This is a genomic window from Paenibacillus sp. FSL K6-0276 (assembly GCF_037977235.1).
GTDB lineage: Bacteria > Bacillota > Bacilli > Paenibacillales > Paenibacillaceae > Paenibacillus_AQ.
Genome location: NZ_CP150276.1, coordinates 3,745,579 through 3,803,249, shown reverse-complemented (window position 1 = coordinate 3,803,249; position 57,671 = coordinate 3,745,579). Strand labels below are relative to the sequence as shown.

Sequence of the window (57,671 nt, the reverse complement as noted above, 5' to 3'; positions counted from 1 at the left end):
AGAAATTGGAAGTCACACAAAATAATACCTCGCTCAATTCACAATGGGGTCAAGAAGGACGCCAACCTGGTTCTGGGAGTGGGCAGCAGGGTAGACGCTCTAAAGAAAGCCGCGAGGAAGCTAATGACGCTGTTCTAGCCGCAGAGCTAAATGGTGAATGGAAAGACTGGGTTTCAAACGCAGGGCAAGAAGATCAGTCTCAAGGTGGATCTTTTTCTGCTAAAGCTTAAACTTATAAACCTAAGGAAAGAGAGGTGAACGGTTTTGACGACAACGACTCCTGTTTCTACTAAAGACCAGTGGAATTATACAGCTCCTGAATCTACTAAAACTACAGGGAATTCTGACTTGGGTAAGGATCAATTTTTGAAGATATTGATTACCCAGCTGCAGAATCAAGATCCGATGCAACCGATGCAAGATAAAGAATTTATTGCTCAAATGGCACAGTTTACATCTGTAGAGCAGCTGATGAACATCTCTACACAGCTTACATCCATGAATCAGTCTCTTGGTTCAGTATCCGGCTTGATTGGCAAAGATATAACATGGACGGATACCGCCACAAATCTACCTAAGACAGGGAATGTTGAATCAATCGTTGTCAGCAAGGGGATTCAATATGCGGTTGTGGGGAAAGACAGAGTTGCTTTAACCGATATTACACAAATTCAGAATGCATCTTCAGAAAGTGGTTCTGGCACAGGTAGTAATACTCCGGAGAATGGCGGAGGAAGCGGGGAGACAGTATGAGTGACAGGCTAACTATTGGCCAATTGTATCCTGCGTCCCTATATTCTTCAACGTTACAGCGATCTTCGATACCGAAGCAGACTATGACTGGAGAAGCAACCTTTGAGAGCGTACTGCAACAGAAGCTACTAAAATTCAGCAATCATGCCGCTAAGCGTCTTGAACAAAGAGGAATAGAGCTTGGAAGCAGACAACTGGATCAGATTTCTTCTGCTGTGGATAAAGCTGCAGCTAAAGGAAGTAAAGAATCCTTGATATTAATGAAGGACTTGGCATTTATCGTAAGTGTTCCGAATCGTACAGTTGTAACAGCTATGGATGGTAATTCGATAAGAGATAATGTGTTTACACAGATAGACAGTGCCATTGTGATTTCATAAACGGCTGGTCCTAACGGAAAGCCGAGGTGGCCGCTGACCGACTGACGCGGTCCCAATTCACTTAGTTATTAGGACTTTATAATCTGGGAGGACAACAAACATGTTAAGATCTATGTATTCAGGGGTTTCGGGGATGAGAGGCTTTCAGACTAAGCTCGATGTAATTGGTAATAACATTGCCAATGTCAATACTATTGGCTTTAAATCTGGACGCGTTATGTTTAAGGATATTATGAGTCAAACTGTTTCTGGAGTAACAGCTCCAAGTGATGATGGTGCTGGTGGTGTGAATGCTAAACAAGTCGGATTGGGTGTAAGTATCGCTTCTATTGATACACTCCATTTAAGCGGTAGTGCTCAAACCACTAATAACCCAACAGATTTGCGCATTGACGGAGATGGATTTTTTCTAGTTAAGCTTTCAGAAGATCAAGAAACACCTTTCTTGACTCGTGCAGGAGATTTTCATGTGGATGCTGCACGTAATCTTGTTACTTCTGACGGACTGCATGTGCTTGATGCCGACGGTACTGCCATTCAATTGGCAGATGATGTAACGGCATTCTCTATTTCTAATGATGGAACAATTGTACAAACTATGTCAGATGGAACGACTGAAGGCGGTGTGAAAATTGGTGTAGCCAAGGTCACTAACCCAGCTGGTCTAGAGAAAATCGGAGGCAATCTGTATCGTATGTCTCTTAATGCGAATGCAGCAGGCGAACTTGTTCCTATAGTAGCGAATGATACTGAAACTGGAACAGGCGCTATCATTTCTGGTCAACTCGAAATGTCCAATGTGGATCTTACAAATGAATTTACAGAAATGATCGTATCCCAACGTGGATTCCAGGCGAACTCTCGTATCATTACGACTTCTGATGAAGTGCTGCAGGAAGTAGTTAACCTGAAGCGTTAATTTTATCAATAAAATAATATCTTTTTTAAAGGTTAATGCGGAGTCGTGGGGGAGATACTCCTCCCCCTATTTTTGTTAGGAGGCCTGTTATGATATCGGTAACGAGATTAAATGGAACACCGATGTGGATCAATGCCCTACTGGTAGAAATGGTAGAAGAAAGCCCGGATACATATATTACGCTCGTAACCGGAAAAAGACTGATCGTGCTTGAAAAAGCTGATGAAGTTATTACGAAGATCCGGAATTATAACAGGGACATAGGCACATATGCTGCCACCATTAAAGTCCAGTCAATGGAGGAGCTAACATGAAGAAGATGCTGCCGTGGCTACTTACGATTTTACTTGCGATTACACTTATCGTGATAGCCGCATTTTTATTAATGGACAAGATCTTTCCGAAAGATACGAATGATGTAAATGCTGCGGTTCAAAGTGTGGGAACCAAGTATTTAACTGCAGATGAAATCGTCGAATTAACGGCAGAGATCGCTGAGATCAAAACAAATCTTGCTGATCCCGATTATATCGTTCAAATAGATTTCGCCTTCCAACTGAATTCTGCGAAATCAAAGGAAGCATTCGAAAAAATAAAAGAGATCAAAATCAAGCCGATAATTATCAAGACGCTTGCAGATACCAAACCTGAGGAGCTTAATGGAGCAAACGGCAAAGATCAGCTTAGCAGCAAACTTGTTAACCTGATTAATAAGACATTGACCGAAGGCAAAATCACTCAGATCGAAGTCACCAAATTCCTTTTGGCTTCTATGTAGCTTCAGGCCTGATAATTCTTTGATAGGGGGGTGATTGAATTGGTTGATGTACTATCACAAAATGAAATAGATGCTCTACTTGCTGCACTTTCTTCCGGTGAGATGGATGCCGATGAACTTAAAAAGGAAGAAACTCAGAAGAAGATCCGATCTTATGACTTTAAACGGGCCGTTCGCTTTTCTAAAGATCATATCCGTAGTCTTACAAGGATACATGACAATTTCGCCCGCTATCTTACAACATACTTTTCAGCCCAATTACGCACCTTCGTGCAGATTAATGTCGTTCAAGTAGAGCAGCTCCCTTATGATGAATTTATACGTTCCATTCCGAAAATGACCATACTGAACATTTTCGAAGCTGAACCTTTAGAAGGTCGAATGGTAATGGAAGTTCATCCAAACATCGCTTTCGCTATGCTGGACAGATTGCTGGGAGGTTTTGGGACTGCACCTTCTAAGATTAATGCTTTAACTGAGATCGAAACAACGATCATGGAGCGTATCTTCAGTGGATGTTTTGAGAGTTTGCAGGAAGCTTGGAAGACAGTGCTGGATATTCATCCGCGCATGGAAGCGCTCGAAACGAATCCGCAGTTCATGCAAATTGTATCGCCCAATGAGACTATTGCATTAATCTCGTTAAGCACCAAAATTGGAGATACAACGGGTATGATCAATCTTTGCATACCGCACGTAGTCCTAGAACCTATAATGTCTAGGCTATCAGTTCACCAATGGTTTGTTACAGAGAAGAAGACGAGGGATACAGATGAACTTGAAGCCATTAAAGCTAGAGTTCATAAGGCGAAACTACCGATTGTAGCTGAACTTGGAGAATCGCGCCTATCCATATCTGAGTTTCTTGGGCTTAGCGTCGGTGACGTGATCTCTCTCAACAGGAATGTAGATTCCGGACTCTCGATTAAGGTAGGGGAGAAACTTAAGTTCATCGGAAGTCCCGGAATGGTGAAAGACCGGGTAGCCGTGCAAATAGACGAGATTGTCAGTGAAGGAGTTGAAGAAATTGACGAGTAAAGATTATTTATCCCAAGAAGAAATAGACGCCCTTCTGAGACAATCTTCGGAAGGCTCAATAGCTCCTTTGGTGAAGACGGTAAATGACTATTTAACACCGTTCGAACAGGATGCTTTGGGTGAAATCGGGAACATAACATTCGGTAGTGCAGCGACAGCTCTTTCCACTTTATTGGGGAAAAAGGTTGATATTACAACTCCTCAAGTTTCCATCATTACACGTGGGGAGTTTGAAGAAGCTTTTCCTAAACCGCATGTAGCTGTGCATGTGGAGTATGTAGATGGGTTTCAAGGTATTAATTCACTTGTTATTAAGATTAGGGATGCACAGGTCATCGCTGATTTAATGCTCGGTGGTGAAGGCGAACCTAAGGATGAAGAATTGAATGAAATTCACATCAGTGCTGTGCAGGAAGCTATGAATCAAATGATGGGTTCTTCTGCAACATCAATGTCCACTATTTTCAATCGCTTTGTTAATATTTCACCTCCGGGTATCGACATTCTAAATATGTCCAGCGGTGAAGGAGTAGGCAGCCTACCGAATGACGAGACCTTAATACGTATTTCGTTCCGGCTTAAAATTGGAGATTTAATAGACTCTACTATTATGCAACTCTTGCCTGTTCAGTTTGCTAAGGATATGGTAACGATGCTTCTAGGTGATGTCAGCCCTGCAGCGCAAGAGACTGCAGTTACGTCAACTGATGCTCCTGCTAAGCCAGCTCATGTGGAGACGCCTCCTGTAGCACCTTCTCAGCCTGCAGGAGAAACACCTCCGCCATATCCGTCGCAGGGGATGCCTGCTTATCCAGGGATGCCGGAAGGCGGATATTATTATCCTCCAGCAGGAATGCCGGCGTATGGTATGCCTGGGATGCCACCTTACGGAATGCCCCCACAAGGCATGCCTTATGGACAGACACCACCGCTTAGTCCTGAAGCGAATCGCAATGTAAATGTACAGCCTGTACAATTTGCTAACCTTAACGGTGGAGCTTTTGGTCATATTGATGAAAATAATTTAAATTTATTGATGGACATACCGCTTAGAGTAACCGTAGAATTAGGGAGGACCCAGAAGCAGATTAAAGATATTTTGGAAATGTCTCAAGGCTCGATCATTGAGCTGGACAAGCTCGCCGGTGAGCCTGTAGATATTTTGGTTAACAACAAGCTTATTGCCAAAGGCGAAGTCGTAGTTATCGATGAAAACTTCGGCGTACGCGTTACGGATATCGTCAGCCAGTGGGACCGAATTCAGAAATTACAATAAGCATACTTAGGGAGGATTTTGTAAAAATGGCTAACCGAATTCTAATCGTGGACGATGCAGCATTTATGAGAATGATGATCCGTGACATTTTGTCGAAAAACGGATTTGAAGTAGTGGGCGAAGCTCAGGACGGTTCTCAAGCTATAGAGAAATTTAAAGAACTGCGTCCGGACCTTATCACGATGGATATAACTATGCCTGAAATGGACGGAATCGCCGCCCTGAAAGAAATCAAGAAAATAGATCCGGCTGCTAAGGTCATCATGTGTTCAGCCATGGGCCAGCAGGCTATGGTTATCGATGCTATTCAAGCGGGTGCGAAAGACTTTATCGTGAAGCCTTTCCAAGCAGACCGTGTTATCGAAGCTATTAACAAAACGTTGGGTGTGTAGGAAAGAGACATGCCCGTCAATCCAGAACCGCTCGGGAGCAATAACACCCTGCTGAATTTGCTTAACGTTATTATTGTCCTTGCGGTAATCATTGTACTTATTGTGCTGCTGATCCGTTTTCTTGGACGTCGTAACCAGACCTTTATGAGCGGGCGTTCCATACGAACACTTGGTGCAGTAGGGCTGGGACCTAACAAGTCGATGCAGGTTATTGAACTGGGAAGCAGTCTTTACTTAATCGGGATTGGTGAGAACATATCCATCTTGGATAAAGTCACTGATCCAGATGAGGTAGCTTTGATCATTGCAGCATTTGAGGATCAGTCCTCTAACCAGAATAATTTTCTCACACCGCTTATTGCCAAGGTTAAGGTTAAGGTTAAGCTGCGTGGGGAGGTTCCATCTGAGGAAATCGAGCTTAGTGAAACATCATCTTTTTACGAGACACTGCAATCCAAACTTCGTTCTGCACCAGAGCGTAAAGAGAAGATGGAAGAGTTACTCCGGGATGATGCTACTAAGGATGAGTCGAGGAATTTATGAAAAAGAAGCTAATTCTTGCTATTCTGCTGTTCGGGTTCATTAGTATAGTTATGATGCGGCCGATACATGCTGATCCTATACCTAATGTTAATATTCAGGTCGGTAATGAAGATGGTTCAAGCGGTGGTACCAGTTCCATATCAATTTTACTACTCGTTACGGTTCTGAGTATTGCTCCGGCGTTTCTAGTTCTCATGACCAGCTTTACTAGAATTGTAATCGTGCTCGGTTTTGTGAGAACCTCACTTGGTACTCAGTCCATGCCTCCAAATCAGGTGCTGGTAGGGCTTGCTCTATTTCTGACCCTGTTCGTTATGTCTCCAACTTTGAAGACAGTTAATGAAACGGCGTTGCAGCCGTATATGAAGGGGACGATTACTCAGTCTGAGGCTTTTGATAAAGCTGCAGATCCGATGAAAGAGTTTATGTTTAAACAGACGAATTCCAAAGATCTTCTGTTATTTATGAATTATACCGGTTATACCGGATCGGCTAAACCGGCTACATACAGTGATATTCCACTGACGGTGATGGTGCCTGCTTTCGCAATTGGTGAATTAAAAAAAGCTTTTACAATGGGCTTCTTAATTTTCATTCCATTTCTGATTATTGATATTGTTGTGGCGAGTACGCTAATGGCCATGGGGATGATGATGCTTCCCCCGGTCATGATTTCATTACCTTTTAAAATTATGCTCTTTGTACTGGTAGACGGCTGGTACTTAGTCATTAAATCACTACTTCTTAGTTTTAACACCTGACCTTAAGAGGAGGCATGAGGAATGAGTACGGAGTTTATAATCGGTCTAGCAAGCCAAGCCGTATATTTGGTGCTGGAAGTCAGCGCTCCCATGCTGATTCTTGGTCTGGTGGTAGGGCTAATAATCAGTATTTTTCAAGCTACGACACAGATTCAGGAACAGACGCTAGCGTTTGTTCCCAAAATCGTCGCAGTACTACTGGCTTTATTGTTATTTGGTCCGTGGATCATCACGAAGCTGATTGACTTTACTAGCCAAATTTTGGGAAATCTCTATATGTATATTGGTTAATCAATGAACATGGAAACCCTACTTCAAAGTTTACCCGTCTTTTTGCTTATTTTTTGTCGAATTACCGCCTTTTTTGTTGTCGTTCCTGTATTTTCTTCTCAAGGGGTACCGACAACTTTTAAGATAGGCATTTCTTTTTTTGTAGCATTGGTAGTCTTTAGTGCTAATGGAACAGGGATTACGATTCCGCAGGATTTTAGTTATATTTTGCTGATTATGAGAGAGGTATTAATAGGTTTATTACTAGGTTTCATTGGATATTTGATGTTTATGGCGATTCAGACAGCAGGTTCGTTCATTGATATTCAGATTGGCTTCGGTATTGCCAACGTCATTGATCCTATGACTGGAACGTCAGCACCTATTCTCGGTAATTTCAAATATATGATAGCCCTGCTAATGTTTCTGAGTATGAATGGACATCACCATCTGCTAGATGCCATTGTGTACAGCTATAAATGGGTTCCTATGAATAATGATTTGTTTCTAGGCATGATTGATGGTAGTTTGTCAGAGTTTCTGGTCCGAACATTTGCGCAGTCGTTTGTACTAGCTTTTCAAATGTCGGCTCCATTAGTAACCGCGCTGTTTCTGACTGATGTTGGCCTTGCCTTTTTGGCGAGAACGGCTCCGCAATATAATGTATTCGTTATAGGGGTTCCGCTCAAAATCATTATAGGTATTGCACTTCTTCTTGTGCTGATGCCAGGTCTGGCTGTGCTGTTTCAGAATCTCTTCGATATCATGTTCGAATCCATGGAGAATTTACTGGGTCTCATGGGGAAGAGTCCGTAGGTGACCGTAAGGGGAGAGTATTATGCCTAAGACGAAGCGTTATAGACTGGATCTTCAACTCTTCGCCGGTGAAAAGACGGAAAAAGCAACCCCGAAGAAACGGCAGGATGCTCGCAAAAAGGGTCAAGTAGCCAAAAGTGCTGAGCTGTCCGGTGCAGTTGTGTTGCTAGCTGCGATAGTTAGTTTGATGATGTTTGGTGGTTTTATGAAAGAACGCTTCATGAAACTATACACGGACGTATTTCAGAATCGAATGATGCTGAACGTTACTCCTGAGAACATAACCGAACTATTTAATCAGTATGGACTGCAAATATTGATTTTGCTAGCTCCATTACTTGGAATTACATTCTTTATGGCACTTGTTTCCAATTTGGTACAGGTGGGCTTTATGGTCACGGGAGAAGGGATAACTCCTAAATTCAGTAAAATTAATCCGATAAAAGGATTCAAAAATATTTTCTCCATGCGTTCGTTTGTAGAATTCCTGAAATCAATTTTCAAACTTTTAATTATTTCTTATCTGGTATATAGCACATTATGGGGAGAAAAGAAGAACTTTGCATCCCTGTCGCATATCAGTGCGGAGGGGATTTTTAAGTTTGCAGCCAAGCTGACGATGAATCTTGGTTTGAAAATCGGGGTTGCCTTGCTAGTTATGGCTTTTCTAGACTTTATGTATCAGAAGTACGAGCACGAAAAAAGTCTGAAAATGTCTAAGCAGGATATCAAGGACGAATACAAAAAAATGGAGGGTGACCCTCTAATCAAAGGTAAGATCAGGGAACGTCAACGTAGAATGGCCATGCAGCGAATGATGCAGGAAGTTCCTAACGCGGATGTAATTATTACAAATCCAACGCACTTTGCTGTTGCACTAAAATATGACGGTTCCGAAATGGAAGCGCCTCAGATTATCGCAAAAGGGCAGGATTATGTAGCACTTCGTATTCGGGAGCTGGCTAAAGAACATGGCGTCGTGACTATGGAAAACAAACCGCTGGCACGGGCATTATTCCAAAGGGCAGAAATTGGAGATGTCGTTCCAAATGATCTGTTCCAGGCTGTGGCTGAAGTGCTTGCATATGTATATAAGCTTAAAGGTAAGAGGAAATAAGGCGGGGGGTTAGGACATTGAAAGCTAAAGATTTAACAGTTTTGCTAGGCATCATCGGTATCGTGCTTATGATGATTCTGCCTATCCCGTCCTGGCTTTTGGACGTTTTGCTTGTTATTAATATCTCTATAGCATTAATAATCATATTAGTTGCTATGAACACGAAGAATGCACTCGAATTTTCAATTTTTCCTTCACTGTTGCTTGTTACGACATTATTTCGTCTGTCACTAAACATTTCGACAACAAAACTGATCCTGACTTACGGAGATGCCGGTTCTGTGGTATCTACTTTCGGAAGCTGGATCGCCGGAGGACAAATTGCCGTTGGGTTTATCGTGTTTCTGATCTTGGTAGTAGTTCAGTTTATTGTTATTACCAAAGGTTCAGAGCGTGTAGCTGAGGTAGGAGCGAGATTTACCTTGGATGCGATGCCCGGCAAGCAGATGAGTATTGATGCCGATCTTAACGCAGGTATGATTAACGAAACGCAGGCACGTGAGCGGCGCCGCAATGTGGAGCGGGAAGCGGATTTTTTCGGAGCCATGGATGGTGCGAGTAAATTCGTTAAAGGAGACGCGATTGCGAGTATCATTATCCTGTTGATCAATCTTATCGGTGGTTTTATTATCGGTATGGTTGTGCACGGAATGGATTTTTCCACTGCGTTATCCACTTATTCCGTATTGACGATCGGGGACGGTCTAGTTAGCCAAATTCCTGCTTTGCTCATTTCGACTGCAGCGGGTCTTATCGTTACTAGAGCTTCATCGGAAGGTAATCTGGCAGAAGAACTGACAGGGCAGTTATTGTCTTATCCAAAGTTGTTATATATTGTTGCATTAACTGTTGCTTTTCTAGGGCTCTTCACACCTATACATATGATTACTACGCTCCCGCTGGCTGGTTTGCTGGCTTTTGCAGCCTACAGTATGGGACAAAATTTAAATCGAAAACAGATTGCCGAAGAGCAGCTTGTTGAAGAGAAACAGATTGAAGAGGTGCGAAGTCCGGAAAGTGTCATCAATTTGCTCTCTGTAGATCCTATTGAATTCGAGTTCGGATATGGTCTTATACCTTTGGCAGATACGGGTCAGGGTGGAGATTTGTTAGATCGTATCATCATGATTCGACGGCAATGTGCATTAGAAATGGGACTTGTAGTACCCGTTATACGCATTCGCGACAATATTCAACTAAAACCGAATGAATATGTCATAAAAATTAAAGGAAATACTGTCGGTGGCGGTGAATTATTACTTAATCACTACCTAGCTATGAGTCCAGGGTATGATGATGAATCTATAAACGGTATTGAGACCATTGAACCTTCCTTTGGACTTCCTGCGTTATGGATTGACGAATCGGTTAAAGAGCGGGCTGAATTGTCTGGTTATACCGTAGTTGATCCTCCATCAGTTGTTGCTACACATTTGACAGAGCTCATTAAGCGACATGGACATGAGCTGATAGGACGACAAGAAACCAAGATGTTGGTGGATAACCTTAGAGATAATTACCCAGTGCTTGTCGATGATCTTATTCCTTCCGTATTAGCGATTGGGGATGTGCAGAAGGTACTTGCCAAACTGCTACGCGAGAAAATATCGATTAGAGATTTGGTGACTATCTTTGAGACGTTGGCGGATTATGGGACGTACACCAAGGATCCTGATATTCTTACCGAATATGTTCGTCAGTCTTTATCCAGACAGATTACTCAGCAATTCTCGCAAGTAGGAGAGACTCTGAAGGTTATTACGGTGGGACCTAACCTTGAGAAGAAAATATCTGAGAGTGTGCAGCAATCAGAACAGGGCAGTTATCTGGCACTGGATCCAGTATCGACTCAAACGATCTATCAGCGGCTTAGTGAACAGATCAATCAACTGCTGCAGTCAGGACAACAACCCATTGTACTCACATCACCAACCATTCGTATGTATTTGCGACAGGTGATTGAACGGACGATGCAGGACATTCCCGTACTGTCTTATAGCGAACTAGAGCCTAACATTGAAATACAAAGCGTCGGAGTGGTGAATTTATGAGAGTGAAGCGTTATGTGGTCGATACGATGCCTGACGCCATGCATTCCATTCGCAGCGAGCTTGGAAGCGAGGCCGTCATTTTAAGCACCAAAGAAATCAAGATTGGCGGATTTTTAGGGTTATTTAAGAAGAAAAAAATAGAGGTTGTTGCTGCTGTTGAGAAAGCTCAGAAGAGTAATGTTCCTGAAAAACCATCGAAGCCTGCGATGAACATTCCGCGTAGTGCTGTACCACAGGCTTATCAAAAAGCATCATCAGCTTCAACTATACCCTCTGTCACACTAGAAAAGTCCGAAGAGACACGGTCGTTTGTGGAAATCGCCGCAGCATTGTCTGAGGCTATCGATGTGCAAGAATCGGCAGCCAAGCGTCCAGCGTTTTTACAAGAAATAAGGACTGTTGGTAAGGATGATATTAAGTCGTCTGAAACAAACCTGGATGAAGTGAAATCTGTACCAGCGCTTTATGAGTCGCTTGGTCTAGAACAGACACCAGAAGTTGCTTCAACCCATGAGAATGATGTTCTTCGTGAAATTAAGGATATGAAGCTATGGATGGAGCGAATCGCTAGACAATCTTCGGGGGCGAGAGAGTTACCGGACAGTCTTCAGCAGCTTAGAAATCTTTTGCTAGAGCAGGAGATGGATGATGTACTTGTTGAAGAGTGGATTAGTAATATCTCAGAACGTTGGGCGGATGAAGGGCGTACTTGGGGACCTGAGAAATTTCAGGAGTCCTTGAAAGAACAACTCGATGGATTTCTGTCAGGTCGAATCGCTGATGGAATTGCACGGGATACCCAAATCGTATATATTGCTGGACCCACGGGAGTAGGGAAAACAACTACAATAGCCAAGCTTGCGGCTGAACAGCTATTTAAACACGGACGCAAGGTTGGTTTTATCACCTCCGATACGTATCGAATTTCTGCTGTGGAGCAGTTGCGTACATACGCATCTATCCTAAATGTTCCGCTTGAGGTTGTTCAATCACCGGGAGATTTACAAAGAGCACTTTTTCGATTGGAGAGTTGTGATCTTGTAATAATGGATACAGCTGGACGAAATTATCGCAATGATATGCTTGTAGCAGAACTGCAAAGCTTGCTAGCGAAGGAATTAAGAAGTGAGACCTATCTAGTACTCAGTTTGACCTCGAAAAGCCGTGATATGAAGCTTATTGCAGAGCATTTTGGCAGGTACAAGCTGGATAAAGTTATTTTTACCAAGCTAGATGAGACGGGAAGTTATGGTCCACTCTTTAACGTCCTGAATGATTTCCCTCTCACATTATCTTATATGACCAATGGTCAAAATGTACCCGACGATCTGCTGATGGCTTCTAAAGAGCAACTCTGTGAGATACTTCTTAGAACAGGTGAATCATGATGGATCAGGCACAATCCTTAAGACAGCTTGTATCCAGTCAGGATCCTAAACTAGCTGCAAAAGGGGAAACATCCGCCCGTATCATTACTGTGTGTAGTGGTAAAGGTGGCGTAGGGAAGTCAAATTTCACACTTAACTTCGCTTTAACTTTAAAAGCTATGGGGAAGCGAGTATTGCTGTTCGACGCAGATATTGGGATGGCTAACATCGACGTGTTGATGGGTGTGTCAGCGAAGTATAACCTATATCATCTCTTAAAAAGAGAAGCGGATATTGAGCAGATTATTCAGTTAGGGCCGAATTCGCTCCCTTTTATAGCCGGTGGATCGGGCATGGATGAGTTGTTCTCTCTTTCGGAATCGGATCTTAATTATTTCACAGCCCAGATAACCCTTATAGCGGACAGTATGGATTATATTTTGTTCGATACAGGTGCTGGATTATCTAAGGAAACGATGAAATTTATAACCTCTGCGGACGATTGCCTAGTAGTTACAACACCAGAGCCAACTGCTATTACAGATGCCTATGCATTAATGAAGGTTGTGAATCGGACTCATCCGGAGATTACTTTTAAACTGATTGTGAATCAAGCGGGTGATGAGAGAGAGGCGTTAGTTACAAGTGATAAGATCCGTATGGCCGCCAGTCGTTTTTTGCAATTAGATGTTTCTTATCTTGGTCATATAAGCTCAGATGCCCATGTAGTGCAGGCTGTCAAAAGGCAAACGCCATTCTCATTGGCTTTTCCAAACAGTCTTGCTGCAAAAGATATACATCGGCTTGCTTTTAGTTATTTGACCATAGATGGTAAAAAAGTTACAAAAGTCCAAGGAATTAAAGGCTTTATCCATAAATGGTTAAAGCGAAGTAAATAATTGTTCTGAATCTGGAACAGAGGTGGAAATGATATGAAGCCATATAAAGTTTTGGTTGTTGATGATTCTGCATTTATGCGCAAGATCATTTCCGATTTAATTGAAAATGACGCTGACTTTCAGGTGACGGCAACAGCCACAAACGGTCGAGAGGCTATTGAGAAAATAAACGAGCTTCGTCCGGATCTAGTTACCATGGATGTGGAAATGCCGGAGATGAACGGCCTGGAAGCGCTGAAAATAATAATGGCGTCAGATCCGCTGCCTGTGATTATGTTGTCAGGCATCAATGAAGAGGGCATGAAGGAAACCATTCTTGCACTGGAATGGGGCGCTTTTGATTTCATTCGTAAACCTTCGATAACCAACTCTCAGGATATAACGGGAGTAGGGGAATCCCTAAGAGAACAAATGAAAGAAGCTATGTTGGCTCGGGAGCAGCGTGAAGCACGAGCATCTGGATTTCGTATGCCTGACATTGCGCCTTTAGAAACATTGCTGCCGACAACGCCGAGATTGATACCAGACAAACCCAAGGTAGCACTTAAATCTTCTATCAAAAATGAAGTGATAAGAAAACCTCGGGGAAAGCAGCAAATAGATACTACTATCCCTAAAAAAGAAACTAAACCAATAATCTCTACTAGAGCACCAATATCCGAAAAGACTAAACCAAGGTCTAAAGTAGAGAATAAACCGATCCCGCCCAAACCGGTGCTAGAATTTATAGTGGAGGTATCCTCTGATCCTCCTGTACTTTCTCCGGATCGACTTATTGGTAGTAAGGATTTGCACAAATTAGTTGCTGTTGGTTGTTCTACAGGCGGACCACGTGCGCTAAAGGTATTTCTGGAGAAAATTCCTGCGGATTTTCCGGCTCCTATTGTTATTGTGCAGCATATGCCGCCTAACTTCACAAAATCACTAGCTCAGCGTCTGAATACCTTCAGTCCGCTAGAAGTGGTCGAAGCAGAGCAGGGGATGATATTACGAAAAGGAGCTGCTTACATTGCACCTGGAGGCTATCATTTACAAGTTACCCCATCAACTAGAGGGCAATATGTGGTTGTACTTACGAAGGAGGAGGCACGTAATGGCCACCGACCTTCTGTGGATGTTTTATTCGAATCGTTGCTGCCACTCACATCGTTAGATCGGCACGTGTTGCTGATGACAGGGATGGGAAGTGATGGTGCAAGGATGATGAAATCTCTCTATGACTCAGGAGTAACCTCAACTTTTGCTGAAAGTGAAGAGACCTGTGTCGTTTACGGGATGCCGCGATCCGCGGTGGAATTGCAGTGCGTCAAGTATGTACTGCCTTTGCAAGAAATTGCTCCAAGGCTGGTGCAAGCCGTTAAATAACGGAAAAGCGAACTCGAAGGGGAGGTGCTCTACTATGGACATGAACCAATATTTATCCATGTTTATTGATGAGTCGAATGATCATCTGCAGTCATTGAACGAGAGCATGATGGGGCTGGAAGCGAATCCTGAGGATCTTAGCATTGTACAGGTAATATTCCGCTCTGCGCACACCTTAAAAGGTATGGCAGCGACTATGGGCTTTGAAGATTTGGCTTCACTTACACACCAAATGGAAAATGTATTAGATCTTGTACGGAATAACAAGCTGCGCATGCAGGATTTCATTTTTGATACGTTGTTCAAAAGTTTGGATGCCTTAGAGTCTATGGTTGAGGATATTACTAGGGGCGGCGAAGGTAAAGCAGATGTATCGGACATCGTCTCATCCCTACAGGCTATCGTCCGGGGAGAGATTCCTGTTGCAGGCGGCGCAGCAACTGTTGCTACTACACCTGCTGCACAAGCAGCCGAAACGCCAATTCATTTGGACGAGTTCCAATTTTCTGTTCTAGAACAATCGATTCAGGAAGGGCATCATGCATTGTATGTGGACGTAACGATCCGTAAGGATTGTCAACTTAAGGCCGTACGTGCATACATGGTGTTTGATTTACTCGAACGTTCCGGTGAAGTTGTTAAATCCTTCCCATCCGTTCAAGATATAGAACAAGAGAAATTTGACCAAAGCTTCTCACTCTATTACATAACCCAAAAAAACGCTGATCAAATTCAGGCCATGATTATGAATTTGTCTGAAATTGATAAAGTAACGGCTGTAACACTAGATCAAGAATCTTTGAAAATGCTTGGTCAAGAAACGGCAACCGCTGTGTCTGAGGTAGCTGCAACGGCTATTGAGACGGAAACGGTTTCTGCTCCAATTGCATCAGCAAAACCATTGTCTACTAAAGATGAAGGTAATAAGCCGGGAGCCAAAACAGGAGGGGCACCTTCACGTACGATTCGCGTAGATATCGAGCGTTTAGACGTGTTGATGAACCTGTTTAGTGAACTTCTGATTGACCGAGTTCGTTTGGAGCAGCTGGCTTCTGAGGTTCAGAATGGTGATCTTACGGAAACCGTCGAGCACATGGGCCGAGTAAGTGGAGATCTCCAGAATATTGTTATGAAGCTTCGAATGGTTCCAGTAGATACCGTATTTAACCGGTTTCCACGTATGGTTCGTGATCTAGCCAAGTCACTTGACAAGAAAGTAGATCTAATCGTAACCGGTGCCGAAACGGAGCTTGACCGGACGGTTATCGACGAAATCGGTGATCCGCTCGTGCATTTATTACGTAATGCGGTTGATCACGGTATCGAATCCATTGCTGACCGCATTGCTGCTGGTAAACCAGAGACTGGAACGGTCCATCTACGGGCTTTCCACAGTGGAAATCATGTCTTTATTGAAATCGAAGAAGATGGAACGGGCATTTATCCAGAGAAGGTTCTGAAGTCTGCTGTGAAAAAAGGCGTGATTACACAAGAGCAGGCAGCCAATATGACGGATGAGGAAGCTTATCAATTGCTGTTCGCACCAGGTTTCAGCACGGCAGAGGTTATTTCTGATGTTTCAGGTCGTGGCGTAGGGCTGGATGTTGTAAAAGCTAAGATTTCTTCTCTGGGTGGCAATGTAACGATCTATTCTTCACCAGGTAAAGGTACGAATTTCTCAGTGCAGTTGCCACTTACACTATCCATTATTGCGGCAATGCTTATCCGATTGGGCTCTGAGAAGTATGCTATTCCATTATCATCTATTGTGGAAACTGGAATCGTGAAGAACACTCAAATTCGTACGATTCATGGTAACAAAATGTTGGAATTCCGGAATTCTCATATTCCATTAGTTTCTCTTAGTCGTCTCTTTTCGGTGCCTGATTATGATGAGAGTACTGAAGAAGAGACAGAGATCGTAGTTGTACGCAAGGGTGAACGTCTTGTAGCCTTAGCTGTACAGGATTTTATTGGTCAGAATGAGATAGTAATCAAGAATCTAGGTAAATTTTTACCTGAAATTCAAGGGATATCAGGCGCAACCATACTTGGGGATGGTCAAGTAGCACTTATTATCGATCCGAACGCTTTTATTAAATAACTAGGATAGAACAGGGAGGTTCATTCCATGGCTGAAGATATTAAAGTGATAGTGTTCAAATTAGGCTCAGAGGAATACGGTATCGAAGTTGAGAAGGTACAAACGATTGAGCGCATGATGCCAATTACCCGTGTACCAAAAACGTATTCTTTTATCAAAGGTGTAATTAATTTACGTGGTGTTGTTATTCCTGTAATTGATCTTCGGGGCCGCTTTGGTATCGAAGAGGCTGAACATACGGATCAGACTCGTGTAATTATCGTATCTGTTAATGAAATGGAAGTAGGTTTCATTGTTGATTCAGCAAATGATGTAATAGATTTGAATCGAGATTCTATCGATACACCTCCAGATGTTGTTGGCGGCATCAAAGCGAAGTATTTAGATGGGGTGGCCAAGATAGGTGAAGAGCGCTTGCTGATCATGCTGAATTTGTCAGAAGTGCTTAACAAAGGCGAAATCGTTCAATTAGAAAGCCTAGAGGGCTAACCTGTGGAATTATTTAAGCACTATAAGGATTTTAAAATGGATGTGCTTAAGGAAGTCGGGAATATTGGAGCTGGAAATGCAGCCACCGCATTATCACAGCTCTTGAATAAGCCGATTGATATGGCTGTTCCCAAGGTACAACTTCTCAACTTTGAAGAGATTTCGGACAAAGTTGGTGGAGCAGAAGAATTAGTATATGCGGTGTTCTTACGTGTGGAGGGTGAAGCTCCGGGCAACCTGTTTTTCATTCTTTCACCGGAAGCAGCTATGAACTTACTTAGTCGTATTGCAGGCATCGAGATTTTGAGTAATCAAGAACTTGGAGAGATGGAACTTTCCGCGCTGAGTGAAATTGGCAATATTTTGGCGGGTTCGTACCTATCTTCTCTTGCAGACTTCACCTCACTTTCTATGTATCCAACAGTTCCTGCACTTGCCATGGATATGGCTGGAGCCATCCTAAGCTACGGTTTGCTGCAATTTGGGCAAATGGGCGACGATGCATTGTTGATCGATACTACCTTTTTTGAGGGGAAAAACGAAATTGAAGGGCAATTTTTCCTTATTCCCGATCCGGAATCATTCCCGAAAATCTTCAAATCGCTAGGAGTTCCTTTTGAAAATGATTGAAGAACAAAGCATCATTAAAGTAGGGATGGCTGATCTTAACATTGGAAGCCAGGATAGTTTGATTCGTACAACTGGTCTTGGCTCCTGCGTGGGATTGACATTGTTTGACCCTGGAAAAAAACTCGCGGGAATGGCGCATGTGATGCTCCCAACTTCTGAGATTGCTAGGGAAGGACAGTTAAACATCGCAAAGTTTGCAGATACTGCAGTGCCGGAGCTCTTATCCCGTTTGCTGGAGCTTGGGGCGGTTCGGAGTCGGATCGTGGCCAAGATGGCAGGAGGATCACAAATGTTTGCCTTTGCCGGGGGGAGCGACACCATGAGGATCGGGCCTCGTAATGTTGAATCTTGTAAACTTGCTCTTGAGAATTTGAAAATTCCGTTAGTCGCGGAAGACACGGGCGGTAATTATGGCCGTACGATAGAAATTGCCTGCAACACTGGCGTATTGTTCATCCGCAGTGTGCAAAAAGGCGCTAAGGAAATATAATTATGAAGATGATTGGAAACATTTTGATAAACTTGCTGTTTGGTTTGATAGGTTTTGTATTCACTTTTTTTGTAACCTACAGTAATAATGTTCTTGGTACTAGTTTATTACGAAGCCTATTTGGATTTATCATCTGGTTTCTGCTTGCGTTCCTCCTAAGATGGGTATTGGGTTTTATTGTGTATCAATCATCGCCTCCGGAAGAACAGGATGTTGCTGGAGAGGAACTTGGTGCGAAGCTAGACATCAGTACTCCTAATGAGGATGAAGAGTTAATCAACCTACTCAAACCGAAGCTAGGACAAGGAAGTGGGAACGGTGAGGGGTTCAAGCCCCTTACCCCTCCCAAACTAGTCTCCATGAAAGATCCTGAAGAATTGGCCAAGGCCGTTCGTCACCTGAAAGAAGAATAAGCGAGCGCTGTGGCGGAATCGGTTATCTTAAAATATAAGGATAATGTATAAGTTTCACGTTATACATTATCCTTATATTTCTCGCTTAAACGCTACCGTCCTTATAAGGACGCTGAAGGCGTTTATGCTTGTGACAAGGCAGGTTTCGCCGCGAAAAGCTCTCTGACTAAACTTTGGGAAGGGTGAAAGCTATTGAACGAGCGTAAAGCTTCTCAATTAGAAACTGATGAGCTATGGGAACAGTGGAAAGAACACAGTGACCCTGAAGCCAAAAAGAAGCTGATAGAGAGTTATCTCCATATTGTAGATTATGTATCCAGTCGTTTGGCTGTGGGGTTACCCAAGAATATATCCAAAGATGATTTAGCTAGCAATGGAGTAATGGGACTAATTGATGCGATTGAAAAATTTGACTACAAACGAGGATTGCAGTTTCAGACTTATGCTTCCTGGCGTGTACGTGGTGCAATATTAGATTCACTACGCCAAAGTGATTGGGTACCTAGATCTGTGCGAGAGAAAGCTAAAAAAATCGAGGATGCTTATCAGCAGCTGGAACAGAAGTACCTAAGATCCGTTAGTGATGAAGAAATGAGTCTATACCTGAATATTAGTGTAACAGAATTTCAAAATATGTTGCAGGATGTGGCTGTAATGTCACTATGTTCACTGGAAGACCCGATTCGTGAAGAGGAATCAGAGACCCGAATGTCCATACTGGTGGACGACAAAGCTAAGAATCCGGATAGCAAGGTAAATGAGTTCTACTTACGCGAAGCGCTCACCAAAGGTATTGAGAAATTAACGGTGAAAGAACGGACCGTTGTGTCCCTTTTATATTATGAAGATTTATCATTGAGCGAAATCGCAGAGGTCATGTCATTATCTCCCTCACGCATTTCGCAACTTCATTCCAAAGCCATTTTGCGGCTGAAGGGAACGCTTGAGAAGAATCGCGATCTACTTATGCAGAACGATTAACCGTTAGCGGTGACAAGGGGGAGCAAAATTTGATCGGTCAAAATGCTTTGAATCAGTACTTGAGTATTACTTTTTCGGAGGACAAAGGGATCGCGTATTTGCAATTCTCCAAAAAGGATGAGAATTTTTCCTGCTCACCTAAAGAATTGGAACCCTTCCTACATAGTCACAATATTCGCTACGGTATCCAGCGTGATATTGTTGAACGTATTTGTAGTCATCCGGAGGAGTTTTTTTGGAGTAAAGTCACTATTGCTATAGGTGAACCTGCTGAGCAAGGAATCGATGGACGAATTATGCTCACTGTTGATCTGGAAGAGGATCGCAAGCCGCTTGAGAAAGCGGATGGTAAGGTTGATTATAAGGATTTAGTTCGGCTTCGTAACGTTCTCAAAGGGAAGTTGATAGCTAGAATTATCCCTGCTCAGCCTGGTAAGCATGGAAAGACTGTAACTGGTGATGAGCTTGCTTTCAAAGTCGGTAAGGAAGCTCATTTTAAAATCGGAAAGAACGTACTTGTTGATAACAATGGAACTTCAATGTATGCCGCTATAGACGGTCTAGTTACTTTAACCGATAGCGGTAAAATCAATGTGTTTCCTGTGTATGAAGTGAATGGTGATGTGGATTACAGCACGGGGAACATTGATTTTGTAGGTACAGTTGTAATTCGGGGAAACGTACTGTCAGGATTCTCAGTAAAGTCCGCCGGTGATATCCGTGTAGTTGGTGGAGTAGAAGGAGCAGAATTAATCTCTGGTGGATCCATCGAAATTACGGGTGGTATTATTGGCTATAACAAAGGACATGTAACCGCTGGGAAAAATGTAAAGGTCTCCTTCATTCAAGATGGTAATGTAACAGCAGGTGAAGATGTAATTGTATCCCAGAGCATTATGCATTCCAATATACGTGCTGGCAGGGATGTTCTTTGTAACGGAGCTAAGGGTCTGATTGTTGGCGGAACTGTTCAGTCTGGAGAAAGAGTCGTAGCACGTACAATAGGCAATACCATGTCCACAGCGACTTCGATTGAGGTAGGTGTAGTTCCTGAGCTCAGAAATGAGATTAATGAGCTACGACAATCACTGCGTCAGTTGCTAGAAAATGAGGACAAAACCTCTAAAGCGTTGTACCTATTAAATCAATTGGCAACCAACGGTCAACTGCCTGCGGATAAAGTGGCTCTTCGCGTTAAATTGAATGCTACCAAACAGTCTCATCAACGTGAGGAAAAAATAATTAAAGAACGAGTGCTAGAGATTGAAAGAATGCTAGAAGATACAGGCAGAGCCAGAGTTGAAGTGATCAAAACGATCTATGGCGGTTCCAAAATTATGATCGGCAGATATACCCGATTTGTAAAGGACCCTACAGAACGAGTTGTGTTTGTTTATAGTGAAGGTGATATATCCTTAACGCCATACAATTAATCGGGCGGGCAGCATTAGCGGCCGGCCATTACTTGTGAGAAGAGGGTTATGATGAGCCTAAAACCAGTGGAACTGCAAATTGCACTACCTCGGACTACGGAGGCGGGCAAGATTCAGAATGAATCTCAGCAACGCCCCGCTATTGATCAGCATCAACTGGCCGGGCAAAATGTGAAACAAAGCCAGGAATTGACCATGCGAAGCTCTGAAGTAGATGAATCTTCTGAATCCGCTTTGCGCGATGGCGGAGATAAAGGCAATCATCATTCTGGAGGGAATCCATCTTCGGAGAAACGTTCGAAGCCCAGCACTCGTGATGCGGAACATCCGTATAAAGGACAACGCATCGATCTGAGTCTTTAATAAGAATTTATATTTGATATGTAAAAGGAGATAAGGCACTTGCAACCATGGGTGTATATTGTACTAGTAGGTGTCGCAGCTATTCTTTATGCCCTTCTACTTCCGGCACGTGTTAAGGAAGGAAAAGCAGAACAGCAAAGCCTGAAAGAAACGGAGGCTGCGTTAGAGCTATATATGGCTGACATAGAGCGCGAGAATGAAGAACTGGTACAGTTAGTCAGCAGTATTAAACAGCAATCTCAAACTAATCATAATGTAATGCAAGGACAGATTAGCGAACTTCAGAGTCAATTGACAGAATTACAACAAAGCGCTTTATTACTTGAGGCCCGAGTAACGGACGAAGAGAAGAGCTTGAGAGAGTTGGCAGTTTCGGTTGAGAAGGGTTCGTATGTTAAAGATATGTCGATCGGAGACCCAACTGACGGAACTGAGAAGAGTTCAATACAACCAGAAATGAAAGCGAAACCTATTAGTTCTATTAAATTGCGATATCCAAGATTGTTTGAACTGCATGAGCAGGGCAAATCGATAGACTCCATTGCCAAGACGGCTGGACTTCAGCGGGGAGAAGTGCAACTGATTCTGCAACTCGCCAAACAGGAGGAATCGGTATGATGAAGAACCGTTCTTTTTTGTTCGGACTTGGCACAGGGCTAATAGCAGGAGCATTACTGCTTCAATTAATGATATCAGGGGGAGCGGCCCCACTCACGAAGGAGCAAGTTCTACAAGGTGCTGAGAAATTGAACCTGAAGGTCATCGACGAATCTACTGAATCCCCTTCGGATGAGTCTGCTTTGGAAGATGCAGATCCAGATCAGAAGAATGGCGGACTTACTGATGGAAGTAAGGAGAACGTGGCACCTTCTGAGCCTGCAGTAGCGGCTTCTCCCGCTCCTGTAGCAACTCCTACAGTATCTAATAACCCCAATAAGGTTATCCCTCCTAAAGAGCCCTCAACGCCAAAAGAAGGTACTGTTGAGAAGCCAGAGGTCACTACTGCACCATCTGTTGTTACACTGGATAAGCCTAAAGTCACTGCGAATGCAGGGGTTTTCGTTCGTATACCTTCAGGCAGTACACTGACACAAACAGCAGATATTTTGGAGAAGGCTGCGGTTATTAAGGATAAAGAAATTTTTCTTCAAGCTGCTAATAAACATGAAATAAACAAGAAAATACAATCCGGTTCTTACAACTTTAATAAAGACGAGAGTCTAGATTCCATCATTGAAAAATTAATAAGTTTTCAATGATCGTTGCATATACTAATAAAATATGGTATAGTAATTGACGGTGTTAAAACACACGCTGGTTGATTTCGACAAGGGGTGCTTTCTTCTGAAGAAAGTCTTGCTGAAAGATGACGCACGGCGGAGGAGACACACAATAAACCAAACTTAGGAGGTGTGTGAAGATGGCAGTAATCTCCATGAAACAGCTTCTAGAAGCTGGGGTACACTTCGGTCACCAGACTCGTCGTTGGAACCCAAAGATGGATCGTTATATCTTCACTGAAAGAAACGGAATTTACATTATTGACTTGCAAAAAACAGTCAAGAAGGTAGAAGAAGCTTACAACTTTGTAAAAAGTGTTGCTGGTGACAACGGCACAATCCTATTCGTAGGAACAAAGAAACAAGCACAAGATTCCGTAAAAGAAGAAGCAGAACGTTCAGGTATGTTCTTCATTAACCAACGTTGGTTGGGCGGAACTCTTACTAACTTCCAAACTATCCAAAAACGTATTGATCGTTTGAAGAAATTGGAATCTTGGGAAGAAGACGGCACTTTCGAAGTTCTACCTAAGAAAGAAGTTATCCTTCTTCGCAAAGAGAAAGATCGTCTTGAGAAATTCTTGGGCGGTATCAAGAACATGAAAGGTCTACCAAGCGCGTTGTTCATCATTGACCCGCGTAAAGAGCGTATCGCAGTTGCAGAAGCTCGCAAATTGGGTATTCCAATCGTAGCTATCGTTGATACTAACTGTGATCCAGACGAAATCGACTACGTAATTCCAGGTAACGATGACGCTATCCGCGCCGTGAAATTGTTGACTGGTAAAATGGCAGACGCTGTTGTTGAAGCTCACCAAGGCGAAGACACAACTACTGCTTAAGTAGCGACTAACACATACAAGAACTTAAATGAAAAGGGTGGTTGGCAGGTGGATAACCTCTCACTGCCCTTTTTTTAGGATAAAGGCCTTGAATAATGTAAGAAAACGACAATTACCTGGAGGGAATAAACAATGGCAGTTGATGCAAAAGCAGTAAAAGAACTTCGTGAAAGAACAGGCGCTGGTATGCTTGATTGTAAAAAAGCGCTTGAAGAAGCTAATAATGATATCACTAAAGCAGCAGAATTGCTTCGTGAAAAAGGTCTGTCCGCAGCAGCAAATAAAGCAGGACGTATTGCTACTGAAGGTGTTGTAGAATCTTACATCCACGCTGGCGGCCGTATTGGTGTACTTGTAGAAATCAACTGCGAAACTGACTTTGTTGGTAAAACAGATTCCTTCAAGGACTTTGCTCGCGATATCGCTATGCAAATCGCTGCAGCAAACCCACGTTATGTTCGTCGTGAAGAAGTTCCACAAGAAGATGTAGAAAAAGAAAAAGAAATCCTGAAAGCTCAAGCTTTGAACGAAGGTAAGCCTGAGAAAATCATTGAAAAAATGGTTGAAGGACGTATTGGTAAATATTACGAAGAATATTGCTTGCTTGAGCAATCCTTCGTTAAAGACCCTGACAAAACGATCTCCCAATTGCTGAACGAAAAAATCAGCACAATCGGAGAAAACATCTCGATCCGTCGTTTTGCTCGTTTTGAACTAGGCGAAGGTTTGGAAAAGAAAGTGGATAACTTTGTTGAAGAAGTTATGGCACAAGTTAATCAATAATAATAGTTTCATCATAAATGTGAAGAATTGAATAAAGGCAAGCATCAGAAGAGCGGAACACGTACACGTAGTGTTCCGTCTTTTGCAGAAAGTGAGGGTATACATTTGGAACAGCCGGTATTTAAGAGAGTAGTCCTTAAGGTAAGTGGAGAGTCTTTGGCAGGACAAAACGGATATGGTATTGATGCTGACATGATTATTTCCATCGCTGAACAGATCAAGGAAGTTGTTGAGCTTGGCGTTCAGGTTGCGATTGTTTGTGGCGGAGGTAACATTTGGCGCGGGATCGCTGGCAGCGCAAGCGGTATTGATCGTGCTACTGCAGATTATATGGGTATGCTAGCAACAGTAATGAATTCACTGGCTCTGCAGGATGCATTAGAGCAAATCGATGTGCCAACAAGAGTACAGACTTCGATCTCGATGCAACAAATTGCTGAACCGTACATTCGTCGTCGTGCGATTCGTCACTTGGAGAAGGGCCGCGTTGTTATTTTTGCAGCAGGCACAGGTAACCCATTCTTCTCAACAGATACTACTGCAGCACTTAGAGCGGCAGAGATCGAAGCAGAAGTTATTCTGATGGCGAAGAATAAAGTTGATGGTGTATATTCAGCAGATCCGTTTAAAGACAGCACAGCCGAGAAGTTTGAACAGCTCACTTACATGGATGTTCTGAACAAAAACCTTGGTGTTATGGATTCAACAGCTTCATCTCTATGCATGGATAACAATATACCGCTCATTGTATTTGCCATTACGGAACAAGGCAATATCAAACGTGTCGTTCTCGGTGAGAAGATCGGAACGATTGTTAAAGGGAGTGTAGATTAATGCCACAATCGGTCAAAAAAAATGCCGAAGAGCGTATGGACAAAGCGATTTCATCGCTGAAACGTGATTTGGCAACATTGCGGGCAGGACGTGCAACAACATCACTGCTAGATCGCATTCAAGTTGAATATTACGGTTCCCCTACTCCAATCAATCAGCTGGCAAACATCAGTACTCCGGATTCCCGGACACTGTTAATCCAGCCGTGGGACAAAACATCGATGTCTGACATTGAACGGGCGATCATGAAATCGGATATCGGTTTAACGCCTGCTAATGACGGCACAATTATTCGTCTTTCTATCCCTCCGCTGACTGAAGAACGTCGGACGGATTTGGTGAAACTAACGAAGAAATTTGGTGAAGAAGCGAAAGTAGCGATCCGCAACATTCGCCGTGATGCCAACGATGATATTAAGAAGATGGAGAAAAACGGTATCTCGGAAGATGAGTCCCGTGGCCATCAGGAAGACATTCAAAAGACAACGGATAAGTTCATAGCCGAAGTCGACAAGGTGCTTGTATCCAAAGAAAAAGAGATTATGGAAGTATAAAGATATTCTAGAGACTTAAAGCCCCTCCGTTAATGGTGGGGTTTGTCTCTTTCTGATAAGAGCTTGGAGGAAACGGAAATGATCAAACGGGTTCAAGCGTGGCTGAGCCGTAAAGACAGGCAACAGCCAGTCGAGATTTCACCGGATAACATTCCCCGGCATGTGGCTGTTATTATGGACGGCAATGGGCGTTGGGCCAAACGACGCGGGTTGCCGCGCGTTGTGGGTCATCAGAATGGCATGAAGGCTGTCAAACGTGCTACAATCGCTGCAGACGAACTGGGTGTTGAGTTTTTGACGATGTATGCGTTCTCGACAGAAAATTGGAAACGACCTAAGGAAGAAGTCGATTATCTGATGCGCTTGCCAGTGGAGTTTCTAGCCATTGAGCTTGATGAGCTGATTGAGAAGAATGTCCAAGTACGTATGATGGGTGATACAGATGCATTACCTTCATATACACGAAAGGCTATGGAAGAAGCAATTTCCCGGACACAGGGCAATACAGGACTTATATTGAATTTTGCTCTTAATTATGGGGGACGCAAAGAAATTGAGGACTGCATGCGCAGCATTGGTAAGGACATCCAATCAGGGACATTGTCACCTGACGATATTACGACTGATCTAATCGATAGCCGATTGTTATCAGGTGGGTTACCAGATCCGGATTTGCTTATTCGTACAAGCGGAGAAATGCGGCTTAGCAATTTCATGCTATGGCAGCTTGCTTATAGTGAGCTGTGGTTTACTGATGTGTATTGGCCAGAGTTTAATAAGGAGCATTTGCATCAGGCAGTTGCTGAATATCAACGTCGTACACGCCGTTATGGTGGACTGAAGTAGCTTGATAGGAGATGGAAACCTTTGAAGCAGCGATTGATTACCGGAATTGTTGCCGGAGCACTATTTTTAGGCTTATGTGTGTTAGGGAACTGGCCATATCAGTTGTTACTTACTGCCATGGCTTTTATCGGGTTTTATGAATTTGTGAAAATGATAGGGATACCTGCGCTTTCCGGTTCTACCGTTCTTGGTTATGCAGCCATTCTAAGTTTCATGATCCCTTGGAATTTGCTTGGGATCTCTGCACCCTTTTCGTGGGAACAAGGAATTTGGATTCTGCTGCTGTTGTTCCTTTTAGTTACAGTTTTTACTAAAAATAAATTGGATATTCGAGTAACAGCGTTGCTGTTTACTGGTATAGTATACATTGGAATGGGTTTTTCTTATATGGCCATGGCTCGTGCATCAGATGACGGACATGGTTTGTTCTGGACTTTTTTGCTCCTTTTCTGCATATGGGGCAGCGATGCCGGAGCTTATTTTGTTGGGAGAAGCATGGGAAAGAACAAGCTTTGGCCTGCCATCAGTCCTAATAAAACAGTGGAAGGTGCGGTTGGTGGAGTACTGATCTCGATGCTGATATCTATCGTTTTTGCAATCTTTGCTCCTGAACACTTAACGATAGGACGAGCACTGCTCATAGGGCTTTCTTGTGCGGTATTGGGTCAGCTTGGAGATCTTGTACAATCGGCCTATAAACGTGCGTATGGTATCAAAGATTCAGGCACACTTCTGCCAGGTCACGGTGGTATTCTTGATCGATGTGACAGCTGGATTATCGTATTTCCATTCGTACATATCGTAACGCTTATGCCTTACTATTAACGGAAGGAGAGGGTATAACTATGAAAAAAATAAGTGTCCTTGGTTCCACGGGTTCGATAGGCACTCAGACTCTAGATGTCATCGCTATGCACCCAGACTCTTTTCAAGTAGATGGCTTGGCGGCTGGAACGAATACAGCATTATTGCTGGAACAAGTTCGCCGGTTTAACCCGCGTCGTGTTTCTGTTGCGACAAAGGAATTGGCAGATGAGATTAGATCCAGTCTGCCTGCTGGCATAGAGCTATACAGCGGGAATGAAGGTCTTGTAGAGGTGGCAGCTGGTGGAGATGCCGAAATGGTCGTAACGGCTGTTATGGGCAGTGTAGGCCTCCAATCAACGTTAGCTGCAATCGAAGCAGGCAAACATATTGGGCTAGCCAATAAAGAAACTTTGGTAACGGCAGGACATCTCGTCACTGAACTCGCTAATCGTAAGGGTGTTAAGTTGTTACCTATTGATAGCGAGCATTCTGCTATTTTTCAATGCTTAAATGGTGAGAATATTGTTGATATTGCTTGTATCACTTTAACAGCTTCTGGTGGATCGTTTCGAGATTTCACTCGTGATCAACTCAAGAATGTAACGGTAGAAGATGCACTTCGTCATCCGAATTGGAGCATGGGCGCGAAAATAACGATTGATTCTGCTACAATGGTGAACAAAGGGCTTGAGGTTATTGAAGCGCATTGGCTATTCGGCCTTCCTTATGAACAAGTGAATGTGCTATTGCATCCAGAGAGTATCATTCACTCTTATGTTGAGTTCCGCGACAGCAGCATTATTGCTCAGCTTGGAAATCCCGATATGCGTGTCCCAATTCAATATGCACTCACGTATCCCGAACGCTGGGAATCACCGGCACAGCGTTTATCGTTAGCTGAGGTTGGGCGTCTGACTTTCCGAGAAATGGACTATGAACGATTTCCTGCGCTGAAGCTAGCCATGGAATGTGGGAAAGCTGGAGGGACAGCTACTACTGCTTTTAATGCTGCAAATGAAATCGCTGTTGCTCGTTTCTTGAGTCATGAGATTCCATTTCTGCGCATTGAAGAGATCATTGGGGAAGTCCTACAACGTCATGAGAATGAGGATAATCCGAATTTGGAACAAATTGAGTACTGTGATAGACGTGTTCGAGAACTGGCTGCAACGCTGTAGAACGTAGAAAGATCTCTTTTTAAGCTGGAAATACTTACTTTGCCTTAAAAATAGGTTGGGTTAGTTGATTCTCTTGTGCCTGATCGGAGAATAATGATAAATTAAGAGGACATACTTCGGTCTTACACCTAAAGGGGGATGATACGTTTGGAAATGGTTCAAGTCGTTTTATTAACGGTGCTCATGTTTTTTGTCCTGGTGACTGTACATGAATGGGGTCACTATTATTTTGCCAAACGCGCCGGTATTCTCGTGAGGGAATTTGCTATCGGTTTCGGTCCGAAACTGTTTTCTTATAAACGGAATGAGACACAGTTCACTCTGCGTTTACTACCTTTTGGCGGTTATGCTCGGATGGCTGGTGAAGATCCAGAAATTATTGAAATTGGCTCAGGGCAGACCATTGCGGTAAGACTCGGTCAGGATAACAAAGTAAAAAATATTTATCTGGACGCACTGGATACACGTAAAAATGTCATCCGTGGTGAGGCTCTACACACCGATCTCGAAAATGATCTGCAGATCCGCTTAGATGTGGATGGCGAAGTTACTACTTATGATGTTCATCCGCAAGCAATGATGATCAGAGGGACTCAGCAGACTCAAATTGCACCCAAAGATCGCCAATTCGGCAGCAAGACCGTAGGTCAACGTGCACTGGCTATTGTTGCGGGTCCTGTGATGAACTTCCTGTTAGCCTTTGTACTGTTTGCGATCCATATACAAATGGCTGGTGTTCCGGTCGAGAATCCTACTTATGTTAAGATTGGCGACGTCTCTGAAGGAATGCCTGCGCAAGAGGCGGGGTTGCAGAAGGGTGACATCATAGTCTCCATAAACGGTGAGAAGATTGGTTCTGATTACCAAAAAATGATTAATTTGACCTCGGAGTCTAAAGGGAAAGAAATGAAATGGACGCTGCAACGTGGTGATGAGACCCTAAACGTAAATCTCGTTCCTCGTAGCATGGAGGGACAAGAAGGCGGTAAAATAGGTATCACACCTGAGTTACCTACACGCAAAGCAGGTATTGGCGAGACGTTGACAGGTTCAGGTAAAGCTATGGTCGATACGACAGAGGCTATCTTTCTGGGCTTTAAGCAATTGATCAATAAATTCAATATGGATGATATTGGAGGTCCGGTTCGTACCTTTGAGGTAACCGGCAAAATTGCTCAACAAGGGATACAGTATCTTACCTACTGGGCTGCCATTCTAAGTCTGTATCTTGGGATCTTCAATCTTCTGCCGATTCCAGCACTTGATGGAAGCCGTCTGGCGTTCCTAGGTGTTGAAGCACTGCGTGGTAAACCTGTAGATCCGAGTCGTGAAGGTATGGTTCACTTTGTTGGATTTGCACTGCTATTTTTATTAATGATTGCTGTTACGTATAATGATATTTTACGTTTGATAAGCGGCTAATTTTCTTCGGGAGGCATTCCATTACATGGCAAAAGATAAGCAATTCGTTACGGAAATCACGCCGCAGAGCGAGGATTTCTCACGCTGGTATATTGATGTTATTAAAAAAGGAGACTTGATGGATTACTCTCCTGTTCGTGGCTGTATCGTATTTAAGCCAGAAGGCTATGAAATATGGGAGCATATTCAGGAGGAAATGAACCGTCGCCTCAAGGAAACTGGTCACCGTAATGCTTATTTTCCAGTGTTCATACCAGAGAGTTTCTTTCAAAAGGAAAAGGATCATATTGAAGGCTTTAATCCCGAACTGCCGTGGGTAACTGAGGCAGGTGGTGACGTGCTTGAGGAACGTCTGGCAGTCCGTCCTACTTCTGAGACCATGTTCGGACATATGTATTCCAAATGGATTCAGTCTTATCGTGATCTTCCTGTTCTTATCAATCAATGGGCGAACGTGGTTCGCTGGGAGAAGCGTACTTTACCATTTATCCGCACTACTGAGTTTCTTTGGCAAGAAGGGCATACTGCGCATGAGAATGAAGCAGAAGCTCGTGAAGAAACTATGAAGATGCTGGATAACTACCGTGATTTTGCCGAGACTTTCCTTGCCATTCCGGTAATCACTGGACAGAAGACACCTTCCGAGCGTTTTGCCGGTGCAGTAGATACGTATTCTATTGAAGCGATGATGAAAGATGGACGTGCTGTTCAGGCTGCTACCTCACATTACTTGGGTACCAAGTTTGCAACAGCTTTTGAGATCCAGTATTTGAGCCGCGATAATAATTTGGAATATGTGCATACCACCTCATGGGGATCCACTACACGCTTGATTGGTTCGCTGATTATGGTGCATGGTGATGACCGTGGTCTTGTTTTGCCACCTAAAGTAGCGCCAACTCAAGTGATTATGATTCCTATCGGTCCGCCTAAAACTCGCGAAGCCGTGATTGGACGGACAGACGAGCTGTTCAAGGAGCTGAAGAACGCCGGCGTTCGTGTACGTGTGGATGACCGTTCGGATGTAACTCCAGGTTGGAAGTTCAATGAATATGAAATGCGCGGTGTACCCGTGCGCTTGGAGCTTGGACCACGCGACATGGAGAATGGTGTCTGCGTTATCGTATCACGTGTCACAGGCGAGAAGAAGGTTATTCAGCAGGAGAACCTCGCCCAAGAGGTACAAGCAATGCTCGAGCAGGTTCATAATGAAATGTTCGAACGTGCCCTGAAATTCCGCGAGGACCATTTCTATTCTGTGGATTCCTTGGAAGAAATGAAAGCTTCGATGGAAGAAAAACGCGGCTTTGCACTAGCTGGCTGGTGTGGTTCCGAAGAATGCGAGTCCAAAGTTAAGGAAGAGACAGGTGCGGGTAGCCGCAACATTCCTTTCGATCCGGCGGAGAAGAAGCAAGTCTGCATTTGCTGTGGTAAACCAGCTGAACATACTGTGGTTTTTGCAAAGGCATATTAATCTTTTGGCACCGATCAACAGTCTTGTAGTATTTTAATCTAGCTTCTGGAGAGAGGAGTCAGCGGGCCGAAAGAACCCAATGCTTTTTGAATCCAGAAGCTTTTTAAAATATAAGAATTTATAGGCTTACGCTATAAATTATTCTTCTATTTCTCGCATAAACGCGTACCGTCCTTATAAGGACGCCGAATGCGTTTATGCTTGAAATCTAAGAAAGTATAAGTTTCACACTATACGTTATCCTTATATTTTTACGAGAAACGGTTATCGTCTTTAAAAGACGATAACGTCGTTTCTTCTTATCATATTGTACTTTCACTGAATATCATTGATTGTGTTTTACGGAGTTATCAAAGGTGGGAGGAAAGCATGGAACAAAACCAGGAGAGAAGAAAAAGATTCGAGCTCTTGATGAAGCAAGGTGAAATTCCACCTGCAATCATGGATCCTTACTTTTTAGATGGGCATATAGAACGTGTAGAGATCAGCCGCGGTAACCGAGACTGGCAAATTGTTATTGCGAAAGAAAGTCTGGTTCCAGCACAGGTATACCGGACATTTTGTCTCAGAATGCGAGAGAAGCTTCAGCATATAGCCAAAGTAAGCTTTTTGTTCCTATATGATGATAAAGTTAGTAAGGCAGAGCTAATCCAAGAGTATTGGGGATTGTTTCTGGAGTGGGTGACCCGCGAGATCCCTTCGGTTAACGGCTGGCTGACACGCTCCACCCAAGAGCTTAAAGATGACACTTTAATGCTGACGATGAGTGACTCCACTTCTATGGAGCTGGCTCGAAAAAAAGGCATTGATGGGGCAATTATTAAATTTTTTGATAAGTATTTCGGGCTCACCTTAAAAGTTAAAGTGCTAATGGCGGAGAACGAAAATAATAATGTAGAAGCATACGAAGAATTTCAGCAAAAACTTCAGCAGGAACAACGAGAGATCGTTGAGCAGATGATGACTGCTGTAGAAACAGAAGCTCCTGCTGATGATAGCGATCCTAATGAAGTAATTAAGCTTCAGGTGGGATATGAAATTAAGGAACAGGCCGTACCGATTCTTCAAATTCAAGATGAAGAGAAGAAAATTACAATTCAAGGTACCATTTTTGGTCTGGATCGTAAGGAACTTCGCAATGGCAGTACTTTATTCACCTTCAGTCTGACCGATTTCACGGATTCTCTACAAATGAAGATGTTCGCGAAGACTAAAGATGATCTGAAGGTTATGAGTCTGCTAGCTAACGGTAAATGGGTAAGAGCACGCGGAAAAGTAGAATATGACCGTTTTATGCAGGTACCCGAGCTCGTGATGATTCCTTCAGACTTAACAGAAGTTAAGGCGCCGCCTGCACGTAAAGATACGGCTCCTAAGAAACGGGTGGAGTTCCACCTTCACACTACTATGAGTACGATGGATGCGGTCACTCCGATCACTAGCTATGTCAAAACAGCTGCTCAGTGGGGTCATCCGGCGATTGCTATTTCTGATCATGGCGGGGTTCAAGCTTTTCCTGATGCGAACCATGCAGCTCATAAGCATAAGATAAAAATGATTTATGGTGTGGAAGCCAATGTTGTGAATGACTCTGTGAATATTGTCGAGAATGCTCAGCCTTTGGACTTGAAGACAGCTACCTATGTAGTGTTTGATATAGAGACCACGGGGTTATCGATTACCCGCAACAATATTACGGAGCTCGCGGCCATTAAAATGTGCGAAGGCAAAGAAGTAGACCGTTATTCTACTTTTGTTAATCCGCATGAGAAGATCCCTTATCATATTCAGCAATTGACCAATATTACAGATGAAATGGTTAAGGATGCGCCTGATCTTGAGCCAGTGCTGCATAAATTTGTTGAATTTGTGGGAGATAGTATCCTCGTTGCTCATAATGCCAGATTTGATATGGGTTTTATTCAGGCATCGTTACTTAAAATAGGTCAACCAGTGCTTCAGAATCCAACTCTTGATACTCTTGAACTCGCACGTTTACTGTATCCGACAATGAAGAATCACAGGCTGAACACATTAGCCGATAAATATAAAGTTCTTCTGGAAAGCCATCACCGTGCGATAGACGATACCATAGCACTCGGCGGGATTTTAACAGGATTGCTCGCAGATGCTGAAAAGATGAAAGGCATGACTCGCCTTGATCGACTGAACGATTATGTGGGTAATGATCTTTCGAACACAAGACCGTTTCACTGTAATATCTATGCACTTAATCAGGTGGGCAAAAAGAATCTCTATAAGCTCATTTCCATGTCGCATACGGAATATTTCAAACGTGTACCTTGTATTCCTAAATCAAAGTTGGAAGAGCATAGAGATGGACTGCTCGTGATTTCCGGTTGTGAACGTGGTGAGTTTTTTGAAGCAGTACTCAACAAAACCACTGAGGAAGCCATGGAAGTTGCTCATTTTTATGATGTGCTGGAGATTCAGCCATTGACCATGTACATGCATTTGGTGGACAAGGGTTTTGTTGCAGGACCTGAGGAGCTTCGGGATGTAGTTCGTAAGGTTTGCGAAATAGGGGAACAGATGAATAAACCTGTTATAGCAACGGGGAATGTGCATTATCTTGAACCCCGGGACAAGCTGTATCGTGATATTACGATTAACGGGATTACAGGCTTTAGTCCTCTTAAAGACCAACGCAAACCGGATGCACATTTCCGCACAACGGATGAGATGCTGGCTGAATTCGAATTCCTCGGTGCTGAAAAAGCGATGGAAGTCGTGGTTACAAATACAGTAGAGCTGGCTGAACGTTTTGAGGAACTGGAGCTATTTCCAGATAAGCTATTTACACCAATTATTGACGGAGCGGACGAAGAAATTCGCGAAACCTGTTACAACACTGCCAAATCCATATATGGTGAAGAACTGCCTGAGGTAGTGATTGCCCGTTTGGAGAAAGAGCTTGCACCAATTATCAAATACGGATTCTCTGCCAACTATTTGATTTCTGAACGTCTTGTTAAAAAATCAAATCAGGATGGATATCTCGTAGGTTCTCGGGGTTCCGTAGGGTCTTCTGTAGTAGCAACCTTTCTTGGAATTTCAGAAGTTAATCCTTTGCCTGCGCATTATATTTGCCTTAACCCTGAGTGTCGCCATAATGAATGGTTCCTGGACGGTAGTGTGCGGAGCGGATTCGATTTACCCGACAAAGTCTGTCCGGATTGCGGTCAGAAGCTCAAAGGCGAAGGGCAGGATATTCCGTTTGAAACCTTCCTCGGATTTAAGGGGGATAAAGTTCCCGATATCGATTTGAACTTCTCAGGGGAATATCAACCGAATGCACATAACTTTACCAAAGAAATGTTTGGTGAGAAAAATGTATTCCGTGCCGGAACGATTGGTACGGTAGCTGAGAAGACAGCCTTCGGTTTCGCGAAGAAATACGAAGAACTTCATCAGAAAAGTTGGCGTGGAGCTGAAGTTGGCCGTCTGGCGGCTGGATGTACAGGCGTTAAACGCAGTACGGGACAACATCCCGGTGGTATAGTCGTTGTTCCAGACTATATGGAGGTAGAAGATATTACGCCAGTGCAATTTCCGGCGGATGATGTCAATGCCGAGTGGAAGACGACACACTTTGATTATCACGCTTTTGATGCGAATCTGCTGAAGCTTGATATTCTGGGTCATGATGATCCGACGATGATGCGGATGCTGCAGGATTTGACAGGTATTGATCCAACCTCTATCCCGATGAATGATCCGAAAGTAATGAGCATGTTTAACTCTACAGATGCGCTTGGAGTAAGACCAGACGAGATCAGATCACCGGTTGCGACATACGGTGTGCCCGAAATGGGTACCAAGTTCGTACGGCAAATGCTTATTGAGTCGAAACCGTCCAGCTTTGCTGACTTGCTGCAAATATCAGGTTTGTCTCATGGTACCGGGGTTTGGCTTGGTAATGCGCAAGAGCTTATAAAGAATAACACTTGTAACATTAAGACCGTTATTGGTTGTCGCGATGATATCATGCTCTTCTTAATTTATAAAGCGGGAATGGATGCGAGCTTGGCCTTTAAGATTACCGAGAGTGTTCGTAAGGGTAAAGGGTTGTCTGACGAATGGATCGAGGAAATGAAAAAGTGCAAGGTTCCGCAATGGTATATTGATTCTTGTCTGAAGATTCAATACATGTTCCCGAAGGCGCATGCTGCTGCATACGTTATTTCTGCAGTACGTACTGCCTACTTCAAGCTGTATCATCCTATTGAATATTATGCGACCTATTTCTCTGTACGCGCAGCGGATTTTGATATTGAACTATGCTGTAAGGGATATGAAGCCATCAATCGTCAGATCGTAGAAATTGAGCAAAAAGGATTTCAAGCTTTACCTAAGGAAAAGGCTATGTTGCCTGTCCTTGAGATGGCTTTGGAGATGACGGCACGTGGGTTTACATTCAAAAATATTGATCTTTACCGTTCAGAAGCGAATAAGTTTATTGTTGATGACAAGAGTTTGATTCCTCCGTTTTCCGCATTAGCAGGAATTGGTGAGAATGCTGCTGTTAACATAGCTGCTGCGAAAGATGCTGGGGAGTTCCTTTCTATCGAGGATTTCCAACAGAAATCCAAGGCGAGTAAGACGGTTATTGAGCTATTAACCAATATGGGCTGTTTCCGCGGCTTACCGGAGAGTAATCAACTTTCCCTATTTTAAAGGCTTTAACAACACTTATTTCATGGCTAGAAAAGAGCACTCCAAAGGGGGAGTCAAGGGCTTGCACTTGTCAGTCCAGACTCACTATGGTATAATTTCTTTGGTAATAATGAGATAAGTCCGTTGTGTAAAGAGTGGGGAAACCCACTCTTTATCTTTGGTATATAGCAAAAGACAAGTTCGTGGAGGTAATTTTCTTTTGAGCACACCCAAATCTAAAATTAAACAAACGGTAGAGCAGATGCTCGGGCCCTATCTCGACGACAATGGTTTCGAACTGGTGGACGTTGAATACGTGAAGGAAGGCTCCAATTGGTTTCTGCGTATATTCGTAGATAAAGAAGGCGGCATTGATATTGATGACTGCGGAAGCATTAGCGAATATTTCAGCCAACAGTTGGATGAGAATGATCCTATCCCAGAGGCATATTTCCTTGAGGTTTCCTCGCCGGGAGCAGAGCGCCCTCTCAAAAAAGCTGCGGATGTAGCTAAAGCGGTAGGTAAGGACGTGTATGTGACTGTTTATGAGCCGATTCAAGGACTCAAAGAATTTGAAGGTCGTTTGCTCTCGTTCGAGAACGAGGAACTGCTCATCTCCGCGGGCAAAAAAGAACATGTAGTACCGTACGCCAAAGTCGCAAGCGCGAGATTGGCCATTATTTTTTAACGTCTTGAAAGGGGGGCCGGAAATTCATGAGTATGGAGTTTATTGAAGCAATGAATGAGCTGGAAAGGGAGAGAGGCATCAGTAAAGATGTGCTGTTTGAAGCAATCGAAGCGGCGCTGATCTCTAGTTATAAACGTAATTTCAATGCGGCACAGAACGTGCGTGTTGACATGAACCGCAACACAGGTGTCATTAAAGTGTTTGCCCGAAAGCTAATTGTTGAGGAGGTCCTGGATACAAGGACTGAAATCTCATTGCCGGCAGCCAGAGAAATTAACCCGCATTTCCAGCTTGAGGATATCGCTGAGCTTGAAGTGACACCACGTGATTTCGGACGTATTGCTGCACAGACTGCAAAGCAGGTTGTAACTCAACGGATTCGCGAAGCAGAGCGTGGACTCATCTATAATGCTTTTATCGACAAAGAAGATGATATCGTTACAGGACTTGTACAACGTCAAGATATGCGGAACATCTACATTGATCTTGGTAAAATCGAAGCGGTTCTTCCGCTTAGTGAATTGATGCCAGGTGAGAAGTTCAAGCAAAGCGAGCGTATCAAGGCTTATATCACTAAAGTTGAGAACACCACTAAAGGACCGCAAATTATGCTGTCCCGCAGTCATCCCGGATTGCTGAAGCGTCTGTTTGAACTAGAAGTTCCGGAAATCTTTGACGGTGTGGTTGAAATTCGTTCCGTAGCTCGTGAAGCTGGCTTCCGTTCGAAGATTGCTGTGTATTCCCGCAATCCAGAAGTGGATCCAGTTGGTTCTTGCGTAGGTCCAAGAGGCACACGCGTTCAGACCATCGTTACTGAGCTTCGTGGCGAGAAGATCGATATCGTCCGTTATTCTGATCTGGTGCAGGAGTATGTGGCTAATGCACTTAGCCCTTCCAAGGTCCTTGAAGTTCAAGTCTTTGAAGCAGAGAAAATGGCACGAGTAATCGTTCCTGACTATCAATTATCACTAGCTATCGGTATTAAAGGGCAAAATGCACGTCTTGCTGCTAAGCTTACCGGCTGGAAAATTGATATCAAGAGTGAAAGTCAAGCGGAGCAGGAATACGGTAGACCGAGAACTTCTATTGATGAAATGCATCAGGATTCCGTCTCCATTGATTAATTAACCTGCTTGACGGGAGGCGTATGTTATGAAACAAAGAAAGGTGCCGCTGCGCAAATGCGTTGCTACCCAAGAGATGATGCCGAAGAAAGAGCTGATTCGAGTGGTTAGAACGCCTGAGGGCGAAGTGCTGATTGATCTGACAGGTAAGAAGTCAGGCCGTGGTGCTTACATATGCGGCAAGCTTGAATGCTTTAAGCTGGCACAGAAGAACAAAGCACTTGATCGCGCTTTGAAATGTCAAGTGAGTCCTGAAATCTATGCCCAGCTTGCCCGGGAGTTTACTTCCGTGGAAGAGCAGTTTCTAGCAGCAAAGGATAGTGAGGATAATGAGTAAGGCACTTTCTTATTTAGGGCTTGCCATGAGAGCAGGCAAGATAGTCACCGGCGATGAGGCTGTACTCAAAGCTGTACGGTCTTCAGAGGCGAAGCTGGTCGTTCTGGCAGGTGACGCTTCAGATAATACCCAAAAAAAGTTCCGTGATAAATGCGGAACCTACGATATTCCACTAGTAATCGCATTTCACCGAGACAGCCTCGGTGCAAGTATTGGTAAAGACCAGCGTGTAGTACTGGCCATTACGGATAAAGGATTCGCGGAAATGATCTCCAAGCAACTCGGAGATACTGTCGGAGGTGGATTTATTGACTAAAGAAGAGAACAAAGATAAATTGCGCGTGTACGAATACGCCAAGTCACTAAACATGAGCAGTAAAGAAATTATTACTATTCTGAAGCGTTTGAATGTCCCTGTGAATAATCATATGAGTGTCATGGAGAACGGTTCCGTGAACAAAGTAGAGCAATTCTTCAAGGATATCAAATCGAACGCTGCAGCCAAGCGGGATACCGGCTCCAGCAGCCGTCCGGTGACAACCGGTGCGGTAACTGCCGAGCCCCAGAGTGCTCAGAATGCCAACAAAAATCAACAGGAAAAGCAGGTAGGTATGAACAGTAACCAAAACAACAACCAATCGACGACGTCCCCAAGGCCCCAAAGCGGACAAGATTCCCGCAGAACACAAACAGGTTCAACGCAGAATGCACGTCCGCAACAAAGCGGAGCTCCACGTACAAATAGTACTAGCGGAAGCCGTCCGCAAGGTAGCAATACAGGCGGCAATCGTCCACAAGGTAGTAATACTGGTGGCAGCCGTCCGCAAGGTAGCAATTCTGGTAGCCGTCCACAAGGTAGTAGTACTGGTGGCAGCCGTCCGCAAGGAAGCAGTACTGGTGGCAGCCGTCCGCAAGGAAGCAGTACTGGTGGCAACCGTCCGCAAGGTAGCAATACCGGTGGCAGCCGTCCACAAGGCAGCAATACTGGCAGCCGTCCGCAAGGACAAAGCAGTGCACCGCGCACTGACAACCGTCCACAAGGTCAATCTGGCACTGGCGGAGGTTTCACACGCGGTGACGACAGAGGTCCTAAGAAGAACACAACTGGTGGTAGACCAAATACGAATAATAGACGTTTTGATGATGGTAAAGGCGGTAACTACCGCGGTCGTGGTGGTAAGAATGGCCGTGGCAAGAATCAACCTATGGTTCACCGTGAGAAGATTGATAACACACCTAAGAAAATTATCGTTCGTGGCAGCATGACCGTTGGTGAAACAGCGAAATTGCTTCACAAAGACGCTTCTGAAGTAATCAAGAAGTTGATCTCTATGGGTGTTATGGCAACCATCAACCAAGAACTGGATATCGACACCATTCTGCTGCTTGCTGCTGAATTCGGCGTAGAAGTAGAAGTGAAGATTCCTGTTGATGAGGATAGCTTCGAAACAGTGGAAGAGAATGATACTGAAGAAGAACTTCAGTCCCGTCCTCCAGTAGTTACGATCATGGGTCACGTTGACCACGGTAAAACTACTTTGCTGGATGCGATTCGTTCGACGAGTGTGTCTCTAGGCGAAGCCGGCGGTATCACACAGCATATCGGTGCTTATCAAGTAGAAATCAATCAGAAGAAAATCACTTTCTTAGATACACCTGGTCACGAAGCGTTTACTGCTATGCGTGCTCGTGGTGCACAGGTAACAGATATGACTATTATCGTAGTTGCTGCTGATGACGGTGTAATGCCTCAGACTGTAGAAGCTATTAACCATGCTAAAGCTGCTGGACTTCCGATCATTGTTGCTGTCAACAAAATCGATAAGCCGGGCGCTGATCCTGATAAGGTGAAGCAAGAGCTTACAAGCTATGAACTTGTTCCTGAAGAGTGGGGCGGAGACACGATTTTCGTTAATCTGTCCGCTAAACAACGCATTAATCTGGAAGAATTGCTGGAAATGATCTTGCTTGTTGCTGAAGTAAATGAGTACAAAGCGAACCCTGACAAACGGGCACGCGGTACTGTTATAGAAGCTGAGCTTGATAAGAACCGTGGACCGGTTGCGCGCATTCTTGTACAGAACGGTACTTTGAAAGTCGGCGATGCTTTTGTAGCAGGTAACTGCTTCGGACGTGTACGTGCGATGGTCAATGATAAAGGACGTAAGATTAAGGAAGCTGGACCATCTACTCCAGTAGAAATTACTGGTTTGACTGAGGTACCACAAGCTGGAGATCCGTTTATGGCCTTCGAAGACGAGCGTAAAGCCCGTGCGATTGCTGATAGACGTTCTACATCCCAACGTCAATCCGAGCTGAATACGAACACCCGTGTAACATTGGATGATTTGTTCCAGCATATTAAAGACGGCGAGATCAAAGACCTTAACGTTATTATTAAAGCTGACGTACAAGGTTCAGTCGAGGCGCTTAAAGGTTCCCTGGCTAAGATCGAAGTGGAAGGCGTACGCGTGAAGATCATTCACAGCGGTGCCGGAGCCATTACGGAATCCGATATTACACTTGCAGCAGCATCCAACGCTATTGTTATTGGCTTTAACGTTCGTCCGGACGCTCAGACCAAGGCAGCTGCTGAACAAGAAAAAGTAGATGTTCGTTTGCATAACATTATCTACAATGTAATCGAGGAAATCGAAAGTGCAATGAAAGGGATGCTTGATCCTATCTATAAAGAGAACGTTATCGGTCACGCCGAAGTTCGTAGCGTCTTCAAAATCAGTAAAGTGGGCACCATCGCAGGTTGTATGGTTATTGATGGTAAAATTACCCGTAATGCTGAAATGCGCTTGATCCGTAGCGGTATCGTTGTGTTCACAGGTAAAGTTGATACCTTGAAACGCTTTAAAGATGATGCCAAAGAAGTGGCGCAAGGTTATGAATGCGGCATAACTTTGGAACGCTATAATGACGTCCAAGAGGGCGACATTATCGAAGCGTTTCTTATGGAAACTGTAGAGCGCTAAGCGAAGAGGTGAAAATAGATGTCTAAAATTAGAGCAGGACGAGTGGGCGAGCAGATCAAGAAAGAGCTTAGTCAACTTATCCAAAGCGGACTGAAAGACCCACGAATCGGTTTTGTAACTGTAACTGGCGTAGACGTGACTAACGATCTTTCGCAAGCGAAAGTATACCTAAGCGTATTCGGGGATGAAGAACAGAAGGCAGGTTCCCTTAAAGCGATTGAAAAAGCAAATGGTTTTCTTCGCTCAGAGCTTGGCAAGGCAATTCGCCTCCGTCACACACCGGAACTGATCTTCAAGATCGATGAATCTGTCGCATATGGCAGTCATATCGAGAAACTTCTCGGAGAGCTTCATAAGAACGATTAGAAATAGGTAATAAAAGGAGTTCAAAATAGCTTGAAGCTATTTTGAACGACCTTTATAAAGGAGACGGCGAATGCAGAGCTATGAACAAAGTCTCCAGCAGACCCGTGAGTTTCTGCTGGAACACGACGATTACCTTGTAGTGTCGCATGTTCAGCCGGACGGAGATGCAGTCAGCTCCACCCTAGCGGTGGGCTGGCTTCTCTCATGTCTGGGCAAAAAATACACTATGCTGAATGAAGGACCGATACCGAAGCGGATGGAATACTTATGGCATTCGGATGAAATCATCAATATGGCCTCTAGTGAGCCGCCCCGTCAATACAGCAATGTGATCTGTGTGGATTGTGCTGATTTTCAGCGAGTTGGACTGACCCATCGCTATTTTGCGAATGATGCTCTAATCCTGAACATTGACCATCACCCCACTAACAACGGTTATGGACTTGTAAATTTAATCAAACCGGATGCTGCTGCGACTGCGGAAATTTTGTTCGATCTGCTGAAGACGTTCGAGATTGAATGGGACATTGATATTGCTACAGCAATATACACAGGTCTCTTGACAGATACTGGTGGATTTCGATATACCAACACATCACCAAAAGTAATGGCAGCCGTGTCTGAACTTCTTTCTTATGGCGTTAATGGTCCTGAACTGGCTGAGACATTACTTGAAGAAATGACATTGCCGCAGGTCAAAATTTTAAATAAAGCGTTAAATACTCTTCAATTATCACCCGATGGGGATATAGCCTGGCTGTATGTTACACCGGAGGATATGATCGAATGTGCTGCTGCTAATGAAGATTTGGAAGGGATCGTGAACTACCCTCGCAATATTCGTGGTGTGGAAGTAGGGATTCTGTTCAAAGTCATTCATGAACGTGCGGTCAAAGTTAGTTTGCGTTCTGCTGGTAAGGTGGACGTGGCTGATCTAGCGCAAACGTTTGGAGGCGGCGGTCATACCCGTGCTGCAGGTGCGCGTATAGAAGCTACACTCGAAGAGGCAATAGCCCAGGTGCTTGAGGAGGTAAGACGTCATTTATGAGTGAATTAGAAGGTGTACTGGCGGTTTACAAGCCTGCAGGCTTCACTTCACATGATGTTGTGGCCAAGGCGCGTCGTATTCTCGGCATGAAACGGATCGGACATACGGGGACACTTGATCCTCAGGTGACTGGTGTGTTACCGCTTTGTCTAGGGCGTGCTACTCGTGTTGTAGAGTATATTCAGGAGTTGCCCAAAGAATATGTGGCAACACTGAGACTGGGAATGTCCAGTGATACGGAGGATTTAACGGGTACCATTACAGAGACTGTAGATGAGGTTCATGTAACTGAGGAAGAAATTCTATCAGTGCTTGCTTCATTTAAAGGTGTTATTTCTCAGATTCCACCGATGTATTCTGCGGTGAAAGTTGACGGCAAACGTCTTTATGAGTTGGCAAGAGAAGGTAAAACCGTTGAACGCAAAAGCCGTGAAGTAGAGATTTATGAAATTGAAATGACGGATATGACTTGGGAAGGCAATCATCCCGATATCACATTCCGGGTGCTTTGCTCTAAAGGCACATACATTCGTACCCTCTGTGTTGATATCGGCCGAGCACTTGGGCTTCCGGGTGTTATGGTAAAGCTAGAGAGAACGATGTCGGCAGGGATTTCAGCTAGTCATTGCCTTTCTCTAGAGGATATTGCGACTCACAAGGAAGCCGGAACATTGGAAGAGCACTTAATCGCTGCAGACGAGGCCATTTCTCATATGCCTAAGCATACTGTAATGGATGAGAAAAAGAAGGCGGCGCTGCAGGGTCAGCGTTTGTCCTCACGGTTTATTGCTCCAGAAGTGAAGGTGAACGGTCAATTTCGGCTATACGATCTTCAAGGTGGATTTCTTGGAATTTATGAACTGGAAGATACAGGTGCAATTGCTCCAGTGAAGGTGTTTGCACAAGCTTAAATCAATTTTACCAAGTGAATTGTAGGTGAGAAACAGCGTGAGAACCGTAACGTTAACCTATCCGATGTCTCCGGAGACTGCTGCAGAGTGGGCTCAGCCTCAAGTGGCTGCTCTAGGGCAGTTTGACGGATTGCATCGTGGACATGCCAGCGTCATTACATCCGCTGTGGCCCTAGCCCGTAAACAAGGTGTACCGGCTGCAGTCCTTACATTTCATCCCCATCCTAAAGATGTTATGGGTAAGGGTGATTATGAAGGGTATTTGACGCCACCCTTAGAAAAGCAAGAGATTCTTGCTAGTATGGGTGTCGATATCTTATATGTTATTGAATTTAATGAGCAGCTTTCCCGGGTTAGTCCACAGAATTTTGTCTCTGTTATGCTTTTACCGCTACATATTGTAACTGCAGTTGTCGGCTTTGACTTTCGTTTTGGTTATCAAGGTGAAGGCGATGTTGAGATGCTTCGCAAGCTGGGTGAAGGTGTTATGAATGTAGAGGTTGCTCCTCCTTTTCTTCTTGAAGGTGAGAAGGTTAGCAGCTCCGGTATTCGTAAAAGTCTCCAGAACGGGGATTTAGGGCTGGCGAACTCGTGGTTCGGTCGTTGTTATCATCTGCGTGGAACAGTGGGACATGGTGAGAAGAGAGGGCGTACGATTGGATTTCCAACAGCCAATTTGAAGCTTAGTGATTATTTTGTCATTCCTACTAAGGGTGTATATGCGGTCCGAGTCTTTTATAATGATAAAGTTCTGTATGGAGTTATGAATGTGGGCGTAAAACCTACTTTTCATGAAGGGGTATTGACTCCAAGTTTTGAAGTTCATCTATTTGATTTCGACGGTGACTTGTATGATCAAGAACTCAAGGTAGAATTAGTATCTTACATTCGTCCGGAACGGAAATTCGAATCCATAGGCGCATTGATCACCCAGATCGGTGAGGATGCAGAAACCGCGAAGAAGATTTTGGGATATAATCTATAGTCATCTCGGACAAGCCGTTTACTTTTGTTAATGGAGATGCTATACTAATAAACGTTGCTGGCTTACAGCAACATAACCTTAGCTTGGTTGCACGTTCTCACCGACGGTGACGAGGCTAGTGGCGATTATATTGAAGGAGGTGAACAGGATGGCATTGACTCAAGAACGTAAACATCAATTGATCGACGAGCACAAAACTCACGAATCCGATACTGGATCCCCTGAGGTGCAAGTTGCTATCCTAACGGAGAACATCGTTAATTTGACTGACCACTTGCGTACGCACAAGAAAGATCATCACTCCCGTCGCGGATTGTTGAAAATGGTTGGACAACGTCGTAAACTTCTGGCGTATTTGAAAAACAAAGACATCAGACGTTACAGCGCCCTGATCGAAAGACTGGGATTGCGTCGTTAATTTTCCATAAGATTACTCTTAAAGCAGCCTGGTTGTATACCGTATGTCCTTCTCGGAGCGACAGCGGGACAGCTGGGTTGCTTTTTGAAAATTTAGGGCAAACTTTATAGCAAGACTGATGAGATTATTCGTAAAAACGGCCACTTTACATCATCTGTAAGACTTAGCCGTTTCTTCTTATATGCATACAGAACAGGCTACATACCTTAAATTATAAGAAAGTATAAGTTTCGCACTATACTTTGATCTTATAATTCTCGCATAAACGCTACCGTCCTTATAAGGACGCCGAAGGCGTTTTTAGCTTAGGGACAAGCCTTTCCGATTCATTAGATCGATTTGTGAACCTGCTATATTTGACTGCGGGTCTACTACTATTCAAGGAGGTATTTATGGAAAAACGTGTAGAAATGCAGCTAGGCGGAAGACGCCTTGTGCTGGAAACGGGCCGCCTAGCTAAACAAGCAAACGCAGCCGTTATGGTACGTTATGGGGATACTTCGGTATTATGTACCGTTACGGCTTCGAAAGAGCCTAAGGATCTGGATTTTTTCCCGCTTACAGTTAACTATGAGGAAAGATTATATGCGGTAGGTAAAATTCCTGGCGGATTTATTAAACGTGAAGGCAGACCGAGTGAAAAAGCGATTCTGTCCAGTCGATTGACAGACCGTCCGATTCGCCCACTGTTTCCTGAAGGATTCCGTAATGATGTACAAGTTCTCAATTTGGTAATGAGTGTGGATCAGGACTGCGCACCAGATATTGCTGCTATGATCGGTACTTCAGCTGCACTTAGTATTTCCGATGTGCCTTTTGATGGACCAATCGGCGGCGTTGCTGTAGGTCGGATTAATGGAGAGTTTGTGATCAATCCGGATATGTCTCAGCAAGCAATCAGTGATGTTTATGTAGTGGTTGCTGGAACGAAGGACGCAATCATGATGGTTGAAGCAGAAGCGAACGAAGTGACGGAAGATGTGATGCTCGAAGCGATTATGTTCGGTCATGATGAAATCCGCAAGATCGTTGCAACCATTGAAGAACTGGTTAAAGTGGCTGGTAAAGAAAAGATGGCTGTAAAGCTACATGCAGTGAATGCTGACGTGAATACTGAGGTACGTGCATTTGCTGAGGCTCGTCTGGTGGAAGCCGTTAAAATTGTTGAAAAACATGCGCGTCAGGAAGCGATTGATGTCGTTAATGATGAAGCGGTTGCGTATTTCGTAGAGAAGTACATAGAAGCACCGGAGCTTCTGAAAGATGTTAAAGAAGTCCTACATGATATCGTGAAGGATGAAGTAAGACGTCTAATCACGCATGATAAGGTTCGTCCAGATGGACGTAAACTTGATGAAATCCGTCCGATTGAATGTGATACAAGCCTGTTGCCGCGTACGCACGGTTCCGGTCTGTTCACACGTGGACAAACACAAATCCTTAGCGTTTGTACCCTTGGAGCACTAGGTGATGTGCAAATTCTCGACGGAATCGATCCTACAGAAACGAAACGTTTCATGCACCATTACAACTTCCCGCCGTTCAGCGTAGGGGAAGCTCGTCCGCTCAGAGCACCAGGACGCCGTGAAATCGGTCACGGAGCACTTGGAGAACGTGCATTATCCAAGGTTATTCCTAGTGAAACTGAATTCCCGTACACGATTCGTCTAGTATCAGAAGCGATTGAATCTAACGGTTCTACTTCCCAGGCAAGTATCTGTGCCAGCATTCTGGCTATGATGGACGCTGGTGTGCCAATCAAAGCACCGGTAGCTGGAGTAGCAATGGGTCTGATCAAAGACGGAGAGCATGTCTCCATCCTGACGGATATTCAAGGTATGGAAGATCATCTCGGAGATATGGACTTCAAGGTAGCTGGTACAGCAGAAGGTGTTACAGCTATTCAAATGGACATAAAGATTGCCGGTATCGACCGCAACATTCTTCAGGATGCACTTCAGCAGGCTAAAGAAGGCCGTCTGTTCATCTTGGACAAAATGAATGAAGCGATCTCTGTGCCAAGACCTAATCTGTCCAAATATGCTCCGAAAATCATTATCATCAACATTAATCCGGACAAAATCCGTGATGTTATTGGTGCTGGCGGTAAAATTATCAACAAAATCATTGAGGAAACCGGCGTGAAAATCGACATCGAACAAGATGGTCGTGTCTTTATCGGATCTTCTGATGAAGAAATGATTCAAAAGGCTCGTTCGATTATCGAAGGCATTGTACGTGAAGTACAAGTCGGTGAAATCTATGTGGGTACAGTTAGACGTATTGAGAAATTCGGCGCATTTGTTGAACTCATTCCGGGTAAAGACGGATTAGTGCACATTTCCCAATTGTCCACTGAGCGCGTAGCTAAGGTAGAGGATGTCGTTGCTATTGGTGACACCATTACCGTTAAAGTAACTGAAATCGATCAACAAGGCCGGGTTAACCTGTCTCGTAAAGCGGTATTGACTTCGGAAACTGGAGCTAAATCGTAAGTTTGATCTTAGTTATACCTTTACAAAGGTATTGAATTGCATAATTAAAAGAGACAGAAGCGAATTGCGTTCTGGCTCTTTTTTTATATGAACAGAAGTGAAAAATTGGACCAAGCATTCCTATCTATTAGTCTTGTATCTGTTCTTATGACATAAATTCCTCCCTTGTCTCATAGATTGGGACAAAGTGTCTTTGGAATCGCGTGGGACGGACTGGGGCCGTTTCTGCCGGGGAGGAAGTCGTCATGAAGACGGAAAAAGTGGCATTAGTTTTTGCTTGTGTAGCAATCGTTATAGGAATTGGTAGCACTCAGGGGCCGGTAAAGGACATACTTGCGCAATTGAAGCCGCAGGATGATCTGGCTGTGTGGAAGGATATTCCTAAAGCGGAGAACAATGATCTTCGTATGCGGATTGAGACCGCCGCGGCCAAGCTTAATGCACCACCAGTGAATGCAGTTGTTGATCGGGTATGGAAAGCTATTCCGGGCTATAACGGACTTGAGATTGATGTAGAGAGTACCTATCGGATTGCTCTTTTGGCGCCAAAAGAACCCATAAAATTTGTGTATCGGCAGATCGAACCACAGGTATCTCTGAATCAACTTGGAGCTGAGCCCATATATCGAGGAAATCCGGCGAAACCAATGGTATCACTGATGATTAATGTGGCGTGGGGGAATCAGTATATTGGGCCAATGCTGAATACTTTGGATGAAGAGAACGTGAAGGTTACGTTTTTTTTGGATGGGAGCTGGCTTAGTAAGAATCCGGAGCTTGCTTCAGAAATGCTAAAACGTGGACATGAGATGGAGAATCACGCCTATACCCACCCCAATATGAGTACTTTAAGTCGTGCACGGGCTACTGTCGAAATTGAGAAAACTCAAAAGCTTTTGAAGGAGACACTTGGGGTCACAAATACATGGTTCGCCCCGCCATCCGGTGATTTCGATCAAGAGACAGTAGAGATCGCTAGCAGTTTAGGATTAAAGACTGTACTCTGGACTGTGGATACGGTGGATTGGCGCAATCCTTCTCCTGAATCTATAGTTGCCAAAATCACAAGCAAAGCTGAACCCGGCACACTTGTTCTAATGCATCCTACTGCCTCATCCTCCAAGGCGCTGAAGGCCATGATACGCGGGATTAAGGCAAAAGGGTTACAGCTAGGTACAGTTAGCCAAACGCTGTCTGCGGAGCGTCTGATCCCCTCTGATGTTGAGTGAGTGATCTATTTCTGGTAGGATTATAGGCACGTGTATAAATTTAGATAGAACATGGCTATCGCCAGGAGGACTTGAAGTGGAAAAAATAGTATTATCCAATGGTTTGCGAGTGGTTATGGAGAAAATTCCGACCGGCCGGTCCGTTTCTTTCGGAATCTGGGTAAAGACAGGTTCGCGGAATGAAAACCCTGGAAACAACGGGATTTCCCATTTTGTAGAGCATATGCTTTTTAAAGGTACGGATCGATATAGCGCTAAGGATATTGCCGAGCAGTTCGATGCTATTGGCGGTAATGTAAATGCGTTTACCTCTAAGGAATATACTTGCTATTATGCAAAAGTACTGGATGAGCATCTGCCCATCGCAGTAGATGTGTTAGCTGATATGTTTTTCCGTTCACGGATGGATGCTGAAGAGTTAGAGAAAGAAAAGAACGTCATCCTTGAGGAAATTTCTATGTGCGAGGACACGCCAGATGATCTTGTGCATGATCTGATGTGTGCTGCTGCCTACAAGGATCATCCGCTTGCGTATTCTATCCTTGGCTTAAAGGAACGGCTGATGGAGATGAAGCCAGATGATCTTCGTGCCTATATGAAGGAGCAATATACGATTGAGAACACGGTAATTAGTGTAGCGGGCAACATTAGCGATGGACTGATTGAGCTGTTGGAACAGCATTTTGGTTCATTCTCTAATCATGGCACTTCTGCGCCGCTGACTCCACCGGATTATTATGGGGAATTGTTGTTTCACCGCAAGAAAACAGAACAGAACCACATCTGTCTCTCCTTACCGGGGGTACGTTCTGGCGATCTATTGCAATATGCTATGGTACTTATTAATAATGCCATAGGTGGTGGAATGAGCTCACGGATGTTCCAAGAGATTCGTGAAAAACGTGGTCTAGCCTATTCTGTATATTCATACCACAGTTCTCAAGCGGATTCTGGTTTGTTTACGGTCTATGCTGGAACAGCACCAAAGCAAACCAAGGATGTTATGGAGCTAATTAAGGAAATGATGTACGATCTTGCTACTAAGGGTCTTAGTGAAGATGAACTAAGAAAAGGCAAGGAGCAGCTTAAAGGTAGCCTCATTCTTAGTCTGGAAAGTACTAGTAGCCGTATGAATCGTATCGGAAAAAATGAACTTATGCTCGGAAGACATAATACATTAGACGATATGATCGCCAAGATTCAGTTAGTAACGATGGACAATATTAACAGCGTGCTTGATAATATGTTTGCTGAGCCACTTTCTTTAGCGATGGTAGGCTCAACAGATAAAGCTATTGCAAATGTTAGGAGAGATGATCTTGTCTTATTACGTACAAATCAATAAACTAGCTGGAAACGAGGATGTTAATCTTCCTTGTAAAATGTCAGAACAGGCTTCTGGCTATGATCTTTATGCTGCTGTTGAAAGTGAAGTCGTGCTTGCACCAGGAGAACGTGCATTAATTCCAACAGGTATATCACTAGCTATGCCAGACGGACTAGAAGCTCAAATCCGTCCACGGAGTGGACTGGCCCTGAAGCATGGGATTACTTGTTTGAACACACCTGGAACTATTGATGCAGATTATCGTGGAGAGATCAAAGTATTGTTGATCAATCTAGGGCAGGAGTCTTTTGCTATTGATCGTAACGAGCGTATCGCCCAAATGGTATTTCAAGCGGTTCCAGTGGTGACTTTGGTTGAAGTAGAAACATTGTCCGAAACAGAGCGCGGTGCCGGAGGCTTCGGCCATACTGGGAAATAATATAAATCGTTTGAAAAAAGCTTGCGAATTCATGCCTAATGGGCGTGATTCGCAAGCTTTTTTTGTTCAAATATAAGAAAGTATAAAGTTCACATTCGAGGATGCATGGTAATTCTTCTCCGCTCTTCACCCATTAAGAATGCCCAGCATAAGATGCTCTATAGTCGATAGTGTATGTTGAAAGGAGCGTCATCCCTATGCTTACTGGCGTCAGGATCGTGTTCCTGGGCGGGGACGCGAGACAGCTTGAAGTGATTCGGAAATGTGTGGAATTGGATGCGACGGTAAGCGCTGCCGGGTTCGATAAGTGGGAGACCCCTTGCCCAGGGGTGAGCCTGGAACAGATGTCGGTAGAGCTGCTTAGTAATGCAGATGTACTAGTGTTGCCTACGGTAGGTTGTGATGATGACGGGAATATCAGTGCTCTATTTTCTTCTGAACGCTTAATGCTCTTAGAGGAGCATTTTGCTGCTCTGCCCCCCGATTGTTTGGTGTATAGCGGTATGGCCAAAAGCTACTTGCGCGGTATGTGCGCCAAGCATTCACTAAAGTTAATTGAATTGCTTAATCGTGACGATGTAGCCATCTACAACTCCATCCCAACAGCGGAAGGAGCACTGGTTATGGCCATTCAGAACACGGATTTTACCATTCACAGTTCCAAATCGATGGTACTGGGCATGGGCAGAACGGGTTTTACAATGGCAAGAAGTCTTCAAGGATTGGGTGCTAGTGTAAAAGCTGGAGTTAGAAAACAGGAACATTATGCACGTGCTGAGGAAATGGGCTGGAAGCCTTTTATGACCAGTGAACTGTTGCTTCATGTGCTGGATGTTGATCTGATATTTAATACAATTCCAAGTATGATCATCACCGCACAAGTACTCTCAAGAATTTCTCCTCATTGCTTGATTGTCGATCTGGCTTCCGCTCCAGGTGGATGTGACTTTCGTTATGCAGAGAAAAGAGGAATTAAAGCGATGCTGGCACCGGGACTCCCTGGCATTGTAGCTCCTAAAAGCGCTGGGATTATTATGGCAAATGCGCTGGTTCAGTCGATATCGGACGAGGCTTTAATCAAGGGGGACGAATAAAATGGATTGGCACGGAAAAACAGTAGGGTATGCGATTACCGGATCTCACTGCACATTTGCGGAGGTAATGCCGCAAATTCAGCGCTTCGTAGATGGGGGAGCAAACGTAGTACCCATAGTTTCTGCATCTGTACTGGGGACGGACACCCGTTTCGGAACATCGCAAAATTGGCTAAAACAGTTGAAAGATATAACAGGTAATGATATCATTTCTACAATTGTTGAAGCAGAACCGCTGGGTCCTTCCAAGCTGCTGGATGTGTTGACGATAGCACCTTGCACTGGAAATACAACGAGTAAATTGGCAAATGCTATGACTGATAGTCCAGTGCTCATGGCTGCAAAATCGCAGATGCGCAATGGACGTCCGCTTGTTCTGGCGATATCTACCAATGACGGCTTGGGCCTTAACGCCGCAAATATTGCAAAGCTTTTAGTGGCCAAACATATTTATTTTGTGCCATTCGGACAGGATAACCCTGAGGGCAAACCTAACTCGTTAGTAGCGCGTATGGATCTTATCCCAGAAGCTTGCTATGTCGCTTTGCAAGGTAAACAACTACAGCCGATGATTATCGAAAAGTTTCATTCAGTCTAGAATAGACGGAATCGGCGGATCTAGTTGTGGACAATAAAAAGGGGAGATGCACCAAATGAGCAATGAGAAGTTAAATGTCGCCGTAGTCGGAGCTAATCTTGATTCAAAAGACACGGTCGTTAACGCTCAAAGCCAAGATCTGCTATACCCATTGCTGATCATTGCTACCAAAAAAATATAAGCACATCTGCTACCGTCCTCATTTCGAGGGCGGTACAACCATTTTCACAATATAAGAAAGTATAAGTTTTGCACTTATACTTCCTTATATTTCTCGCATATACGCTTACCGTCCTTATAAGGACTCCGAAGGCGTTTATGCTTGACTTACTTAAGAAATAAGCTTACGTACTGTAATGGAATTTCTCATTTAGAACCGAAATGAGTTCTGATTACGAATGTTTAGTGTGTTTGCTTTGACAATAATGGAGGAATTATACATGGGTATTCTGGTACAAAAATTTGGAGGAACATCGCTTTCAACACCGCAAGCTAGAGAACACGTAATTCGTAATGTCAAACGGGAGCTGGCAAGTGGCTATAGTTTGGTCATTGTTGTTTCGGCTATGGGCCGACGCGGAGAACCTTATGCAACAGATACTTTGCTGGATTGGGCCGTACAGAATGGAGATTCACTCCCAGAGCGTGAGAAGGATCTCTTAATGTGCTGTGGTGAGATTATCTCTGCTACTACACTTTGTGGGCTGTTGGAGAATGAGGGTATTGATTCTACGGTATTAACGGGAGCTCAGGCTGGATTCATGACAGATAGCAACTATGGCAATGCAAGAATTCTAGATGTACGTCCTGAACGAATCCTCCGCGAACTGCGTGAAGATAAAGTGGTTATAGTGACGGGATTCCAAGGTCAGACTGAAGCTGGTGATTTAACGACTTTGGGCCGTGGAGGAAGTGACACCTCTGCGACTGCACTAGGTGCTGCTCTTCATGCAGATATGGTGGATATCTATACAGATGTTAACGGGATTCTTACAGCGGATCCGCGGATCGTTGAAGATGCTAAGCCACTAACTTATGTTAGTTATACTGAAATATGCAATATGGCTCATCAAGGAGCAAAAGTAATCCATCCACGTGCGGTAGAGATTGCTATGCAGGCACAGATTCCTGTACGTGTTCGTTCAACATTTTCGGAGAATGAAGGTACGCTGGTTACGAATCCTGAAGGATTCAACGACATCCAGTCTGGTGGCATTGTAGATCGCTTCGTGACAGGGATTGCTTACGTCAGCAACGTCACACAGATTTCTGTGGAATGTCCAGACGGAAATGGAACGGGCGTTCAACTGCAAATTTTTAAGAGTATGGCTGACAATGGTATAAGCGTTGATTTTATTAATGTAACACCTACGGAAGCTCTTTATACTGTGTTCGATGACAAATCAGAGAAGGCCATTTCTGTTCTCCAGCAATTGGGTTTGCGTCCTAAGAGTTTATCTGGTTGCGCAAAGGTTTCCGTTATTGGGGGCGGAATTAACGGTGTACCTGGTATTATGGCTCGTATCGTTGAGGCGCTTAGCTCACAAAATATTCAGATTCTCCAATCCGCAGATTCGAATACGACCATTTGGGTGCTTGTGAAGAAAGAAGATATGGTACAGTCCCTGCGTTCGCTGCATGCTATGTTTGAATTGCACCGCTGACAAGGAGGAATTCAATGTGGATTTCGGAAGATTAATAACAGCCATGGTAACCCCCTTTGACGGGGATGGAGAAATCAACTGGGATGTAACTTCACAGCTTATCGATTATTTGATTGAGGAACAGAAATCAGAGGCATTGATTGTTTGTGGCACTACTGGGGAATCTCCAACGTTGAGTGATGAGGAGAAACTACAACTGTTTTCTTTTGTACTAGAGAAGGCGAATGGACGCTGTAAAGTCATCGCTGGAACAGGTAGCAATAACACGAAACATTCTATTCACCTCACGAAGGAAGCTGAGAAAATTGGTGTGGATGGTGTGCTTCTTGTCGTTCCATATTACAATAAGCCCAATCAGGAAGGGCTCTATCAGCATTTTTCCGCGATTGCTTCGGAGACTTTGTTGCCGGTGATTCTGTATAATGTTCCCGGTCGTACGGGTGTGAGTATGAGTGTAGCCACAACCCTTCGACTTGCTGAAATTGCGAATATCGTTGCAACAAAAGAATGCGCATCTGTCGATCAGATTACGCTTATCGCTTCTGCATGTTCAGATGATTTCCGTGTATATACAGGTGATGATTCAGCGGGCTTAGCAAGTCTCGCCGTCGGAGGATACGGAATTATCAGTGTAGCTAGTCACGTGGTTGGAGCGCAGATGTCAGAAATGATTTATGCTTATACCTCCGGAAACGTTCAGCGAGCGGGAGAGATTCATCGACAATTGTTCCCAATTTTTAAAGGACTGTTCGAATGTCCGCAACCTCTGCCGAATCCTTCAGCTGTCAAATATGCTTTAAGTCTGATGGGGTTGCCTGTCGGAGGCGTTAGATTGCCACTTATTTCACCTACGGAAGCTGAGGCGGCCTTTATTGAAGCGCTATTTCACTAAGTGCTAATCAGTGATGTTATTCGTTTTAAACCGGCTTCTCCTTTGGAGAGCCGGTTTTTGTATTTATAATATTTTGCTAAAATATTGGGTCGCATTTAAGGAAAGAATTTGAATACGAGATAGGGTGACTTGTCTTTTGCCAAAAAAATCATGTATAATGATTTTAAGTGACTGGGTGCGGTTAAAATTAAATATGCGGTAATCTTCCGTCAATGGTATACATTGTGAGACAGGATAGGTCCCAAGATGAGTCTGTGTAAATGATTGACATGTCTTCGCGCGAGGGGCGCGACGGTGAATTTTGACGGCGTTTGTCCGCTTCAATATGAACTTTACTGCCCGGAATCGGGAGCTTTCGCATTGCGCATTTTACAGATTTTAGGAATATCCTTGTTGATTAAGGAAGCTATCAGCTGTTTGAAGAATGTGTTCAGCGCCGCTGAAATAATCGAAGTTCAATATTTACCAATAAAAGTATGACGTCCAACATCATAGGAGGGTTAGATTCATTTGTCCAAAAAAAACAACAACGATAAATTGATGATTTTCGCATTGGGCGGAGTCGGAGAAATCGGGAAAAACATGTATGTCATTCAATATGGAGCTGACATTGTAGTCGTGGATTCGGGACTGAAGTTCCCGGAAGAAGATATGCTCGGTATTGATATTGTAATTCCTGATATCTCTTATTTGACAGAGAACCGTGACAAGGTAAGAGGTATTGTACTTACCCACGGACACGAGGATCACATCGGTGGTCTCCCATATGTCCTGAAGAATTTGAATGTTCCGGTTTATGGAACAAGACTTACATTAGGCCTTGTAGAGAACAAATTGAAGGAAGCAAACCTGCTGGGCGACACCAAACGAATTCTGATTAATGAAGATTCAGAAATTCAACTGGGCAACTCACTCAAAGTTACTTTCTTCAGAACCAACCACAGTATTCCTGATTCAGTCGGTGTGTGCATTGAAACACCGGAAGGTAACGTAGTTCATACGGGCGATTTCAAATTTGACCACACACCAGTCAATGGTCAATTTGCAAATCTGCATCGGATGGCTGAAATTGGCCAGAAGGGCGTACTTGCTCTTTTGTCGGATAGTACGAATGCTGAGAAGCCAGGCTTTACCCCATCTGAGAAGAATGTCGGTATCGTTCTGGAAGATATTTTCCGCAAGGCTGAGCAACGTGTTGTTGTAGCAACTTTTGCTTCCAATGTGCACCGTATTCAACAAGTGGTTAATGCAGCAGAATCCACGGGGCGTAAGATTACAGTAATTGGCCGTAGTATGGTAAACGTTGTATCCATTGCTTCTGAGCTTGGATATCTGAACGTACCAGACGGTATGCTGATCGAACCTGAAGAGATGAACAGAATGGCGGGTAACCGTGTCGTTGTTCTTTGCACAGGAAGCCAAGGCGAGCCAATGTCCGCATTGACCCGTATGGCACGTTCTAGTCATCGTAAAGTAGATATCTTGCCAGGTGATACTGTTATTATTGCGGCAACACCGGTACCAGGTAACGAGAAATATGTAGGCCGTACCATTGATGAATTGTTCCGTCTTGGCGCTAACGTAATTTATAGCGGTTCCAACTCCGGCGTTCACGTATCCGGTCACGGTAGCCAGGAAGAGCTTAAGCTTATGCTCAACCTGATGAAACCGAAATATTTCATTCCTATTCACGGTGAATACCGTATGCAGCGCAAACATGCACTTTTGGCAGAATCCGTTGGCGTAGAGTCACAGAACATTTTCATCACTGAAATCGGTGAGATTGTGGAAATTCAAGGCGGTGCCGCTCGTAAAGCTGGTAAAGTAACAGCTGGTAACGTATTGATTGACGGTCTGGGTGTAGGCGATGTAGGTAATATTGTATTGCGTGACCGTAAGTTGCTGTCTCAAGATGGTATTCTGGTTGTCGTGGTTACACTAAGCAAGCAGAATGGTGCGATTGTCTCCGGACCTGACATTATTTCTCGCGGTTTCGTATACGTGCGTGAGTCCGAAGGACTGCTCGACGAAGCGAACCGAATTGTTTCCAGTACACTGCAACGCCTGATGAGTGAGAAAGTAAATGAGTGGGCCTCGCTTAAAACAAGCGTGAAAGATTCGCTCGGTCGTTTCTTATATGAGCAAACACGTCGTAGACCGATGATTTTGCCAATTATCATGGAAGTGTAAGGAGAATTCTCCTTAAATAAATATATAGTTAGGGCATAGGCCCCTTTTCCCCGGAAATATTGGACGGTTTCCACGGGAGAAGGGGTTTTTGTATTGTTTATATTCACATTCTGAGGAGAGGTTTGCATAATGCGGGGCCCTGAAATGTCATACTAATGAAAGTTAGTAAGGCTATAGCAGACAAGAGCTGCATATGAAAAGGGAGAGCTGCGAAGATGAACTACATTGATGGAACAAATGGAGCAAAGAATGAGGAAGTTATTCCTGGAGAGGAAAATCCGAGTACAAATGAGAATATGCCGCCCACTACTATGGGAGCGCTAAAGGAGCTTGGACAAACGACTGTTCCTAGCGGAGAACCGGATATCTTTTGCATAACGATCATCGGTCAAATTGAAGGCCACATTGTAATGCCTCCTCAGAACAAAACGACAAAATACGAGCATATCATTCCACAGCTGGTGGCAGCTGAACAGAACAAGAATATCAAAGGTCTGCTTATTATTTTAAATACTGTAGGTGGAGATGTTGAAGCTGGACTAGCGATTGCCGAAATG

At 44.0% G+C, this 57,671-nt stretch carries 59 protein-coding genes (2 of these 59 only partly in view); all 59 read left to right on the top strand.

Annotation, left to right across the window (positions count from 1 at the left end; translation table 11 throughout):
- On the top strand, nt 1-230 hold the 3' end of the coding sequence (locus MHH52_RS17905; RefSeq protein ID WP_340003859.1) for a flagellar hook-length control protein FliK. Its footprint begins 1,240 nt before the window's first position; 230 of the gene's 1,470 nt are visible here — the last part of the coding sequence; its start codon lies off the left edge, out of view; the stop codon is at nt 228-230.
- 34 nt (nt 231-264) lie between these two features.
- Complete coding sequence (locus MHH52_RS17900; RefSeq protein ID WP_340003858.1) at nt 265-753, top strand: flagellar hook capping FlgD N-terminal domain-containing protein; 489 nt, start codon at nt 265-267, stop codon at nt 751-753.
- Nucleotides 750-1,133: a TIGR02530 family flagellar biosynthesis protein gene (locus MHH52_RS17895; protein WP_340003857.1), complete on the top strand. Its 384-nt coding sequence runs from the start codon at nt 750-752 to the stop codon at nt 1,131-1,133. The genes MHH52_RS17900 and MHH52_RS17895 overlap by 4 nt, the downstream gene beginning before the upstream one ends.
- Before the next feature lie 100 nt (nt 1,134-1,233).
- Nucleotides 1,234-2,052 (top strand): flagellar basal body rod protein FlgG, encoded by an 819-nt coding sequence (gene flgG, locus MHH52_RS17890; RefSeq protein WP_340003856.1) that lies wholly within the window; start codon nt 1,234-1,236, stop codon nt 2,050-2,052.
- 89 nt (nt 2,053-2,141) lie between these two features.
- Nucleotides 2,142-2,366, top strand: coding sequence for a flagellar FlbD family protein (locus tag MHH52_RS17885; RefSeq protein WP_340003855.1), 225 nt, complete (start codon nt 2,142-2,144; stop codon nt 2,364-2,366).
- On the top strand, nt 2,363-2,830 hold the full coding sequence (locus tag MHH52_RS17880; protein ID WP_340003854.1) for a flagellar basal body-associated FliL family protein: 468 nt from the start codon (nt 2,363-2,365) through the stop codon (nt 2,828-2,830). The genes MHH52_RS17885 and MHH52_RS17880 overlap by 4 nt, the downstream gene beginning before the upstream one ends.
- A gap of 39 nt (nt 2,831-2,869) precedes the next feature.
- Nucleotides 2,870-3,868, top strand: a complete 999-nt coding sequence (gene fliM, locus MHH52_RS17875) for a flagellar motor switch protein FliM (RefSeq protein WP_340003853.1) — start codon at nt 2,870-2,872, stop codon at nt 3,866-3,868.
- The gene (gene fliY / locus MHH52_RS17870; RefSeq protein ID WP_340003852.1) at nt 3,858-5,144 is read left to right on the top strand and encodes a flagellar motor switch phosphatase FliY; all 1,287 of its coding nucleotides are present in this window, start codon (nt 3,858-3,860) and stop codon (nt 5,142-5,144) included. The genes fliM and fliY overlap by 11 nt, the downstream gene beginning before the upstream one ends.
- 26 nt (nt 5,145-5,170) lie before the next feature.
- Nucleotides 5,171-5,536 (top strand): response regulator, encoded by a 366-nt coding sequence (locus tag MHH52_RS17865; protein ID WP_340003851.1) that lies wholly within the window; start codon nt 5,171-5,173, stop codon nt 5,534-5,536.
- A 9-nt stretch (nt 5,537-5,545) separates the two neighbouring features.
- The gene (locus MHH52_RS17860; RefSeq protein ID WP_340003850.1) at nt 5,546-6,079 is read left to right on the top strand and encodes a flagellar biosynthetic protein FliO; all 534 of its coding nucleotides are present in this window, start codon (nt 5,546-5,548) and stop codon (nt 6,077-6,079) included.
- Entirely contained in the window at nt 6,076-6,840 is a 765-nt protein-coding gene (gene fliP, locus MHH52_RS17855; protein ID WP_340003849.1) for a flagellar type III secretion system pore protein FliP, read from the top strand. Before MHH52_RS17860 ends, fliP begins: the two co-directional genes overlap by 4 nt.
- Nucleotides 6,841-6,861: 21 nt before the next feature.
- On the top strand, nt 6,862-7,131 hold the full coding sequence (gene fliQ, locus MHH52_RS17850) for a flagellar biosynthesis protein FliQ (RefSeq protein WP_036688516.1): 270 nt from the start codon (nt 6,862-6,864) through the stop codon (nt 7,129-7,131).
- 9 nt (nt 7,132-7,140) lie between these two features.
- Nucleotides 7,141-7,926, top strand: a complete 786-nt coding sequence (gene fliR / locus MHH52_RS17845) for a flagellar biosynthetic protein FliR (RefSeq protein ID WP_340009719.1) — start codon at nt 7,141-7,143, stop codon at nt 7,924-7,926.
- A 22-nt stretch (nt 7,927-7,948) separates the two neighbouring features.
- Nucleotides 7,949-9,043, top strand: coding sequence for a flagellar biosynthesis protein FlhB (gene flhB / locus MHH52_RS17840; RefSeq protein WP_340003848.1), 1,095 nt, complete (start codon nt 7,949-7,951; stop codon nt 9,041-9,043).
- A gap of 17 nt (nt 9,044-9,060) precedes the next feature.
- The gene (flhA, locus tag MHH52_RS17835; protein ID WP_340003847.1) at nt 9,061-11,094 is read left to right on the top strand and encodes a flagellar biosynthesis protein FlhA; all 2,034 of its coding nucleotides are present in this window, start codon (nt 9,061-9,063) and stop codon (nt 11,092-11,094) included.
- Nucleotides 11,091-12,482 carry a flagellar biosynthesis protein FlhF gene (gene flhF / locus MHH52_RS17830; RefSeq protein ID WP_340003846.1) on the top strand — a complete coding sequence of 464 codons (1,392 nt, stop codon included), beginning with the start codon at nt 11,091-11,093 and terminating at the stop codon, nt 12,480-12,482. The genes flhA and flhF overlap by 4 nt, the downstream gene beginning before the upstream one ends.
- Complete coding sequence (locus MHH52_RS17825; RefSeq protein WP_340003845.1) at nt 12,479-13,360, top strand: MinD/ParA family protein; 882 nt, start codon at nt 12,479-12,481, stop codon at nt 13,358-13,360. Before flhF ends, MHH52_RS17825 begins: the two co-directional genes overlap by 4 nt.
- Nucleotides 13,361-13,393: 33 nt before the next feature.
- Entirely contained in the window at nt 13,394-14,725 is a 1,332-nt protein-coding gene (locus MHH52_RS17820) for a chemotaxis response regulator protein-glutamate methylesterase (RefSeq protein WP_340003844.1), read from the top strand.
- 34 nt (nt 14,726-14,759) lie between these two features.
- Nucleotides 14,760-16,829, top strand: a complete 2,070-nt coding sequence (locus MHH52_RS17815) for a chemotaxis protein CheA (RefSeq protein WP_340003843.1) — start codon at nt 14,760-14,762, stop codon at nt 16,827-16,829.
- A 27-nt stretch (nt 16,830-16,856) separates the two neighbouring features.
- A complete protein-coding gene (locus MHH52_RS17810; RefSeq protein ID WP_042128895.1) occupies nt 16,857-17,318 on the top strand; it encodes a chemotaxis protein CheW in 462 nt (153 codons plus the stop codon).
- Between the two features lie 3 nt (nt 17,319-17,321).
- Nucleotides 17,322-17,948: a chemotaxis protein CheC gene (locus tag MHH52_RS17805; protein ID WP_340003842.1), complete on the top strand. Its 627-nt coding sequence runs from the start codon at nt 17,322-17,324 to the stop codon at nt 17,946-17,948.
- Nucleotides 17,941-18,438, top strand: a complete 498-nt coding sequence (locus MHH52_RS17800; protein ID WP_313641230.1) for a chemotaxis protein CheD — start codon at nt 17,941-17,943, stop codon at nt 18,436-18,438. The genes MHH52_RS17805 and MHH52_RS17800 overlap by 8 nt, the downstream gene beginning before the upstream one ends.
- A gap of 2 nt (nt 18,439-18,440) precedes the next feature.
- Nucleotides 18,441-18,851: a hypothetical protein gene (locus tag MHH52_RS17795; protein WP_340003841.1), complete on the top strand. Its 411-nt coding sequence runs from the start codon at nt 18,441-18,443 to the stop codon at nt 18,849-18,851.
- 192 nt (nt 18,852-19,043) lie between these two features.
- On the top strand, nt 19,044-19,832 hold the full coding sequence (locus tag MHH52_RS17790) for a FliA/WhiG family RNA polymerase sigma factor (protein WP_340003840.1): 789 nt from the start codon (nt 19,044-19,046) through the stop codon (nt 19,830-19,832).
- Between the two features lie 29 nt (nt 19,833-19,861).
- Entirely contained in the window at nt 19,862-21,265 is a 1,404-nt protein-coding gene (locus MHH52_RS17785) for a FapA family protein (RefSeq protein WP_340003839.1), read from the top strand.
- A gap of 48 nt (nt 21,266-21,313) precedes the next feature.
- Nucleotides 21,314-21,628, top strand: a complete 315-nt coding sequence (locus tag MHH52_RS17780) for a hypothetical protein (RefSeq protein ID WP_340003838.1) — start codon at nt 21,314-21,316, stop codon at nt 21,626-21,628.
- Between the two features lie 39 nt (nt 21,629-21,667).
- Nucleotides 21,668-22,246, top strand: coding sequence for a hypothetical protein (locus tag MHH52_RS17775; protein ID WP_340003837.1), 579 nt, complete (start codon nt 21,668-21,670; stop codon nt 22,244-22,246).
- Nucleotides 22,243-22,887 carry an endolytic transglycosylase MltG gene (locus MHH52_RS17770; protein ID WP_340003836.1) on the top strand — a complete coding sequence of 215 codons (645 nt, stop codon included), beginning with the start codon at nt 22,243-22,245 and terminating at the stop codon, nt 22,885-22,887. Before MHH52_RS17775 ends, MHH52_RS17770 begins: the two co-directional genes overlap by 4 nt.
- A gap of 161 nt (nt 22,888-23,048) precedes the next feature.
- A complete protein-coding gene (gene rpsB / locus MHH52_RS17765) occupies nt 23,049-23,750 on the top strand; it encodes a 30S ribosomal protein S2 (protein WP_036688493.1) in 702 nt (233 codons plus the stop codon).
- Nucleotides 23,751-23,882: 132 nt separating this feature from the next.
- Entirely contained in the window at nt 23,883-24,533 is a 651-nt protein-coding gene (gene tsf, locus MHH52_RS17760; RefSeq protein ID WP_060623080.1) for a translation elongation factor Ts, read from the top strand.
- Nucleotides 24,534-24,638: 105 nt separating this feature from the next.
- Nucleotides 24,639-25,367, top strand: a complete 729-nt coding sequence (gene pyrH / locus MHH52_RS17755) for a UMP kinase (protein WP_036688491.1) — start codon at nt 24,639-24,641, stop codon at nt 25,365-25,367.
- Nucleotides 25,367-25,921 carry a ribosome recycling factor gene (frr, locus tag MHH52_RS17750; RefSeq protein ID WP_313641224.1) on the top strand — a complete coding sequence of 185 codons (555 nt, stop codon included), beginning with the start codon at nt 25,367-25,369 and terminating at the stop codon, nt 25,919-25,921. Before pyrH ends, frr begins: the two co-directional genes overlap by 1 nt.
- A gap of 78 nt (nt 25,922-25,999) precedes the next feature.
- Nucleotides 26,000-26,767, top strand: a complete 768-nt coding sequence (locus MHH52_RS17745) for an isoprenyl transferase (protein WP_340003835.1) — start codon at nt 26,000-26,002, stop codon at nt 26,765-26,767.
- 21 nt (nt 26,768-26,788) lie between these two features.
- Nucleotides 26,789-27,592 (top strand): phosphatidate cytidylyltransferase, encoded by an 804-nt coding sequence (locus tag MHH52_RS17740; RefSeq protein ID WP_340003834.1) that lies wholly within the window; start codon nt 26,789-26,791, stop codon nt 27,590-27,592.
- Nucleotides 27,593-27,612: 20 nt separating this feature from the next.
- Nucleotides 27,613-28,752: a 1-deoxy-D-xylulose-5-phosphate reductoisomerase gene (locus MHH52_RS17735; protein WP_340003833.1), complete on the top strand. Its 1,140-nt coding sequence runs from the start codon at nt 27,613-27,615 to the stop codon at nt 28,750-28,752.
- Between the two features lie 147 nt (nt 28,753-28,899).
- Nucleotides 28,900-30,174, top strand: a complete 1,275-nt coding sequence (gene rseP / locus MHH52_RS17730; RefSeq protein WP_340003832.1) for an RIP metalloprotease RseP — start codon at nt 28,900-28,902, stop codon at nt 30,172-30,174.
- Between the two features lie 25 nt (nt 30,175-30,199).
- Entirely contained in the window at nt 30,200-31,648 is a 1,449-nt protein-coding gene (gene proS, locus MHH52_RS17725) for a proline--tRNA ligase (protein ID WP_340003831.1), read from the top strand.
- Nucleotides 31,649-32,017: 369 nt separating this feature from the next.
- Complete coding sequence (locus MHH52_RS17720) at nt 32,018-36,346, top strand: PolC-type DNA polymerase III (protein WP_340003830.1); 4,329 nt, start codon at nt 32,018-32,020, stop codon at nt 36,344-36,346.
- Between the two features lie 199 nt (nt 36,347-36,545).
- Nucleotides 36,546-37,013 carry a ribosome maturation factor RimP gene (gene rimP / locus MHH52_RS17715; RefSeq protein ID WP_042128863.1) on the top strand — a complete coding sequence of 156 codons (468 nt, stop codon included), beginning with the start codon at nt 36,546-36,548 and terminating at the stop codon, nt 37,011-37,013.
- A gap of 26 nt (nt 37,014-37,039) precedes the next feature.
- Entirely contained in the window at nt 37,040-38,137 is a 1,098-nt protein-coding gene (gene nusA / locus MHH52_RS17710; RefSeq protein ID WP_042189417.1) for a transcription termination factor NusA, read from the top strand.
- A 28-nt stretch (nt 38,138-38,165) separates the two neighbouring features.
- Nucleotides 38,166-38,474, top strand: coding sequence for a YlxR family protein (locus MHH52_RS17705; RefSeq protein ID WP_313639280.1), 309 nt, complete (start codon nt 38,166-38,168; stop codon nt 38,472-38,474).
- Nucleotides 38,467-38,790: a YlxQ family RNA-binding protein gene (locus tag MHH52_RS17700; protein ID WP_042128860.1), complete on the top strand. Its 324-nt coding sequence runs from the start codon at nt 38,467-38,469 to the stop codon at nt 38,788-38,790. Before MHH52_RS17705 ends, MHH52_RS17700 begins: the two co-directional genes overlap by 8 nt.
- Complete coding sequence (gene infB / locus MHH52_RS17695) at nt 38,783-41,458, top strand: translation initiation factor IF-2 (RefSeq protein ID WP_340003829.1); 2,676 nt, start codon at nt 38,783-38,785, stop codon at nt 41,456-41,458. Before MHH52_RS17700 ends, infB begins: the two co-directional genes overlap by 8 nt.
- 18 nt (nt 41,459-41,476) lie before the next feature.
- Nucleotides 41,477-41,824: a 30S ribosome-binding factor RbfA gene (rbfA, locus tag MHH52_RS17690; RefSeq protein WP_313639279.1), complete on the top strand. Its 348-nt coding sequence runs from the start codon at nt 41,477-41,479 to the stop codon at nt 41,822-41,824.
- 70 nt (nt 41,825-41,894) lie between these two features.
- Nucleotides 41,895-42,872 carry a bifunctional oligoribonuclease/PAP phosphatase NrnA gene (locus tag MHH52_RS17685; RefSeq protein WP_313639278.1) on the top strand — a complete coding sequence of 326 codons (978 nt, stop codon included), beginning with the start codon at nt 41,895-41,897 and terminating at the stop codon, nt 42,870-42,872.
- Entirely contained in the window at nt 42,869-43,783 is a 915-nt protein-coding gene (gene truB / locus MHH52_RS17680; protein WP_313639277.1) for a tRNA pseudouridine(55) synthase TruB, read from the top strand. The genes MHH52_RS17685 and truB overlap by 4 nt, the downstream gene beginning before the upstream one ends.
- Before the next feature lie 37 nt (nt 43,784-43,820).
- Nucleotides 43,821-44,768 (top strand): bifunctional riboflavin kinase/FAD synthetase, encoded by a 948-nt coding sequence (locus tag MHH52_RS17675; protein WP_313639276.1) that lies wholly within the window; start codon nt 43,821-43,823, stop codon nt 44,766-44,768.
- A 148-nt stretch (nt 44,769-44,916) separates the two neighbouring features.
- A complete protein-coding gene (gene rpsO / locus MHH52_RS17670; RefSeq protein ID WP_036656390.1) occupies nt 44,917-45,186 on the top strand; it encodes a 30S ribosomal protein S15 in 270 nt (89 codons plus the stop codon).
- A 392-nt stretch (nt 45,187-45,578) separates the two neighbouring features.
- Nucleotides 45,579-47,681 carry a polyribonucleotide nucleotidyltransferase gene (gene pnp, locus MHH52_RS17665; protein WP_340003828.1) on the top strand — a complete coding sequence of 701 codons (2,103 nt, stop codon included), beginning with the start codon at nt 45,579-45,581 and terminating at the stop codon, nt 47,679-47,681.
- Between the two features lie 245 nt (nt 47,682-47,926).
- On the top strand, nt 47,927-48,910 hold the full coding sequence (locus tag MHH52_RS17660) for a polysaccharide deacetylase family protein (RefSeq protein WP_340003827.1): 984 nt from the start codon (nt 47,927-47,929) through the stop codon (nt 48,908-48,910).
- A 76-nt stretch (nt 48,911-48,986) separates the two neighbouring features.
- Nucleotides 48,987-50,255 carry a pitrilysin family protein gene (locus MHH52_RS17655; protein ID WP_340003826.1) on the top strand — a complete coding sequence of 423 codons (1,269 nt, stop codon included), beginning with the start codon at nt 48,987-48,989 and terminating at the stop codon, nt 50,253-50,255.
- Nucleotides 50,230-50,676 (top strand): dUTP diphosphatase, encoded by a 447-nt coding sequence (gene dut, locus MHH52_RS17650; protein ID WP_340003825.1) that lies wholly within the window; start codon nt 50,230-50,232, stop codon nt 50,674-50,676. The genes MHH52_RS17655 and dut overlap by 26 nt, the downstream gene beginning before the upstream one ends.
- A gap of 197 nt (nt 50,677-50,873) precedes the next feature.
- Nucleotides 50,874-51,770 (top strand): dipicolinate synthase subunit DpsA, encoded by an 897-nt coding sequence (gene dpsA, locus MHH52_RS17645; protein ID WP_340003824.1) that lies wholly within the window; start codon nt 50,874-50,876, stop codon nt 51,768-51,770.
- Nucleotide 51,771: 1 nt separating this feature from the next.
- Nucleotides 51,772-52,368 carry a dipicolinate synthase subunit B gene (locus MHH52_RS17640; RefSeq protein ID WP_340003823.1) on the top strand — a complete coding sequence of 199 codons (597 nt, stop codon included), beginning with the start codon at nt 51,772-51,774 and terminating at the stop codon, nt 52,366-52,368.
- Nucleotides 52,369-52,423: 55 nt separating this feature from the next.
- Nucleotides 52,424-52,549, top strand: a complete 126-nt coding sequence (locus tag MHH52_RS17635) for a hypothetical protein (protein WP_340003822.1) — start codon at nt 52,424-52,426, stop codon at nt 52,547-52,549.
- Between the two features lie 259 nt (nt 52,550-52,808).
- Complete coding sequence (gene dapG / locus MHH52_RS17630) at nt 52,809-54,032, top strand: aspartate kinase (RefSeq protein WP_340003821.1); 1,224 nt, start codon at nt 52,809-52,811, stop codon at nt 54,030-54,032.
- Nucleotides 54,033-54,048: 16 nt separating this feature from the next.
- Complete coding sequence (dapA, locus tag MHH52_RS17625) at nt 54,049-54,924, top strand: 4-hydroxy-tetrahydrodipicolinate synthase (RefSeq protein WP_340003820.1); 876 nt, start codon at nt 54,049-54,051, stop codon at nt 54,922-54,924.
- 510 nt (nt 54,925-55,434) lie between these two features.
- Complete coding sequence (locus MHH52_RS17620; protein ID WP_313639270.1) at nt 55,435-57,114, top strand: ribonuclease J; 1,680 nt, start codon at nt 55,435-55,437, stop codon at nt 57,112-57,114.
- 215 nt (nt 57,115-57,329) lie between these two features.
- A protein-coding gene (locus tag MHH52_RS17615; protein WP_313639269.1) for an ATP-dependent Clp protease proteolytic subunit crosses the window boundary here: on the top strand, nt 57,330-57,671 show its beginning. The gene runs 438 nt beyond the window's last position; only the first 342 of its 780 coding nucleotides appear in the window; the start codon lies at nt 57,330-57,332; its stop codon lies beyond the right edge, outside the window.

Coding starts and splice junctions, on each gene's coding strand:
- MHH52_RS17895 (WP_340003857.1), top strand. CDS start 750: ATGAGTGACAGGCTAACTATTGGCCAATTGTATCCTGCGTCCCTATAT.
- flgG (WP_340003856.1), top strand. CDS start 1,234: ATGTTAAGATCTATGTATTCAGGGGTTTCGGGGATGAGAGGCTTTCAG.
- MHH52_RS17885 (WP_340003855.1), top strand. CDS start 2,142: ATGATATCGGTAACGAGATTAAATGGAACACCGATGTGGATCAATGCC.
- MHH52_RS17880 (WP_340003854.1), top strand. CDS start 2,363: ATGAAGAAGATGCTGCCGTGGCTACTTACGATTTTACTTGCGATTACA.
- MHH52_RS17865 (WP_340003851.1), top strand. CDS start 5,171: ATGGCTAACCGAATTCTAATCGTGGACGATGCAGCATTTATGAGAATG.
- MHH52_RS17860 (WP_340003850.1), top strand. CDS start 5,546: ATGCCCGTCAATCCAGAACCGCTCGGGAGCAATAACACCCTGCTGAAT.
- fliP (WP_340003849.1), top strand. CDS start 6,076: ATGAAAAAGAAGCTAATTCTTGCTATTCTGCTGTTCGGGTTCATTAGT.
- fliQ (WP_036688516.1), top strand. CDS start 6,862: ATGAGTACGGAGTTTATAATCGGTCTAGCAAGCCAAGCCGTATATTTG.
- fliR (WP_340009719.1), top strand. CDS start 7,141: ATGGAAACCCTACTTCAAAGTTTACCCGTCTTTTTGCTTATTTTTTGT.
- flhB (WP_340003848.1), top strand. CDS start 7,949: ATGCCTAAGACGAAGCGTTATAGACTGGATCTTCAACTCTTCGCCGGT.
- flhF (WP_340003846.1), top strand. CDS start 11,091: ATGAGAGTGAAGCGTTATGTGGTCGATACGATGCCTGACGCCATGCAT.
- MHH52_RS17825 (WP_340003845.1), top strand. CDS start 12,479: ATGATGGATCAGGCACAATCCTTAAGACAGCTTGTATCCAGTCAGGAT.
- MHH52_RS17820 (WP_340003844.1), top strand. CDS start 13,394: ATGAAGCCATATAAAGTTTTGGTTGTTGATGATTCTGCATTTATGCGC.
- MHH52_RS17815 (WP_340003843.1), top strand. CDS start 14,760: ATGGACATGAACCAATATTTATCCATGTTTATTGATGAGTCGAATGAT.
- MHH52_RS17810 (WP_042128895.1), top strand. CDS start 16,857: ATGGCTGAAGATATTAAAGTGATAGTGTTCAAATTAGGCTCAGAGGAA.
- MHH52_RS17800 (WP_313641230.1), top strand. CDS start 17,941: ATGATTGAAGAACAAAGCATCATTAAAGTAGGGATGGCTGATCTTAAC.
- MHH52_RS17795 (WP_340003841.1), top strand. CDS start 18,441: ATGAAGATGATTGGAAACATTTTGATAAACTTGCTGTTTGGTTTGATA.
- MHH52_RS17780 (WP_340003838.1), top strand. CDS start 21,314: ATGATGAGCCTAAAACCAGTGGAACTGCAAATTGCACTACCTCGGACT.
- MHH52_RS17770 (WP_340003836.1), top strand. CDS start 22,243: ATGATGAAGAACCGTTCTTTTTTGTTCGGACTTGGCACAGGGCTAATA.
- rpsB (WP_036688493.1), top strand. CDS start 23,049: ATGGCAGTAATCTCCATGAAACAGCTTCTAGAAGCTGGGGTACACTTC.
- tsf (WP_060623080.1), top strand. CDS start 23,883: ATGGCAGTTGATGCAAAAGCAGTAAAAGAACTTCGTGAAAGAACAGGC.
- frr (WP_313641224.1), top strand. CDS start 25,367: ATGCCACAATCGGTCAAAAAAAATGCCGAAGAGCGTATGGACAAAGCG.
- MHH52_RS17745 (WP_340003835.1), top strand. CDS start 26,000: ATGATCAAACGGGTTCAAGCGTGGCTGAGCCGTAAAGACAGGCAACAG.
- MHH52_RS17735 (WP_340003833.1), top strand. CDS start 27,613: ATGAAAAAAATAAGTGTCCTTGGTTCCACGGGTTCGATAGGCACTCAG.
- proS (WP_340003831.1), top strand. CDS start 30,200: ATGGCAAAAGATAAGCAATTCGTTACGGAAATCACGCCGCAGAGCGAG.
- MHH52_RS17720 (WP_340003830.1), top strand. CDS start 32,018: ATGGAACAAAACCAGGAGAGAAGAAAAAGATTCGAGCTCTTGATGAAG.
- nusA (WP_042189417.1), top strand. CDS start 37,040: ATGAGTATGGAGTTTATTGAAGCAATGAATGAGCTGGAAAGGGAGAGA.
- MHH52_RS17705 (WP_313639280.1), top strand. CDS start 38,166: ATGAAACAAAGAAAGGTGCCGCTGCGCAAATGCGTTGCTACCCAAGAG.
- MHH52_RS17700 (WP_042128860.1), top strand. CDS start 38,467: ATGAGTAAGGCACTTTCTTATTTAGGGCTTGCCATGAGAGCAGGCAAG.
- rbfA (WP_313639279.1), top strand. CDS start 41,477: ATGTCTAAAATTAGAGCAGGACGAGTGGGCGAGCAGATCAAGAAAGAG.
- MHH52_RS17685 (WP_313639278.1), top strand. CDS start 41,895: ATGCAGAGCTATGAACAAAGTCTCCAGCAGACCCGTGAGTTTCTGCTG.
- truB (WP_313639277.1), top strand. CDS start 42,869: ATGAGTGAATTAGAAGGTGTACTGGCGGTTTACAAGCCTGCAGGCTTC.
- rpsO (WP_036656390.1), top strand. CDS start 44,917: ATGGCATTGACTCAAGAACGTAAACATCAATTGATCGACGAGCACAAA.
- pnp (WP_340003828.1), top strand. CDS start 45,579: ATGGAAAAACGTGTAGAAATGCAGCTAGGCGGAAGACGCCTTGTGCTG.
- MHH52_RS17660 (WP_340003827.1), top strand. CDS start 47,927: ATGAAGACGGAAAAAGTGGCATTAGTTTTTGCTTGTGTAGCAATCGTT.
- dpsA (WP_340003824.1), top strand. CDS start 50,874: ATGCTTACTGGCGTCAGGATCGTGTTCCTGGGCGGGGACGCGAGACAG.
- MHH52_RS17640 (WP_340003823.1), top strand. CDS start 51,772: ATGGATTGGCACGGAAAAACAGTAGGGTATGCGATTACCGGATCTCAC.
- MHH52_RS17635 (WP_340003822.1), top strand. CDS start 52,424: ATGAGCAATGAGAAGTTAAATGTCGCCGTAGTCGGAGCTAATCTTGAT.
- dapG (WP_340003821.1), top strand. CDS start 52,809: ATGGGTATTCTGGTACAAAAATTTGGAGGAACATCGCTTTCAACACCG.